Consider the following 56,078-nt stretch of genomic DNA (forward strand, 5'->3'; position numbering starts at 1 on the left):
CGGCGTATGCGGCCGGGAACCCGGTGCGCACGAACCAGGCGAAGATGTCACCGACACCGCTCTGACCGGCCTCATACCCCCACAGGCCCGGCAGGATCCCGCCGTCCACCACCCCGCACATGCCCGGCACCACACCGTGCTGGTCGGAACTCATCACATGACAGGTCGAGGTGCCCATGATGGCGACCATCTGACCCGGTTCCACCGCGACCGCCGCCGGGGCGGTGACATGCGCGTCGACGTTGCCGACACACACCGCGATCCCCTCCGGCAGCCCGGTCCAGGCCGCCGCCTCCGCCGTCAACCCACCCGCCGCATCGCCCAGCTGGCCGATCGGCTGCTCCAGCTTGTCCGTCACGAAGCCCGCGAACTCGGGGTTGAGGGCCTCCAGGTAGCCGCGGGAGGGATAACTCCCCTCCTGATACTGCCCCTTGTAGCCGGCGGTGCAGGCGTTGCGGACATACCTCCCGCACAACCGCCACACGATCCAGTCCGCCGCCTCCACCCACCGCTCCGTGCGCCGGTAGACCTCCGGATCCTCCTCCAGCACCTGCAGCGCCTTGGCGAACTCCCACTCCGAGGAGATCTTCCCGCCATACCGCTCCAGCCACGGCTCCTTGCGCTCGGCGGCCAGCGCGTTGATCCGGTCCGCCTGCCCCTGCGCGGCGTGATGGCGCCACAGCTTGACGTAGGCGTGCGGGCGGGCACCGTACTCCGGCAGCTCGCACAGCGGCGTGCCGTCCGCCAGCACCGGCAACACCGTGCACGCGGTGAAGTCCGTGCCGATGCCCACCACTTGCTCGGGACGGATCCCGGCGGCCGCCAGCGCCGCCGGCACCGCCTCGCGCAGCACGTCGATGTAGTCCGAGGGCACCTGCAGCGCCCAGTCCGGCGGCAGCCGCGTACCGTCCGGCAGCTCACGGTCCAGGACCGCGTGGCCGTACGCGTGCTCCGCCGTCCCCAACTCGGCGCCGTCACGGACCCGGACCACCACAGCGCGGCCGGACAGGGTACCGAAGTCCACACCCACCACACAGAGTTCTTCAGACACGGCGGGCCTACCTTTCTTGTTCGGTATGTCAGTCATGGTTCGGAATGTTGGACAGAAGATCGGGGGCCCGGCTGCGAAGCCGGGCCCCTGAGGGTCAGTTGACCCGTACGACCTGCCACAGTTCGTCATCGGCGCCGGTGTCGGTCGCCTGGACGATCAGGGCGCCGTTGGCCGTGGAGGCGGAGGCGACGTCCGCGACCAGGCCGCTGGCGGAGTTGACGAGCTTGAAGTAGCCGCTTCCCGCGTCGGTCAGCGTCCAGTTCTGGGAGTTCGCGCCGGAGGACGCGTTCTGGACGACGGCCGCGCCCGACGAGGTCGAGCCGTTGTTGTCGAGGAACAGACCGCTGTTGACGTTCTTCACGGTCCACGCCCCGCCGGCGGCGGACTGGAACGTCCACAGCTGGCAGTTGTTGGCGGTGTTCACCCACTGGCCGGCCTGCTTGCCCGTGGCGGTGGAGGCGCCGGGGATCTCGAAGAACTTGCCGCTGTTCTTGTTGACCAGCCGGTACTGGCCGGTGGACAGGGTGGGCAGGGCGGTCTGGGTGAGGTTCCAGCGCTGGCAGGCGCAGCCGGTGTCGGACCACTGCCCGGCGGCGGTGCCGACGGTGGTGGAGGCGCTGGGGATCTCCAGGTACTTGCCGCTGATCCGGTTGGTGGCGGTGAAGCCGCCCGCCGGGTTCGGGGCGATCGCCCACTCGTGGTCGAGGGTGCCGTTGTCGTCCCACTGCAGGACCTTGGCGCCGTTGGCGGTGGACTGGTTCTGCACGCCCAGGACCTTGCCGCTGGCCACGTTGAAGATCTTGAAGTAGCCGGACGTCTGCTGGACGAACTTCCACTTCTGGTCGCTCGCGTTGTCGGCGTTCTGCTGGGTGGCGTTGATGCCGTTGGTGGTGGAGCCGCCCGCGATGGCCAGCATGAGGTGGCTGTTGGCGTTGGACATCGTGTAGGTGGCGCCGTCGGAGATGCCGCCGCCCAGGTCGATCGTGCCGTAGGTGACGGGGTTGAGGCCGGTACTGGTCAGGTGGCCGCCGCTGAGGACCAGCAGGCTGTGGCCGTCGGAGAGCGGGACCATGCCACGGCTGTAGCCGCCGGGGACGGTGGAGGCGATGCGCGTCCACTGGCCGGAGGCGCCGTTCTGCGTGTTGAGGAACAGGTCGGTGGTGCTGTTGGCGCTGACGACGAGGGTGCCGTTGGCGCCGCCGGTCGGCAGCCAGGTGATGTACGGCGAGCTGGTGGGCACGGTGCCGTCGGTCGCCTTGAGGGCGATGCCGGTCGCCGAGCCGAAGGCCTCGGGGTCGGCGGAGATCTTGTAGTAGACGGCGAAGCCGCCCTCGGGGGCGCCCCAGAACTCGTACGTCATCACGTAGCTGCCGTTGGGCAGCTTCGCGACCGTCGGCATGCCCGGGCGGTCGCCGTAGGTCGAGGTGGCGACATCGTTCACCACGGAACCCCAGGTCAGGCCGTCCGTGCTGACCTGGTGCACGATCTTCTGGCCGTTGTTGGGGTCGCGCTGGTCGGAGTAGTACACGATCAGCTTGGAGCCGGACACCATCAGGAACGGCTCCCACACGGGCGTCTGGCCGTTGGTGGGGTCGGCCTTGCCGCCGGTGGCGATGGTGCTGACGTAGGACCAGCTCACCCCGTGGTCGGTGCTGGCGTACAGGTCCAGCTCGGTCGTGGACAGGTCGCTCGGGATGGAGTTGCCGGCGGCGAGGATCGTGCCGGCCGGGAAGTTGCCGACGGCGGTGGGGAGTTCGTACAGGAACGGCTGGTAGCGCATGCCGAAGCCGTTGTGCGTGTCGGTGATGCTGGAGATCTGGGTCCAGCTGTTGCCGTTGTCGGTGCTGCGGTAGACCGGGAAGACCGGGGTGCCCGAGCTGTACTGCTCGAAGGTGGCGAGCAGGGTGCCGTTGGAGGATCCGCTGTACTGCAGGCGCAGGCCGCGCGGGTAGAGCGAGCCGGGGGACGGGGTGCCCGACGCGGGGGTGTACATCGTCTGCGAGGCGCGCGAGATCGCGTGGGCCGGGCCGGCGGAGGGGATGAGGAGGGCGACGGCAGCTGCGAGCAGGGCCAGCAGCACGGTGATCGTCTGGGGTCTGCGGACGGCGGGTGCGGCGCGGTGTACGGCGCCTTCCCTGGTGGTGGACATGCGGCTCCCAAAGGGTGTCCGGGGAAGAGGGGTGGTGCCTGACCCGCCGCTCCCCGGGGAGGAAGAGCGGGGAGTCGGGAGCGGTGGGTGTCCGAGGGGGTGGGTCAGCCGGCGCGGCGCAGCCGGACGACGTTCCAGGAGACGGGCGAGAGGCTCACGGTGAGCCGTCCGTCGGTGACGGCGCCGGTCTCGGCGGTGTAGGGCCGGACCCGGTCGGGGTCGTCCTGGGTGTTGGTGGCGCGGATGTCGGGGTCGCTGAGCACGGAGTGCTCCACCGGCGTGTAGCCGGGGAACGCCCGCAGGTCGAGGGCGAGTTCGACGTTCTCGCCCTGGTGCCGGTTGACGGCGAAGACGGTGAGCTCGTCGGGGCCGTCCGCGCCCTCGATGTGGGTGGCCACGGCGTCCACGACCGGAACTCCGCCGAATCGTTTCGTCTCGTACAACGGCGCGACCGGCGCCACCCGCAGGACCGTACCGCGGGCGTGCCGGGCGGCCTGGGCGAAGGGGTGGAAGGTCGTCTGCCGCCAGCTCGGGCCGCCGGCCTCGCTGCGGATCGGGGCGATGACGTTGACGAGCTGGGCGAGGCAGGCGGCGGTGACACGGTCGCTGTGCCGCAGCAGGCTGATCAGCAGACCGCCGACCACGACGGCGTCGGCGACGTTGTACTCGTCCTCGATGACGCGCGGGGCGACGGCCCACTCGGTGGGCTTCTCCGCCGCCTCGAACCGGGAGTTGTACCAGACGTTCCACTCGTCGAAGGAGAGCTGGATCCGCTTCTTGCGGCGCAGCTTGGCCCGGACGTGGTCGGCGGTGGCTACCACCGACTCCACGAAGCCGTCCATGTCGACGGCGGAGGCGAGGAAGCTGCCGAGGTCGCCGTCGAGCTCCTCGTAGTAGGCGTGGCAGGAGATGTAGTCGACCTGGTCGTACGCCTCCTCCAGGACGGTCGCCTCCCAGGCGCCGAACGTCGGCATGGAGGAGCTGGAGCTGCCGCACGCCACCAGTTCGAGGTTCGGGTCGATCATGCGCATCGCGCGGCCGGTCTCGGCGGCGAGCCGGCCGTACTCGGCGGCGGTCTTGTGGCCGGTCTGCCAGGGGCCGTCCATCTCGTTGCCCAGGCACCACATGCGGATGCCGAACGGGTCCCGGGCGCCGTTCTTGACGCGCTGGTCGGACCAGGCGGTGCCGCCGGGGTGGTTGGCGTACTCCAGCAGGTCGAGGGCCTCCTGGACGCCCCGGGTGCCGAGGTTGAGCGCCATCATGGGCTCGACGCCGGCCTTGCGGGCCCAGGCGGCGAACTCGTGCAGTCCAAAGGCGTTGGTCTCGGTGCTGTGCCAGGCGAGGTCCAGGCGGGTGGGCCGGTCGGCGACCGGGCCGACGCCGTCCTCCCAGCGGAAGCCGGAGACGAAGTTGCCGCCGGGATAGCGCACGGTGGTCACGCCCAGCTCGCGCACCAGCTCCAGGACGTCACGGCGCAGACCGTCCTCGTCGGCCTCGGGGTGGCCGGGTTCGTAGATGCCGGTGTAGACGCAGCGGCCCATGTGCTCGACGAACGAGCCGAAGGTACGGGGGCTCACGTCGGCTACGCGGAAGGCGGGGTCGACGGTCAGGGAAGCGTGCAGCATGAAGGGCGCTCCGGGAGGTGCGGGGGAAGGAGGGGGGAACAGGCGGGCTCTTCAGCTCACTTGAGGCTTCCGACGGTCAAGCCGCCGCGCCAGTAGCGCTGGAGGAGGAGGAAGGCGACGATCAGCGGGAGGATCGCCACCAGGGAACCCGCGATGACGAGGGTGAACAGCGCGTTGGCGCCGGACTGGATCAGCGCTCCCTGGTACCAGGACTGCAGGCCGACGGTGAGCGGGAACAGCTTGTCGTTGTTGAGCATCACCAGCGGCAGGAAGAAGTTGTTCCAGGTGCCGACCATGGAGAACAGCAGCACCGTGACCAGGGCGGGCTTCAGGGTGGGCAGCGCCACGTTGAACAGCACCCGCAGCTCCCCCGCGCCGTCCACGCGGGCCGCCTCCAGCAGCTCGTCCGGCAGCGACTCCTGCACGTACACCCGCACCAGGTAGACGCCGAACGGGTTGAGCAGCGAGGGCAGGATGACCGCCCACATGGTGTTGGTCAGCGCCACCTTGCTCAGCAGCAGATAGGTGGGGATGGCCAGCGCGGTCGCGGGGACCATGATGGCGCCGAGCAGGCTGGAGAAGAGCAGGTTGCGGCCGGGGAAGCGGTACTTGGCGAAGGCGTACCCGGCGAAGGTGGCCACCGCCGTCGCGCCGACGCCGCTGACGCCCGCGTAGATCGCGGTGTTGCCCATCCAGCGCAGGTACTCGCCGTCGTTGTAGGTGAACAGCTGGCGGAGGTTGTCGAAGAACGAGGCCGGCGAGTGGAACCAGAGGGCGGCGGTGGAGAACAGCGCGTCGTTGTTCTTGGTGGCCGCGACGACCAGCCACCAGAACGGCAGCAGGAAGTACAGGATCATCGCCACCATCACCGCGTTGACGGTGACGCGTCCGCGGGCGGCGGAGGTACGGCGGGGCGCCCGGGCGGGGGCGGCGGGGGCGGGGGCTGCGGCGGTCGTCACTTCAGTCCGCTCCTTTTGCGCGTGGCGAACAGGAAGAGGTAGGAGCCGATGAAGACCACCGCTCCGAGCGAGAAGGAGATGGCGGCGGAGTAGTTGAACTCCGAGTACTGGAAGGCGAGGTTGTAGGCGTAGAGGTTCGGCGTGTAGTCCGGGCTGATCACCGAGGAGGCGGTCGGCTCCAGGACACGCGGTTCGGTGAAGAACTGCAGGGTGCCGATGATGGTGAACATCAGGGTGAGGACGATCGCCGAGGACACCATCGGGATCTTGATGCGCAGGGCCGTCTGGATCTGCCCGGCGCCGTCCAGCTTGGCGGCCTCGTAGACCTCGCGGGGCAGGCCCTGCAGCGCCGCGTACAGGACGATCATGTTGTAGCCGGTCCACTGCCAGGTCACGATGTTGCCGAGCGAGGTCAGCATCAGGCTGTGCCCCAGCAGGTCGACCTTGCCCATGCCGAGGGCGTGGCTCAGGGTGTTCACCGGGCCGAAGGTCGGGCTGTAGAGGAAGCCCCACATCAGCGCGCCGATCACGGCGGGCACGGCGTACGGCATGAACAGGGTCATGCGGAAGACCTTGGCGAGCCTGCTGGTGACCTCGTCGATGATCAGCGCACCGAGCAGCGCCAGCCCGAGCATGAGCGGGATCTGCACCAGGCCGAAGACCGCGACCCGGCGCACACCGGAGAGGAAGTGCGGGTCGGTGAAGGTCTGCTTGTAGTTGGCGAACCAGCTGAAGTGGTCACCGCCGACCAGGGTGGAGGTCCTCAGGCTCAGCCAGAAGGCGTACGCCAGCGGCGCCACCAGGAAGGCCAGGAAGAGCAGGGTGAACGGGGTGATCAGCAGCAGTCCCATGCCCCGGTGGCGGGAGCGGGCGGACCGCCCGGGGGAGCGCCGGCCGCTCCTGCCGCCGGCCGTCGGGGCACCAGCCACCGCGGCGGGGGCGGAACTTGCGGGCGCGAGTGCTGGTCCCTGCTGTCGGAGCAGGCTCATCACATCTCCTTGCGCGTCGTACGGGCCCCCTCCGACGGCGGACGGATGACGCGTGGGGCGTCGGCGGGGGCGGTGCGGACTCGAGAAACCGGGCCGGTTACTTGTTGACCTTGAATCCCTGCTTGGACGCGTAGGAGGTCACCTGGCTCTGGACGTCGTCGTTCACCGCGGACCAGTCGGTCTGGCCCTGGATCGCCTTGCCCACCTCGCTGGTGTCGGTGTTGTAGGCGAAGTCCTGGAACGGGCTCCAGTCGAAGGTGGAGATGCCGTTGGCGGCGGGCACGAACACCGAGTTGATCTGCTGGCCGCCGAAGAAGGCGTACTTCTTCTGCTTGAAGTAGGCGCCGTTGAGGATCGGGTTGGACAGCGGGAAGAGGTAGGCCTGGTCGATGCCGATCTTCCAGGCGGCCTCGGAGGTGCCGAAGAGTTCCCGGGCGACCTCGGTGGCCTCCTTGGGGTGCTTGGTCTGGGTGGTCACCGCGAAGCTCGAACCGCCCCAGTCGCCCTGGTCGCTGCCGCCCGCCGTCCACTGCGGCAGCGGGGCCACGCGCCACTTGCCGGCGGTCTTCTTGGCGACGCTGGAGAGGTAGCCCGGGCCCCAGCCGGCCGCGATGTAGGTGGCGTACTTGCCGGTGCTCAGGCCGTTGTAGAAGTCCGTGGTGGCGTACGAGGTGGTGTCGACCAGCTTGTTCTTGACCAGGTCGCCCCAGTAGTCGTACACCTTCTTCGCCCCGGCGTCGTTCAGGTTGACCCCGATGTCCGGCAGCTTGCTCGCCGAGTAGGTGTAGGGGCGGGAGCCGGCCTGCCACATCAGGCCCTGGCGCCAGCCGGCGGCGGTCTCGTCGCTGCCGAAGTCGGTCAGGTAGGCGTTCGGGTCGGCCTTGTGGAGCTTGACCGCCTCCTGCTTGAACTCCGCCCAGGTGGTCGGCACCTTCAGGTTGTACTTCTTGAAGAGGTCGGCCCGGTACATCATCGTCATCGGGCCGCCGTCGACCGGTATGGCATAGACGTGGTCGCCGTCGGAGGACTGGTTCCAGGCCCAGGACACGTAGTTGCCCTTGTCCGCGTTCGCACCGTACTTGCCCATGTCGAGCAGGCCCTTGGTGAGCTGGATGGTCGGCAGCTCCTGGAACTCCAGCATGACGACGTCCGGGGCGCCCTGGCCGGCCTTGAGCGCGGTCTTCAGCTTGGTGTACTCGTCCTGGCCGACGCCTGCCTGCACCCAGTCGACCTGGACGTCCTTGTGGGTCTTGTTGAACTGGTCGACGACCTGCTTGAAGTCCGGGTACCAGGCCCACACCTTGATGTGCACCGGGCCGCTGGACGAGGATCCCGAGTCGCTGCCGCCGCTGGAGCCGCAGGCCGCGAGGAGCACGGCGGCGAGGGCGGCGGAGGTCGTCGCGACGGCGGTCCGGCGCAGAGAACGGGGCAGTCTGGTGGACGACATGAGCATTCTCCTGGGTGAGGGTGCCGAGAGGGCAGGAAGAGGGAGGGGATCGGTGAGCGGTATGCGGCGGTACGGGCCGGAAAAGAGTACGCGGAATCCTCATCTCGAACGCCGTTCGAGATTTCGGCCAGAGAACTGGTGGCGGCTCCTACCGGTTGTCCGAGCGCGACAGGGTCGACAGGAGGCGGTTCCCGATCATCCCTTCGGGTGCCCCTGCTAGGCTCTGCAGCGCTGCAAAAGTGTTAACCGAAGGATTGCCACGCTGCAAGAGCTGGGGCGAAACTTTCCACAACGACCCCCATCCGGGATGAAGGTGACCTATGGCAAAAGGCGTCACACTCCGCGACGTCGCGGCGTTGGCCGGCGTCTCCAGTCGCACCGTGTCCAACGTGGTCAACGGCTACGCGCCGGTCGCCGAGAGCACCCGGGCGCGGGTGCAGCAGGCCGTGGACGAGCTCGGGTACCGGCCGAACGTGCTCGCCCGCAACCTCGCCTCCGGGCGCTCGGGGCAGCTCGCGGTGGTCGTGCCGTATCTGGACACCCCGTACTTCGCCGAGCTGTTGCAGGGCATCATCCGGGCGGCGCGGGTGCGCGGGTACAACGTCCTGATCGACCAGACCGACGGCGACGCCGAGCACGAGAAGCTGTTCCTCAGCCGCGGCTCGCAGCAGCTGCTCTTCGACGGCGTGATCTTCAGTCCGCTGGGCCTGGCCCAGACGGACCTGACCGAGCGTGACGCGAGCCTGCCGCTGGTGGTGCTCGGCGAGCGGGTCAGCGACGGCAGCTTCGACCACATCGGCATCGACGACGTCAGCGCCTCACGCGAGGCTACCGAGCATCTGCTCGACCTCGGGCGGCGGCGCGTCGCGGCGATCGGTGACCAGCCGTACCGCACGGGTGAGGCCGCGCAGCTGCGCACCCGCGGCTACCGGCTGGCCCATGAGCGGGCCGGTCTGCCCGTCCGGGAGGAGTACGTCATCTCCACCCCGCGCTTCAACCGCTCCGACGGCGCCACCGCCATGGCCCACCTGCTCGACCTCCAGGAACCCCCGGACGCGGTCTTCTGCTACAGCGACCTGGTCGCGCTCGGCGCCCTGCACACCCTGGCCGCCCGCGGACTGCGGGTCCCGGAGGACGTCGCCATCGTCGGTTACGACGACATAGAGGACGCCCGTTACTCGAACCCGCCGGTGACGACGGTCTCCCCGGACAAGCGGATGATCGCCGAGACGGCGGTGGAACGCCTGCTCAAACGCATCACCACCCCGACCCCGGTCCCCGGCATGGAGATCCGCGCCCCCCACCGCCTCATCCCCCGAGCAAGCACAATGGGCCCCACGCTTCCGGCCCCGGCCACGGGGGCCTGAGCGGGTCTGAGCGGGGTCTGAGCGACGGCTACCCCGGCCAGACGCCCGCGCCCGCGCTGTCCCCGACCCGCGCCGGGGACCGGTCCGACGCGGCGGATCGCGATGCGCACCGGGCCGGGCCCGGGATGGCCGCATCCCGACACGCCCCCGACCCGACAGCACCCTGGCGCCACGCCACACCGGAGCCCGGTCCGTCCGACACGGCGGATCGCGATGCGCGCCTGGCCCGGGAGCGCGACGGCCGCATCCCGACGCGCCCCCGCCCCGACACCACACCGGCGCCGCGCCGTTCGGCCGGATGAGGGTGATGCGCTCTACGCCCTCGGGTAGCGCGCCAGCCAGCCCGGGGAGGAGCCGGCCGGGCCGTGGAGGGCCGGGCCCTGGGTCATCTCCATGGCGAAGTCGTCGGCGAGTTCGAGGACGGTGGGGCGGCCCTCCAGTTCGGCCAGCCAGGCCGGGGGCAGCGCCGTCTCGCCGTGCAGGGCGCCCAGCAGACCGCCGGTGAGGGCGCCGGTCGGACCGGAGGGCCCGTCCTGGTTCACGGCGAGACACAGACCGTGCCGTACGTCCTCGCCGACCAGGGCGCAGTACACCGCGGCGGCCAGCACGCCCTCGGCGGAGCCGTCGCCGGCCAGTTCCTCCACGCGCAGCGGTGTCGGTATGCCCTGCCGTACCGCGCCCAGCGCGTGCTGCAGCGCGTCGGACACCGGCTGGTGCCCCGGCCGCGCGGCGAGCAGCGCGAGCGCCCGCTGCACCGCGCCGTCCAGGCTGTCGCCCCGGGCCAGCGCGTGCACGATCACGGCGTACGCTCCCGCCGACAGGTAGGCGGTGGGGTGGCCGTGAGTCTGCGCGGCGCACTCCACCGCGAGCTGGACGACCAGTTGCGGCTCCCAGCCGACCAGCAGCCCGAAGGGCGCGGACCGGGCGACCGCCTCGGGCCCGACCTCGGCCGGGTTCTTGGGCGCGTCCAGCGTCCCCATGGTGTCGTCGCCGAACCCGATCAGCAGCGAACGGGCCGGATCCCGGCGCGCGTACAGCCACTCCTCCCGCGCCAGCCAGCCGTCGTCCTTGCGCCGCTCGTCGGGCCCCCAGTCCCGCTGGGTGGCCGCCCACCGCAGATACGCCCGGTGCAGGTCGGTCGGCGGATGCCAGGCGCCGGTGTCACGGCGCACCTGGGCCCGTATCAGCCCGTCGACGGAGAACAGGGTGAGCTGGGTGAGGTGGGTGACGGCACCACGCCTGCCGTAGGCGAAAGCGAGGTCCACGAGCCCCTCGGCGCCGTAGGTCTCGCGGATCTGGTCGAGGTCAAGGGCGTCCACCGGCGCCCCGAGCGCGTCACCGACGGCCGCTCCGAGCAGGGTGCCGCGCACCCGGCTGCGGAAGTCCTGCTGCTCGACCCGGCCCCACACGGCCCCGGTAGTCACAGTCACCAAGACCTCCCCTGCGGCACCGCCCGACGCATGACAGTCCAGCACTGTAATCGAACGGGGACGGTGCGTTCAGGGGGCGTGTATGTATGGGAGGAGTGACGGAAGTGACCGTTCATGACCGGTTTCGACCGGATGTGCCGTCGTCGGCGAGCTGACCGAGCCGGACGAGGACGGCGGCTCGCTGCTCCCGTGCCCAGGGGCAGTCGGAGTTGAGTTCCAGGGCCCGGTCCAGAGCGGCGAGGGCCTCCGTGTGGCGGCCCAGGTTGCTCAGCGAGGCGCCGCGGCCGGCGTGGGCCGAGGCGTAGGTGCCGCGTCCGCCGCCTCGGTCAGCGCGTCCAGCAGCACCGGGGTGAGCACGCGGCCGGGTCCAGGACGAGTCGTACGTCCTCCTGGCTGCGGAAGCGGGCGCTGAGCCCGGCCCGCAACCGGTCGACGCCCTCGGCGAGTTGGGGGGGATCGAGGGCGCCGGCGAAGGCGCCGACCACGGGCACGGCCGTCGCGCCGATCAGCCCGGCCCGGGTCACCGCGAGGCTCCCCCGCCGATGGGCCGTCCCGGTCCGTGTCCGGCGCGGCGAGCACCGCCTCCGCCTCGTGCCGCCGCTCCCGATGGGCCGCGAGAAGCCGGTCGGGTTCCTTGAACCGGTGCCCCTGGGCGGCGAACTGACGGCTGATCACCTCCAGTGCCTCGGGCAGGTCGGCGGCGCTCTCGTCGACGTACGCGGTGAGCGCGCCCCGTTCACGGGCGATCTGCTCCAACTCCCGTATCAGGAAGGTCTTTCCGACGCCTGCGTTGCCGTGCGCATGGAAGCGGAAGCAATGCCGCTCGTCCTCCGGCGCCCAGGTCCAAGTCGCCCCGGAACGCGGCCCGTTCGGCCGCTCTGCCGACGAAACCGGCGCGTCTACGGCGGGCGATCAGCTCCTGCATCGACGGCCGCGACCCCCGTGCCCGCGCCACCGGTCCGTCCTCTCGTCCCAGAACCCCTCGCGTCGGCAACATTCTGGCCCACGGGGTGAGCACGGCTGATCCTCCCGGGCAAGATTGCTGTCATGTCCACCAACACACCCCCCACCACCCGAGCCCTCGACCTCACGGCCGGGCTGCTCACCGCCGGCGTGGCCCTCTACATCGCGCTCGTCGCCTTCGGGAACATCACCGACTTCGGGACGAACCAGGCGTTCGTGCAGCACGTCCTCGCCATGGACACCACGTTCAAGGACGACGACCTGATGTGGCGCGCGATCACCAACAAGGGCCTGCAGAACACCGCTTACGTCCTGATCATCGTCTGGGAGACCCTGGCCGCGCTCGTGCTCATCTACGCCACCTGGCTCTGGGCCCGGCGCGACCACGCCCGTGCCCGCGCCATGTCCGTCTACGGGCTGCTGATGCTGTTGCTGCTCTTCGGCGCCGGGTTCATCGCCATCGGCGGTGAGTGGTTCTCCATGTGGCAGTCGAAGACGTGGAACGGACTGGACGCCGCCCTGCGGGTGTTCGTGTTCGCCGGGATCTCGCTGCTCGTCGTGCTGTTCAGCGACCGCAGGCCGAGCGACACCACGTCCAGCGCCACCACGTCGAACGACATCACGTCCGGCGCCACCACGTCGAACGACATCGCGTCCGGCGCCACCAAGGCGAGCGACACCGGGCGGACCGACGCCACTACGTGACGACCGCTACGTGACGACCGCTACCTGACGACCGCGACCTTCGTGCCCGCGGTCCCGAAGGCCCACAGCGCCGCCCCGTCCGCCGTCCGCATCCGGACACCACCGGTACGGACGCCGGTCGCGGGCGGCGGCGAGGCGCCGTCGACCGCGTTGGAGAAGGCGATGTTGACGCCGGACTGGGCGGAGAAGTACACGATGTGCTCGATCTTCACGCCGTCGGATCCGGTGATCGGGCCCTCGGTGCGGGTGCCGACCGTGTAGGTGCCCACGGCCGGGCTCACCGTCCCCGGCCAGACGGCGAAGGTGCGGCGGGCCGCGTCGCTCGCGTCGACCAGCCAGACCGTCTTCTGCCCGAGCGAGTACACGATCCGGCGCCCGGTCCCGGAGCCGTCCGGCACCTTGGCCGGGGCCGCGGACTTCGTGGCCGAGGGGTGCGCGCCCGCCGAGGCCGACGCCTGCGGCCGGGAGGCGGCCACGTGCGGCTTCGGTCCCTTGTCGGCCTGCACGGCCAGGACGGCGACAGCGGCGATCGCTCCTACCGTCAGACCGGTCACCCAGACCTTGGGGGCTGGCACGGCACGCATCTCCTCGGTTACAGGACCCCTGGAACCCGTCGGAACAGGGGTCCGATCATCGTACTGTGACGCTCCCGGTCCTCAGTCCAGCACGGGCAGCAGCTCCGGAAGGTGCCCGTCCGAGACCGCCGCGGCCCGCTGCCGCTCCTCCGGCACCTCGCCGTAGAGCGTGGTCCGCGGCCTCGCCGGCCGTCCGGCGGCCTCGGCCACGGCGATCAGGTCCTTGACCGACTTGTACGAGCCGTACGACGACCCGGCCATCCGGGAGATCGTCTCCTCCATCAGCGTGCCGCCGAGGTCGTTGGCGCCCGAGCGGAGCATCTCCGCCGCGCCCTCCGTGCCCAGCTTGACCCAGCTGGTCTGGATGTTGGGGATGTGCGGGTGCAGCAGCAGACGGGCCATCGCCGTCACCGCGCGGTTGTCGCGGACGGTCGGTCCGGGGCGGGAGATCCCCGCCAGGTAGACGGGCGCGTTGGTGTGGATGAACGGCAGGGTCACGAACTCCGTGAAGCCGCCGGTCTGCTGCTGGATGCGGGCGAGGGTGCGCAGATGGCCGAGCCAGTGACGGGGCTGGTCGACATGGCCGTACATCATCGTGGACGAGGAGCGGATGCCGAGTTCGTGCGCGGTGGTGACGACCTCGATCCAGGTCGCGGTCGGCAGCTTGCCCTTGGTCAGGATCCAGCGGACCTCGTCGTCGAGGATCTCGGCGGCCGTCCCGGGGATGGTGTCGAGGCCGGCCTCCTTCGCCGCCGTCAGCCACTCCCGGATCGACAGGCCGGTGCGGGTGGCGCCGTTGACGACCTCCATCGGGGAGAAGGCGTGCACATGCATGCCGGGCACCCGCTCCTTGACCGCCTTCGCGATGTCGAAGTACGCCGTCCCCGGCAGGTCGGGGTGGATCCCGCCCTGCATGCACACCTCCACCGCGCCGACGTCCCAGGCCTGCTGGGCGCGGTCGGCGACCTGCTCCAGGGAGAGCGTGTAGGCGTCCGCGTCAGTCCGCCGCTGGGCGAAGGCGCAGAAGCGGCAGCCGGTGTAGCAGACGTTGGTGAAGTTGATGTTGCGGGTGACGATGTACGTCACGTCGTCGCCGACCGCCGCCCGGCGCACGTCGTCCGCGATCCGGGTCAGGGCGTCCAGCGCGGGCCCGTCCGCGTGCAGCAGCGCCAGCGCCTCGGCGTCGGTCAGGCGGGTCGGGTCGTCGGCCGCGGTCGCCAGGGCCGCCCGGACGTCGGTGTCGATGCGCTCGGGCGCCATGCCGGGCGCCGCGGCCTCGCGCAGCTCCGCCCAGTCGCCGTACACCTCGTCGAAGTCGTCCCGGCGGTCGGAGGTGCGGCCCTCGGTGTCGATGGCGGTGTGCAGGTCGGTGCGGCCGGAGGCGGTGAAGGCCTCCTCGGGTTCCTGCCAGGGGTGCCCCTCGACCACCGCGTCCGGGAGGGCCAGTCCGGTCTCCGGGTCCGCCAGCGCCCGTACGTGCGGGCGCAGCCGCGGGTCCAGCCAGGGTTCCCCGCGCTTGACGAACTCCGGGTAGACGCAGAGACGTTCCCGCAGCGCGAACCCGGCCGCCTTCGACCGTACGGCCAGCTCCTCGATCTGCGGCCAGGGGCGCTCGGGGTTGACGTGGTCGATGGTCAGCGGGGAGACCCCGCCCCAGTCGTCGATGCCCGCCCCGATGAGCCGCTCGTACTCGCCCTCGACCAGGTTGGGCGGGGCCTGCAGACAGGCGGCCGGGCCCATGATGTGCCGGGCGACGGCGATCGTCGCCACCAGCTCGTCCAGCTCCGCGTCCGGCATGCCGCGCATCGCGGTGTCCGGCTTGGCGCGGAAGTTCTGGATGATCAGTTCCTGGATGGAGTGGTAGGCGCGGGAGATCTTCCGCAGCGCGAACAGCGACTCGGCCCGCTCCTCGTAGGTCTCGCCGATGCCGATGAGGAGGCCGGAGGTGAAGGGCACGGAGGACCGCCCGGCGTCCTCCAGCACCCGCAGCCGTACGGCGGGTTCCTTGTCCGGGGAGCCGTGGTGCGGGCCGCCCGGCTCGGACCACAGACGGGTCGCGGTGGTCTCCAGCATCATGCCCATGGACGGCGCGACGGGCTTGAGCCGCTGGAAGTCGGTCCAGGACAGCACGCCGGGGTTGAGATGGGGCAGCAGCCCCGTCTCCTCCAGGATGCGGATGGATATGGCGCGGACGTACGCGATGGTGTCGTCGTACCCGTGCGCGTCCAGCCACTCCCGCGCCTCGGGCCACCGCTCCTCCGGCTTGTCCCCCAGCGTGATCAGGGCTTCCTTGCAGCCGAGGGCCGCGCCCTTGCGGGCGATGTCCAGGACCTCGTCCGGCGACATGAACATCCCGTGCCCGGCGCGGCGCAGCTTGCCGGGGACGGTGACGAAGGTGCAGTAGTGGCACTTGTCCCGGCACAGCCGGGTCAGGGGGATGAAGACGCTCTTGGAGTACGTGATGACGCCTGGCCGGCCGGCCGCCGCCAGGCCCGCGTCGCGCACCCGGGCGGCGGACGCGGCGAGGTCGGTGAGGGCCTCGCCGCGCGCCTGGAGCAGGACGGCGGCCTCGGTGACGTCGAGGGCGACGCCGTCCCGGGCGCGTTTGAGGGCGCGACGCATGGAGTTCTCGGTGGGGCCGGTTCCGGGGGTCGCGGAAGTCGTCATTCTTCGAGCATAAGGTCGGGCTGATCAGCGCCCGGAGGTCAGTCCAGGAAGGCGCCGCAGCCGTCCAGTGCGCGCAGCACCTCCGCCTCCCCCTCCGGCGGCAGCTGGACCACGACCTCCTCGATGCCGAGGTCGGCGTAGTGGGCGAGCTTGCCGGGGGTCGGGAAGACGGCGTACGGGACGACCTGGAGGGCGGCCGGGTCGCGCCCGGCGTCGGTCCAGGCGGCGCGCAGGACGGGCAGGGACTCGGTCAGCCCGCGACCGCCGATGGGCATCCAGCCGTCCGCGTACTCGGAGATGTGCGAGAACAGCTTGGGACCTGCCGCCCCGCCGATCAGCGTGCGCGGCCCGACCACCGGTCCGCGCGGCTTCTGCGCCGGCTTGGGGAAGGCGGAGGAGGCCCGTACGCTCCCGAACCGTCCCTCGTACGCCGTCGGTTCGTCCGTCCACAGCGCGCGCATCAGCGCCATCCGGTCCTTGACCAGCTCCCGCCGCGTCCGCCACTCCACACCGTGGTCGGCGGCCTCCTCGACGTTCCAGCCGAAGCCGAGGCCGAGGGTGAAACGGCCGCCGGAGAGGTGGTCGAGGGTGGCGATCTGCTTGGCGAGGTCGATCGGGTCGTGCTGGGCGACCAGCGTGATGCCGGTGCCGAGGCCGAGCCGTTCGGTCACCGCGGCGGCCTGACCCAGGGCGACGAAGGGGTCGAGGGTACGGCCGTACTCGGGCGGCAGCTCACCGCCCGCCGGGTACGGCGTCACCCGCTCGACCGGGATGTGGGTGTGCTCGGGCAGATAGAGGCCGGCGAAGCCCCGATCCTCCAGCTCACGGGCGAGCCGGGTCGGGGTGATGGTCTCGTCGGTGAGGAAGATCGTTACGGCGATACGCATGACCCATCTGTACCGGCCGGGGGTACGGATGTCCATACCGACCGGTCGGCACCTTGGTCACAGTGGCGGTGTGCCGACTGCCCTTCTCCGCGTACATGACATACCGTCGACCCCCGATTCCCTTCCCTTCCATAGCAGTTCACACCCGTACCGGAAGGTGGCCTCCATGTGTGAGGACGCGCACGGCATCGGACGACGGGCTCTGTTCGTGACGGGCGCGGCCGCCGCCCTTACGTTGGGAGGCGTGAGCTTCGCGGCGGCCGACGGCCAGGACCAGGAGACCAGGACGGTACGCGGCACCCTGCCCCCGGGTTCGCCGGACTTCGTCTACGTACCCGTCGAAGTCCCGTCCGGGGTAGGGGAGATCAGGGTCGCGTACACCTACGACAGACCGTCCGTCCCGGCGGGCACGCAGGGCAACGCCCTCGACATCGGCATCTTCGACGAGCACGGCACCGAGCTGGGCGGCCAGGGCTTCCGGGGCTGGTCGGGCGGGGCACGCTCGGAGTTCTTCCTCCGCGCGGACGACGCGACGCCGGGGTATGTGCCGGGCCCTGTCGGCGAGGGCACCTGGCACGTGGCGCTGGGCCCGTACACGGTGGCGCCGCAGGGCCTGTCGTACGAGCTGACGATCACGCTGACATACGGGGAGCCCGGGGAGACGCCCAGGCCGGTCTACCCGCCCTCGCGAGCGAAGGGCCGGGGCCGGGCCTGGTACCGCGGCGACTGCCACCTCCACTCCTGGTACTCGGACGGCCGCCGCACCCCGGCCGAGATCGCGGCGCTGGCCCGCGCGGCCGGCCTGGACTTCATCAACTCCTCGGACCACAACACCCACACCTCCCACCCTCACTGGGCCACGGAGGCGGGCGACGACCTACTGATCCTCCTCGGCGAGGAGGTCACGACCCGCAACGGCCACGTGGTGGCGCTGGGGACGGACCCGGGGACCTTCATCGACTGGCGCTACCGGGCCCGCGACAACTGCTTCGGCCGTTTCGCCCGCGAGATCCGCCGGGCCGGCGGCCTGGTGGTCCCGGCCCACCCGCACGCCACCTGCGTCGGCTGCGGCTGGAAGTTCGGGTTCGGCGAGGCGGACGCGGTGGAGGTGTGGAACGGCCCGTACACGCCGGACGACGAGGTGACGCTGGCCGAGTGGGACAACATGCTGGTCGCCTCCGTCCGGGAGGGCCGTGCCTGGATCCCGGCGATGGGCAACAGCGACGCCCACCGGGACCCGGACGCCGTGGGCCTGCCCCAGACGGTGGTCCTCGCCGACGCCCTCACCCGCGAGGCCATCCAGTCCGGCATCCGCGCGGGCCGCTCCTACGTCGCCGAGTCCGCGAAGGTCTCCCTGACCTTCACGGCCTCGGGCGCCCGGGGCGAACACGCGGGCATCGGCGAGCGGTTGGCGGTGGCCGCGGACACTCCGGTCACCGTCCGGGTGGAGGCGACGGGCGCTCCCCGCTGCACGATCCGCCTGGTCACGGACCAGGGCGTCCTGTACACGAGCGACCTCCTGCCGGTGTCGGGGTCGGGGGCGGCGGAGTGGCGCACGACACCGGCGTACGCGGCGTACGTCCGCGCGGAGGTACGGCACGAGACGGCGGCGGGGCCGGTACCGGGGGCGTTGGCGGCGTTCACGAACCCGATCTTTCTGGGGCGATAAGACCTGAAGGCCTAAATCGCCTCCCCTGCCACTCCACTAAACCCAACGAGGTCATTCCGTCAGTGCTGCCGTCAGAGGTGCAGACCAACGGTCGGGCTACGGCAGGAGTGTCAGCGCGGGGACGTGGGCGGGCTCTATGTAGGACGGCCCCGCGGCCTCGGACAGCTGGATGGGCAGAGGTTCACCCCCGCTGGTGTGCGGGCAGTCGCCCGAGGATTGCCAGGAACTTGGTCCATGTCCCAGCGTGTGGCGTGTCTGGTACCTCCCCCTCCCCGTCGGAGGCGACGCGCCAGCAGCCAGATTCCGGTCAGCCTGGTCACGGGCCGCTGCCTGTCTGGGAGCCGGGTTCGGCTGCGCCAGCGGTGAGCGGCTACTCCGCGCCGAGGATGCGCAGGCCGTGGTGGGCTCGGAAGTCCTCGTAGTCCTTGAGGTTGAGCGTGGCCAGCGGCAGGTCGTAGGTGAGGGCACAGGCCGCGATCCACATGTCGTTGATCGGGCGTGGGTGTCCGCGCTGGATGCCCGCGGCCGACAGGCGGCCCCAGGTCGCGGCGACGGCTTCATCGCCGGGCAGGACCGGGATGCCGGAGAGCCAGTCGGCGAGTTCCTGGCGGCTGCGGGCGCCCCAGTGGCGGATCTCGGTCCACTTGGTCAGTTCGCCGAAGGTCACGAAGGTGATCAGCGGCTTGCGGCCGATCAGCCTGGTGGCGAGCGGGCCGGCGAGCTTGCGCTTGTGGGACAGCGAGGCGACGTCGGTGTCGAGGATGACGGGTTGCACGGCGGCGGCTCAGGCGACGTCGCGGTGGCGCTCGGCGTACGTGAAGGCCAGGAACTCCTCCAGTTCCTCGTCCGACTCGAAGGTGTCGGCGGCGAGGTCGTCCAGGGACCGGATCGGCTGGGTGTTCTTCGCGGCCAGCAGCTCCTCGACCGAAACCCGGGGTCGAAGCGGTGGATAGCCGGAGTACTCCGCGCCGGGTGTGCTCATCGGGACCTCCACGGGACGGGCTGCGGCTAATGAGGCCAGCATACGGGGCTGACCCGCGCTGACACCGGGCTCCTGCTCACCACGCCCCCGCCCCGCACTCCGCCCACAGCAGCTTGCCGCCCTTCGAGGCGCCCAGTTCGCGGAGGACCGACGCGCCCCAGGCGTCCGCGCAGGCTCGGACCAGGGGGATGCCGCGGCCGTGTTCGGCGTTCGGTGGGGGTTCGGGGGTGGCCGCGTTCGTGAAGCCGGGCGGGACCCGTGGGTCCGTGTCCCATACGGCCACGCGGAGGCGGCCCGGTTCGGAGGACAGGAGGCGCAGGGCGTACGGGCCCTTGGTGTGGCAGTGCGAGTTGGTCAGCAGCTCCGCCGCCAGCAGTTCCGCGGTGGGGGTCAGCTCCGGCATCCCGTGAGCGGCGAGTACGAGTCTGAGGGTGCCCCGTGCGATACCCGGTGCGCGTGGATCACGCGGAAGGTGCAGGGTGTAGTTCCAGGACGGGGATACGGTGGCCATCGGAAGTCTCCGGTCACTGAGGGGAGTTGGACAGGTGCCTGGTGTCGATGCCGTGGCGTCCCACGGTGCGCTTCCAGACGGGGCGCCCGGAGAAGACGATAGGGGGAGCGCAAAGCTGCTTTGCGTGAGTTCGAAGAATCTGGGCGACTTCTCCCTCGTGTGGGTGACAAACTCGCGGTACGGCCGCTAGGAGGAGGTCCCATGGCGCCCAGACCCGCGCCGACGGCCCGACGCGTCCGGCTCGGCACGGAGCTGCGCAAACTCCGTGAGAGGGCCGGGCTGACCTCGACCGAGGCCGCACACCTGCTCGGCACGAGTTCGGGTCAACTCAGCAACGTCGAGTCGGCCCGCTTCGGCGTGAGTCCGGACCGTGTGCGGGCGATGGCCGGCGTCTACTCCTGCACGAACCAGCCCTACGTCGACGCCCTGGCCGACATGGCGGCCGAGAAGGCCCGCGGCCAATGGTGGGACGCGTACCGCGAGGTGCTGCCGTCAGGACTGCTCACCCTCGCCGAACTGGAGCACCACGCCAGCGCCGTCCGTACCGCGTTCACCGCGCACATCCCCGGCATGCTCCAGACCAGCGAGCACGCCCGGGAGATCTTCAGCCACGCGATCCCGGCCCCCACCCCGCCGGAGGTCGAGCACCGCGTCTCGCACCGGATCAAGCGCCAGGACTTCGTGTTCCGGGAGCGCCCCAATCCGTACAGCACGGTGATCCATGAGGCAGCCCTGCACATGCGGGTCGGCGGCCGGCGGGTGGCCCGTGAGCAGTTGCGCCACCTGCTCGACATGAGCGAACGCGACCACATCACCCTGCGGGTGCTTCCGTTCGACATCGGGGCGTTCCCCGGCTCGGGTCAGTCCATCAACTACCTGTGCGGTCCCGTACCGGCCCTGGACACTGTGCAGTTGGACCAGTTCCACGGTCCCGTACTCCTGGACGCCGAGGCCCATCTGGAGAAGTACCGGCGGCTTCTCGACGTCGTCGAAGCCATGTCCCTCAGCCCGGCGAAGTCCCGGGATCTGATCCTCGCCATCGTCCAGAACATGTGAAGGAGCCGGAATGCCCACGCACGCCTGGCGGAAGTCCTCCTACTGCCAAGAGGGAGAGGCCTGCGTCCACATATCCCGCACCCCCACCGCCATCCACCTCACCGACCGCCCCACCCCACCCCAAGCCGTCCTCACCGTCACCCCCGCGGCCTTCGCCGCCCTGGTCGACGCGTTGAAGGCCCGTACACCTCTCACGCCCGTCACCACACCCTGAGGTCCGCCGCCACCGCCGCGTGGTCCGAGGGCCAGACTCCGTCGACCGGGCCGTCGCCCGCTCGCCAGGCCCTTCGCACCGTGCCGAGGCCGGAGGCGTCCGTACCGATGTGGATGTAGTCGACGCGGGCGCCGGGGCCGTGGCTCGGGCCGTTGTAGGGGTTGGCGTGGTCCAGGGTGGCGGAGGGGGCGGACGGGTCGGCTTGGTCCCAGGCGTCGGAGAAGGTGTCCGCGCCGCGGAACAGGCGGATCTCGTCGGAGTCGGGGCCGGCGTTGAAGTCACCCGTGACGACGGGCGGGAAGTCGGTGCGGCCCCGGTGTGCCGCGACGAATCCGGCGAGGGCGGTGACCTGGCGGCAGCGGATCGCCGAGGCCGTGTGGTGGGAGGTCAAGTGGGCTGAGAAGAAGGGCACTTGGTGGCCCGGGGCGGCCACGCGCGCGTAGAGGGCGATGCGGCCGTCGTCGACGTCCTCGGGGGCGGGGAGGTGGAGCACGTCCCGCTCCACCAGCGGCCAGCGGCTGAGCACGGCGTTGCCGATCTCGACGCCCGTCCGGCCGATGCGCCGCTGCCAGCGGTCGGAGGCGGGCGAGGGGGCCCAGGTCCAGTGCATGTCGAGTTCGTCCGCGAGCCATCCCGCGAGGTTGTCGTCGCCCTCGGCCCACACCTCCTGCAGGCCCACGACGTCGGGCCGCAGGTCGTGCAGGACGGCGAGAACGGCCTTCTGCCGCTCGGCCCAGGGCCCGAAGCGCCACCACAGGTTCCAGGTCGCGATGCGCATGGGGCCACCGTCTCTCATCGTTCAGGCGTTCGCAGCTCCACCGGCTGTCCGATCCGGCGTGAGAGACATTGAAGAGCATCAGAACCACGACGAGACGGAGATCCACGAACATGACCCGTGACCACGAGAGCAGGTACCGGCTCGCCACCGCCTTCCAGCGCCGGCTCAACCCGATCATGCGCCGCCTGCCGCTCCAGACGGTGCTGGAGACGACCGGCCGCACCTCCGGACTCCCCCGCCGTACCCCGGTCGGCGGGCGGCGGGTCGGGGACTCGTTCTGGATGGTGTCGGAGTTCGGGGAGCGCGCTCAGTACATCCGCAACATCAAGGCCGACCCGAGGGTGCGGGTCCGCATCCGCGGCCGCTGGCACACCGGCACCGCCCACCTCCTCCCCGACGACGACCCCGTAGCCCGCCTGCGCGCCCTCCGCTCCCTGAACAGCGTGGCGGTACGGGCGATCGGGGCCGGGTTGTTGACTGTGCGGGTGGATCTGGACCGGGGATGACCGAATCGACCAGGAGGGCCACTACGTGAAACCCCACACGATCGACTGCACCTCCCCGTACGCGTGCAGGGCGTACGAGCCCACGTCGCGGCCGACCCCGCTCCGCTTGAAGCCGCCGAACGGGGCCTCCATGTTGCGGCCGACCGTGTTGACGCCCACGCCCCCCGCCCGCAGCCGCCGGGCCACCCGGAACGCCCTCGCCACGTCCCCCGACCAGACGTAGTCGATGAGCCCGTAGTCGCTGTCGTTGGCCAGGGCGACGCCCTCGTCCTCCTCGTCGAAGGGGATGACGACGACCACCGGGCCGAAGATCTCCTCGCGGGCCACCCGCATGTCGTTCGTGCAGTCGGCGAGGAGCGTCGGGGAGACGTGGAAACCCCGGTCGAGTGACGGGCGTTCGCCACCCGCGACCACCACCGCGCCCTCCTTGCGGCCCAGTTCGACGTACGACTCCACCCGGTCCCGGTGGGCCGCGGAGATCACCGGACCGACCACGGTGTCCGGCTCCCTCGGGTCACCCACCTTCAACCGGCCCGCGTACGCGGCCAGTTGGTCCACCAGGCGGTCGTACACCCCGCGCTGCGCCAGCACCCGCGTCGGTGCGGTGCAGATCTGGCCGCTGTAGAAGGAGAAGGTCGTGCCGATCCCGGCCACCGCCGAGGCGACGTCCGCGTCGTCGAAGACGACCGCCGCGCCCTTCCCGCCCAGCTCCATCAACTGCCGCTTCATCGACCGTCCGCACACCTCGCCGATGCGCTGCCCCACCGCCGTCGACCCGGTGAAGCTCACCATGTCGACGTCGGCCGACTCCACCGCCGCCTCGCCGACGGCCACCGACCGCCCGGACACGACGTTCACCACGCCCCGCGGCACGCCCGCCGCCTCCAGCGCCTCCGCCATCCGGTAGACCGACAGGGGGTCCTGCGGGGCGGGCTTCACCACCACCGTGTTGCCCATGGCCAGGGCGGGCGCGACCTTCCCGGCCGGGTTGGCCCACGGGTTGTTGTACGAGGTGATGCAGGTGACCACCCCCACCGGTTGCCGCACGGCGAGCGCACCGAACACCCCCGCGCGCCCCATCGGCCCGGCCTCGTTGATCTGCGGCGGGATCGCCCACTCGGCGGGCTCCACGCGCGCGTACCGCCGGAACCGGGCCACGCCCACCCCGACCTGCATCGCCCGCGCCGTCCCGGTGGTCGCCCCGGTCTCCGCCTGCGCCAGCTCGGCGTACGCCACGAAGCGGCTGCCGATGATGTCCGCGGCCCGGCCGAGGACCGCCGCCCGTTCCTCCGGCGGGGTCCTCGACCACGGCCCGAAGGCCTCGCGGGCCGCGGCGCAGGCCGCGTGCACCTGATCCCGCGAGGCCTCCGGAGCCCACCCGACGGTCTCCTCCGTCGCCGGGTCGACGACGGCGTAGTACCCGCCGTCCGGCTCGACCCAGCGCCCCCCGACGAACAGCCGCTGCCCGTCGGCCATGTCGCTCACCGGGTGCTCACCGTCCTGGTGTCCCGCCCGGATCGCAGCACCTTCCCCGGTACGGCGCCGCTCACCACGTCGTCCCGGATCGCCTCGACCCCGTTGACCCACACGGCCCGCACCCCGAGGGCCTTGGCGTCCAGCCGCGGACTGTCACCCGGCAGGTCGTGCACCAGGGTGGCCGAGGCCGCGCCGATCCGTTCCGGGTCGAAGAGCACGAGGTCCGCATGGAAGCCCTCCGCCACCCGGCCCCGCTCGCGCAGGCCGAAGAGCCGCGCCGGGTCGTCCGTCAGCATCTTCACCGCCTGCTCCAGCCCCACCAGCCTGCGTCCGCGCAGACAGTCGCCGAGGAAGCGGGTGGTGTACGGCGCCCCGCACATCCGGTCCAGGTGCGCCCCGGCGTCGGACCCGCCCAGCAGCACGTCCTCGTGCTGCCAGGTCTCGGCGCGCAGGGCCCAGGACGCCGGGTCGTTGTCGGTCGGCATGGGCCACAGGACCGTACGCAGCTCGTCGGCGGCGCAGATCTCCACCAGGCACTGGAACGGGTCCTGCCCCCGCTCCGCCGCGATGTCCCGCACCACCCGGCCGGTCAGCCCGCGGTTCGCCTCGCTGTAGGTGTCGCCGATGACGTACCGCCCGAAGTCCGCGAGCCGCCGGAAGACGCCCGCCTCCTTGGACCCGGCACGCCGCAGCATCTCGGCGCGCACGGCCGGGTCCCTCAGCCGCGCGATGCGCTCCGGCACCGGAAGCCCCAGGATCGGGCCCCATCCCGGGATCAGGTTCAGCGCGCAGAAGGTACCCAGGGACATGTTCATGGGCGTGAGGATCGGCATGGTCAGCGCGACGACCCGGCCGCCGGCCTTCCGCGCCTGCTCGCTCGCCTGCAGCTGCCGGGGCACGCGCTCGGGGACGGACGCGTCGATGGTCAGCACGTTCCAGTTCAGCGGCCGCCCGGCCGCCGCGCTCATCTCCGCGAACAGTTCGATCTCGGCGTCGCTGAACTGGTCCAGGCACCCGGCGACGATCGCCTCGATCTGCGTCCCCTCGTGCTCCCCCACGGCCCGCGACAGCGCCAGCAGCTCCGCCGGCTTCGCGTGCCGGGAGGCCACGGGCTGTCCGTCGCCGTCGGAGTGGGTCGAGGACTGCGTGGTGGAGAACCCCCAGGCCCCCGCGTCCATCGCCTCGTGCAACAGCCGTACGATCTCACCCAGTTGCTCCGCACTGGGCTGCCCCCCGACCGCGTCCGGCCCCATGACATGCCGCCGCAGCGCGCAATGCCCCACCATGAACCCGGCGTTGACGGCGATCCGCCCCTCAAGGGCGTCCAGGTACTCCCCGAAGGACCGCCAACTCCACGGCGCCCCCTCCTCCAACGCCACCAACGACATCCCCTCGACCTTGGACATCATCCGCCGCGTGTAGTCGGCGTCCTCGGGCCGATCGGGATTGAGCGGCGCCAGCGTGAACCCACAGTTCCCGGCGGCGACGGTGGTGACGCCGTGGTTGAGGGAGGGCGTCGCGTACGGATCCCAGAACAGCTGGGCGTCATAGTGGGTGTGCGGATCGACGAACCCGGGCGCGAGGACGAGCCCGGACGCGTCCTCAGTGGTCCGCGCCTCCTCGGTGACCTCACCGACGACAGCGATACGCCCGTCCCGTACACCGACGTCGGCCCTGAAACCGGGCGCACCCGTCCCGTCCACGACGGTCGCACCCTTGATGACGTGATCAAGCATGGGGGCTCCCTTTTCACTTGCGGGGACATGTCCGACCTGAAGGGGCGCGGGGCTGTGTCGATGTGCCGCTGTGTCGATGTGCGGCTCCGCCGCGCGGGCGCGACCAGCCCCCACACACCCGCACCCCGCGACGGCGATCAGCCGGCCGCCCGGAACCGCGACGTCCGATGGACAGGATCCGTGTCGATCTTCGGAATCACGTGCTCCCCGATCAACCGAATCGTCTGCAACGTCTCCTCCTTCGGCACCCCCACCGGCAACCCGAAGCTCAACTGGTCCGCCCCCGCCTGCTCCCACCGCTTGCACTGCGTGAGCACCTCGTCCGGGTCGCCGCAGATCAGCAGCTCCTCCTCGATCAGCAGCTCCACGAACTCCGGCGTGTACTCCGGCAGCGTCTCCGGCCACACCGGGAACCCCTCGGGACGAGGGAACGTGTCGTGGTACCGGAACACCAGTGAGGGCAGATAGTGCAGCCCCCCGTGCACCGCGATGTCGATCGCCTCCGCGTGGGTCGGCGCGCAGATCGCGGTCGTCGTCACCATCACGTTGTCGTTGACGAAGTCCCCGACCGGCTCCGCGTTCACGATCGCGGTCTTGTACTGCTCCAGCACCCATTCCATGTCGGACACCTTCTGGATGCTGAACCCCAGCACCCCGAGCCCCTTCTTCGCGGCCATCGCGTACGACGGAGGTGACCCGGCCGCGTACCACATCGCCGGGTGCGACTTGCCGTACGGCTTCGGCAGGACCTTGCGCGGCGGCAGCTGCCAGAACTTGCCCTGGAAGCCGACGTACTCGTCCTGGAGCCACATCTTGGGGAACTCGGCGATGGTCTCTTCCCAGATCTCCTTGGTGTAGTTCATGTCGGTCACCCCGGGGATGAACCCGAGGATCTCGTGCGAGCCGGCCCCGCGCCCGGACCCGAACTCGAAGCGGCCCTCGCTGAGGTGGTCCATCATGGCGACCTTCTCGGCCACCTTCACCGGGTGGTTGACCTGGGCGAGCGGGTTGAAGATGCCGGAGCCCAGGTGGATGCGTTCCGTCGCGTGCGCCAGGTAGCCCAGGAACACGTCGTTGGCGGAGAGGTGCGAGTACTCCTCCAGGAAGTGGTGCTCCGAGGCCCACGCGTACTTGAAGCCGGACTTGTCCGCCTGGATGACGTACTCGGTCTCCTCCATCAGCGCCTTGTGCTCGGCGAGCGGATCGGTCTCGGCGCGCTTACCCACGTATCCCTGTACAAAGAGGCCGAATTCCACGGCGGTTCACCGTCCCAAGTCAGGTGAGTCTGCTGATTCCGAGTGCTGAGTCCTATGACTTTCTGACGTACCGTCAGAAAGGTCAATAGTTGACGACCCGTCAGATGATGCTGACTCCCGCCAGCCAGCCGCCGTCGATGACGAAGGGCTGTCCCGTGATGTACGAGGAGTCGTCCGACGTCAGGAACAGGGCCAGCCGCGCCACCTCCTGCGGCTTCCCGATCCGCCCGAGGGGCACGAGCTTGCGGTACAGCTCGTCCAGGGCCCGGCTCGTCTCCTCCGCGTCTGCCTCCGGGTCCAGCTGGGCCGGGTTCGACATCGCGGTGTCGATCGCGCCGGGGCACATCGCGTTGACCCGGATGCGCCGGTCGGCGAGTTCCAGGGCGGCGACGCGGGTGAGGCCGAGGATGGCGTGCTTGGTGGCGGCGTACGTGCCGACGGCCGCCATGCCCGTCACGGCCGTGTAGGAGGCGGTGTTGACGATCGTGCCGCCGTCCTCCAAGACCGGCGCCATGGTCTTGACGCCGAGGAAGCAGCCCACCTGGTTGACCCGCACGACCTGCATGAACTCGTCGAGAGGCGTGTCGACGAGGGCGTTGAAGCGCAGGATGCCGGCGTTGTTGACCAGGCCGTCCACCCGGCCGTAGGTCTCCTTGGCGGTGCGGGCCGCCGCCTGCCAGTCCGCCTCCTCGCCGACGTCGAGGTGGACGTACCGGGCGCCGATCTCCCGCGCCAGCGCCTCGCCCTGCTCGTCGAGGACGTCGGCGACGACCACCTCCGCGCCCTCCGCCCGGAACAGCCGGGCCTCCTGCTCCCCCTGCCCGCGCGCCGCCCCGGTGACGACGACGACACGTCCGTCCAGCTTGCCCATGCGGTAACTCCCTAGAGGTGTGTGGCTACTTCGGCGCCGAAGGCCGCCATCTGGTCGGTGAGTTCGGTGCGGCTCCGGCAGCGGAACCGGACCTGGATCTGGTGCACGCCCATCGCGCGGTAGGCACGCAGGGACTCGGCGAGCGCGTCCGGGGGGCCGGTCAGGGTGCGGCGGCCGACCTCCCAGGCGGGCGTGCCGACGTAGAGCGGCTCGGTGATGGCTCCGATGGTCAACGGGCGCTCGACACCGGCTTCTTCGCGCAGCCGCCGCAGCCGGGCGATCTGCTCGGGGAGGCGGTCGCGGGGGTCGCCCTGCGGGAGCCAGCCGTCGCCCTTGAGCGCGGCCCTGCGGACGGCGGCGGGGGACGAACCGCCGACCCAGATCGGCACCTGCTCCTGCGCCGGTCTGGGCTGCTGCCCCAGTCCCTCGAAGTCGTGGAGCTTGCCGTGGTGTTCGGGGAACTCCTCGGGGCCGAGGGCCGCGCGCAGGGCGTCGATCGACTCGTCGAGCACGGCCCCGCGGTGCTCGAAGTCGACGCCCAGCGCCGCGAACTCCTCCGGGACGTGCCCGGCCCCGACCCCGAGGATCAGGCGCCCCCCGCCGAGGTGGTCGAGCGTGGCGTACTGCTTGGCCGTCAGCAGGGGGTGTCGGAGGCCCACGACGGCCACGTGGCTGAGCAGGCGGACGCGTTCCGTCACGCCCGCCAGGAAGGCGAGGGTGGCGACGGGGTCGTACCAGACCGTGCTCATCGCGGAGGCGAGACGCCGTGGGATGGCCACGTGGTCGCAGCTCGCTATGTAGTCGAAGCCGGCGCGGTCGGCCGCGCGGGCGACGGCGACCAGGTCGGCGGGGCCGGCCGTGGCCTCCCAGGGCTCGGCGTAGATCGTGCTCTGGGACTGGACGGGCAGCTGGATCCCGTACGCCAGGGCGCTCATGGCCGCCAGAGCCCTTCGGGGGTGAGCCCCAGCAGGTCGATGGCGTTGCCGCGGACGATCCGCTCCACCACGTCCGCGTCCAGGTGGCCCATCTGCGCCTCGCCGACCTCGCGGGACTTGGGCCAGGTGGAGTCGGAGTGCGGGTAGTCGGTCTCGTACAGGACGTTGCCGAGGCCGATCGAGTCGAGGTTCCTCAGGCCGAAGGCGTCGTCGAAGAAGCAGCCGTAGACATGCTCGGCGAACAGTTCGGACGGCGGCCGGTGCACCTTGTCGGCGACCCCGCCCCAGCCGCGGTTCTCCTCCCAGACGACGTCCGCGCGCTCCAGGATGTACGGGATCCAGCCGATCTGGCCCTCGGCGTACATGACCCTGAGGTTCGGAAAGCGCTCGAACTTGCCGCTCATCAGCCAGTCGACCATCGAGAAGCAGCAGTTGGCGAAGGTGATCGTCGAACCGACCGCCGGCGGGGCGTCCTTGGAGGTGGAGGGCATACGGCTGCTGGAGCCGATGTGCATGGCGACGACCGTGCCGGTCTCGTCGCAGGCGGCGAGGAAGGGGTCCCAGGCGTCGGAGTGGACGGAGGGCAGCCCGAGGTGCGGGGGTATCTCCGAGAAGGCGACCGCGCGGACCCCGCGGGCCGCGTTGCGGCGGACCTCGGCGGCCGCGAGCTCGGCGTCCCACAGGGGGATGAGGGTCAGCGGTATGAGGCGGCCATTGGCCTTCGGCCCGCACCACTCCTCCACCATCCAGTCGTTGTACGCCCGCACGCACAGCAGCCCCAGCTCGTGGTCCGCGGCCTCGGTGAAGGTCTGGCCGCAGAAGCGCGGGAAGGTCGGGAAGCAGACGGCGGACTGGACGTGGTTGACGTCCATGTCGGCCAGCCGCTGCGGGACGTCGTACGACCCCGGGCGCATCTGCTCGTACGTGATGACCTCGAGCTTGATCTCGTCCCTGCTGTAGCCGACGGCGGTGTCCAGGCGGGTCAGCGGGCGCTGGAGGTCCTCGTACAGCCACCAGTCGCCGATCGGGCCGTCGTCGCCGGGGGCGCCCATCACGGGCTTGAAGCGGCCGCCGAGGAAGCTGATCTCCTTCAGCGGGGCGCGCACGATGCGGGGGCCGACGTCCAGGTACTTCTTCGGGAGCCGGTCCTGCCAGACGCCCGGCGGTTCCACGGTGTGGTCGTCGACGGAGATGATCTGAGGGAGCGTCAGTTCGGAGTCCATGGCGCTCACGGTAGCGCCGATCTGACGACCCGTCAGCTCCCTGGGGTGGGGGTTGCCGAGTGGGGAGGAGAGGTGAGGGCTTGGTGAGATCCCGCGCGCCCGGCTGTGACGGAGCTCTCCACGGCTGCCGGATCCGCCGGGAACAAGGCAAACTGACGGAGTTGCTCACAGGGGTCTAGGGGGACGGCGATGGACGATGTACCGCGGGTGCCGGAGCAGAGGCGCCCCGGCTCGGCTGAGCCGACGGCACTGTGCTTCGGCGTGCTCGGCCCGGTGCGTGCCCGGCGCGGCGACGAGGCCCTGAACACCGGCTCACCGCAACAACGCGCCCTGCTGGCCGCCCTGCTGCTGCGCGAGGGCCGTACCGCCACCGCCGCCGAGCTGATCGACGCCCTGTGGGGCGAGGAGCCGCCCTCCCAGGCGCTGGCGGCGCTGCGCACGTACGCCTCCCGACTGCGCAAGGTGCTCGACCCGGGGGTCCTGGTCAGCGAGTCCGGCGGGTACGCGGTGCGCGGGCTCGGCGAGGGCGCGCTGGACCTCGCGGTCGCCCAGGAGCTGGCGGCCGAGGCGGAGAAGGCGCGGGCCGCCGGGGACCTGTGCCATGCGCGGGAGGTGCTGGGCCGGGCGCTCGCGCTGTGGGACGGGGAGACGCTGGCGGGGGTGCCGGGGCCGTACGCCGAGGCGCAGCGCGTGCGGCTGGAGGAGTGGCGGCTGCAACTGCTGGAATCCCGGCTGGACATGGACCTGGAGCAGGGCTGCCACGCGGAGGCCGTCTCCGAGCTGACGGCGCTGACGGCGGCGCATCCGCTGCGGGAACGGCCGCGGGAGCTGCTGATGCTCGCCCTGTACCGCAGCGGGCGGCAGGCGGAGGCGCTCGCCGTCTACGCCGACACCCGCCGGCTGCTCGCCGAGGAACTGGGCGTCGACCCCCGCCCGGGCCTCAGCGAACTCCAGCAGCGGATCCTGCGGGCGGACCCGGGTCTCGCGGAGCCCTCCGCCCCGCAGGCCGAGCCCGCCGCCGTCCCCGTACGCCCCGCGCAACTTCCCGCAACCGTCCCGGACTTCACCGGCCGCGCGGCCTTCGTGACGGAGCTGGGCGAGGTGCTGGCCTCGGCGGAGGGCCGGGTGATGGCGGTCTCGGCGCTGGCCGGCATCGGGGGCGTCGGCAAGACGACCCTCGCCGTGCACGTGGCCCACCAGGCGCGGACGGCCTTCCCGGACGGACAGCTGTACGTCGACCTGCAGGGCGCCGGCCCCCGGCCGGCCGAACCGGAGACGGTCCTCGGCTCCTTCCTGCGCGCCCTCGGCACGGTGGACTCCGCGATCCCGGACTCCCTGGACGAGCGCGCGGCGCTGTACCGGTCGGTGCTGGACGGGCGCCGGGTGCTGGTCCTGCTGGACAACGCCCGGGACGCGGCGCAGGTGCGGCCGCTGCTGCCGGGCACCGAGGGCTGCGCGGCGCTGGTGACCTCCCGGGTGCGGATGGTCGACCTGGCCGGCGCCCATCTCGTCGACCTGGACGTGATGTCCCCCGAGGAGGCGCTGGCCCTCTTCACGAAGATCGTCGGCGCGGAGCGGGTGGCCGCCGAGCGCGAGGCCGCGCTGGACGTGGTGGCCGCGTGCGGGTTCCTGCCGCTGGCGATCCGGATCGCGGCCTCGCGGCTGGCGGCCCGCCGCACCTGGACCGTCTCGGTACTGGCCGCCAAGCTGGGCGACGAACGCCGGCGCCTGGACGAGCTGCAGGCCGGCGACCTCGCGGTCAAGGCCACCTTCGAGCTGGGCTACGGCCAGCTGGAGCCGGCCCAGCAGCGGGCGTTCCGGCTGCTGGGCCTCGCGGACGGCCCGGACATCTCGCTCGCCGCGGCGGCGGCGGTGCTGGACCTGCCGGCCGAGGAGACCGAGGACCTGCTGGAGTCCCTTGTCGACACCTCGCTGCTGGAGTCGGCGGCGCCCGGCCGCTACCGGTACCACGATCTCGTACGGCTCTACGCGCGTGCGTGCGCCGAGCGGGACGAGTGGCCGCCCAGCGAGCGCACGGCGGCGCTGTCGCGGCTGCTGGACTTCTACCTGGCCACCGTCGGCGGGGTCTATCTGATCGAGCGGCCCGGGGACCGGCTGGTGGACCACCTGGCCGCACCGGAGTACCCGGGGCTGACCTTCTCCGACCGGCACGCGGCCCAGGACTGGCTGTACTCGGAGGCGGTCTCCCTGCTGGCCTGCGTACGGCAGTCCGCGCACCCGGGGATGATCGGGCACGCCGTCGACGTGCTGTGGGCGGCGGTCGACCTGGCCGAGTCGGGGACCAACTCCAAGGAGTACGAGGCGGTCGCCTCGGCGCTGCGCGAGGCGGCGCGGGAGGCCGGGGACCCGCGCGCGGAGGCCCGGGCGCTGATCTCGCTGGCGTACGCGCACAGCATCACCGGCCGGTTCGACCTGGCCGACGAGGAGGCCGGGCGGGCGAGGGAGCTGACCGGGGGCGGGGCCGGTGATCCGCTGGGCGGCTGCTGGTCGTACAACATCCTCGGCGCGATCGCGATGTACCAGAGCCGGCACGACGAGGCCGAGCGGTACTTCCGCCAGGCCATCGAGAACTTCCGTACCGTGGGCGACCGTTCGGGCGAGGCGAGCGCGCTGTGCAACCTGTCGCGGACCTATCTGGCGACCGGCCGCACGGACGAGGCCGTCGCGCTGGCCCGGCGGGGCACCGCGATGTACGACGACATGGGGCACGCGCTGAAGGGCGCCAACGGGCGGTACGCGCTGGGGCTCGCGCTCACCCGCAGCGGGAAGCTGGCGGAGGCCACCCGGTGCCTGCAGCTGGCACTCGAGGTGTTCCGGGAGAGCAGGCAGCGACTGTGGGAGGGGATGACCCTCTTCCGGCTCGCCGAGCTGGACCTCGCGGCCCGGCGGCCCGCGCAGGCGGCGGCGGACGCGGAGACCGCGCTGACGCTGCTGCGGGGCATCGGCGGCGAGTGGCGGCGGGGCAACGTCCTCACCGTGCTCGGACGTGCCCTCAACGGCATCGGCCAGCTGGACCGGGCGCAGGTGTGCTGGCGGGAGGCACTGGAGATCTTCGAGGCGCTGGGCGCCCCGGAGGCGGACGAGGTCCGGGCCCTGCTGACCCCGGCGTCGGTCGCCTGAACGGGCGTTCATCGTTCGTTTATCGCCCTGGTGCACTCTCACTTGTGCCGGGCCGTCGCGTCGGGGGGCAGACGGAACGGCACGGGGGCGGGCTCCAGGGCCTGTCCGGCAATTCCCGTCGTACGCCCGGGGGTCGGGCCGCGCGGCGCCATGGGGGTCCCTCGCGCGAGGTTGTCCGCGCGGGGGAGAGCGCGCGAGCGTGCCAGGCGTGGGGGCGGCGGACGGGAATTGTCGGACGGGCCCTAAGGTGAACCGGCCTCAGGATCCGTCCGGCGGTTCTCGGGGGAGCTGCCGGGCGGGTCTCGTCCATCCACCGCACGAGCCTTTCAGGGGAGCACCAGATGAGCGACGAGAACACCACCGACAACATCCACGTCACCGACGAGCCGGCCGGCGCCGAGGTGACCCCGGCCAACATCCACGTCACGGACGAGCCGCTCACGGCCACCGCGAAGGACTCGGGCAAGGTGACGACGGACAACATCCACGTCACCGACGAGAAGGCCTGACGACCACCACCCCGACGGGGAACGGCCGCGGCAGCCCGGAGGGGAGCTGCCGCGGCCGAGTCGTTCCCGTCGTCACACGGTCCACTCCTTGAGGACGGCCGCCACACTGCGCACCGTGCTCTCCGGCCGCTTGAGCTCCCGCGCCAGCGCGGAAACCCGCTGCTGATCGAGCTTGACCGGGACCCCGGCGGCGGTCAGATACGCATGAGCGACGGCAACGGCCACCCGCAGGTTCGAACGCTCCAGCCAGCGCATACGCCTCAGCGAATGCGCCAGGGCCGCCGCCTTCGCATGCACCCCCTGGTAGACCTCCTGCCCGACCAGCACCGCCCGATGACGCTCGACCGCGGCCACGGGAACGCCGTAGTCGTCGATGGCAGGGTCCTCCTGACCCGCCCGCTGCGCGACCTCCAGGATCCAGGCGAGGTCCACGTTGAGATTCACGGCCCGGTTTCCCCCTCGATCTCATCGATGAGATCGCCGTACTCATCGAGCACTTCCTGCGCGGCGGCCATGAACACGGCGCGCAGGTGCTCGTTGTCGTCCCTGATGAGCTGCTCGACATACTCGTTGACGGGTATCCGCCTCGTGGCTGCGGCCTGGCGGGCCATCTCCGCCGTCTCGTCGTCCATGCGGATGTTGATCTGCGTCTTGGCCATGCCGGGATGGTATCAGCAGATACCAACCCACGCTATCCGGTGATACCAGCCCTGCGCAACTTCCCCTTCACCACCTTCCCGCTCGCGTTCCGCGGCAGCTCGGCCACGAACTCCAACGACCGCGGGACCTTGTAGTTCGCCATCTCGCGCCTCGCCCAGGCGATCAAATCGTCGGCGGTGAGGACGGACCCCGGCCGCCGCACCACGTACGCCTTCCCGACCTCGCCCAGCCTCGGGTCCGGGACGCCGATGACGGCCACGTCAGCCACGTCGGGGTGCAGGCCCAGCAGTTGCTCTATCTCCGCCGGGTACGCGTTGAAGCCGCCGACGATGAACATGTCCTTGATGCGGTCGGTGATACGGAGGTTGCCGGCCGCGTCGAGCACGCCGACGTCGCCGGTGCGCAGCCAGCCGTCCTCCGTCAGGACCTCGGCGGTCGCGGCCTCGTCCTCGTAGTAGCCACGCATCACGTTGAAGCCCCGGACCAGGACCTCCCCGGGCTTCCCGACCGGCGCCTCGACCCGCACCTCCGTGCCGGGTATCGCCCGCCCCGACGTGGACGCGATCACCGTCGGTTCGTCGCCCCGGCGGCACATCGTGACGATGCCGCTCGCCTCGGACAGGCCGTAGGCGGTCAGGACCGTGCCGACGCCGAGTTCGCCGCGCAGCCGCTCCACCAGCCGCAGCGGCACGACCGCCGCGCCCGTCACCACCAGCCGCAGGGCGGACAGGTCGTGGGCGTCCCGGGCGGGGTGGTCCAGGAGCGACTGGTGCAGGGTCGGCGGGCCCGGCAGGACCGAGACGCGCTCCGCCGCGATGTTGGCGAGGGCCGTGTCCACGTTGAACACCGGCTGCGGGATCATCGTCGCGCCCCGCATCAGGCACGCGATCACCCCGGCCTTGTAGCCGAAGGTGTGGAAGAAGGGGTTCACGATGAGGTAGCGGTCGCCCCGCTCCAGGCCCGCGAGATCGCTCCAGATCTCGTAGCCCCGCAGGGTCTGCGCGTGCGTGATGACCGCGCCCTTGGGGCGGCCCGTCGTCCCGGACGTGAAGATGATGTCGGAGGGCATGGACGGGGACAGCAGCGCGGCGCGCGCCCGTACCTCCCACTCCCCCACGCCCTCCCCGCTCGCCAGGAAGTCCTTCCAGGTGCGGAAGTCGGCCGGGGCGTCCTCCGAGAGCACCACGACCTGTTCCAGGTCCGGGAGTCCGGGCAGCGGACCGGACCCCGGCCCCTCCCCCGCCGCCCGGCGCAGCGAGGCCACGTACGACGTGCCCAGGAACGTCCCGGTCACGAACAGCAGCCGCGCCCCGCTGCGCCGCAGCACGTCCGCCGCCTCGCCGCCCTTGAACCGGGTGTTCAGCGGCACCAGCACCGCGCCCGCCGACACCGCGCCCAGCGCGGCGACCATCCAGTCCAGGGAGTTGGGCGCCCAGATCCCCACCCGGTCGCCGACCGCGATCCCGTTCGCCACGCAGGCCGCGGCGGCCCGGTCGACGCGGGCGCCGAGTTCCGCGTACGACACCCGCACACGTCCTTCCACCACCGCCTCGACGTCCGCGTACCGCTCGGCGGCCGAGCGGACCAGGCCCGGGATGGTCCCCCACTCCACGTCACCGCGCACAACAGCCCCCTACCGCTAGCTGACTGACCGTCAGATTAGCGGTAACCTGACGGTCTGTCAGCTCAGGGGACAGCATGCGGAGGTGCACCGGCATGGGCGGAATCAAGGACGCCACCGCGATCGTCGGCATAGGACAGACACCGTTCGCCAAGCATCTGGAGGAGGACGAGAGAACCCTCGCCTGCCGTGCCGTCCTCGCCGCCCTCGACGACGCCGGGATCGCGCCCGGCGAGGTCGACGCGCTCGCCTCGTACACCATGGAGGAGACGGACGAGGTGGAGCTGGCGAAGGCCGTCGGCTTCGGGGACCTGACCTTCTTCAGCAAGGTGGGCTACGGGGGCGGCGGTTCGTGCGCCACCGTCGCGCATCTCGCCGCCGCCATCGCCTCCGGACAGGCGACCGTCGGGGTCGCCTGGCGCTCCCGCAAGCGCGGTTCGGGCCCCCGCCCCTGGACCAACACCACCGTCCAGCTCCCCACTCCGGCCCAGTGGACCCGCCCCTTCGGACTGCTCCGCCCCACCGACGAGATAGCCATGCTCACCCGCCGCTACATGCACGAGTACGGCGCCACCCGGGACCACCTGTTCAACGTCGCGCTCGCCTGCCGCAACCGGGCGAACCAGAACCCCGCCGCCGTGATGTACGAACGGCCCCTGACCCGCGAGATGTACATGACCGCCCGCTGGATCAGCGAGCCGCTGTGCCTCTTCGACAACTGCCTGGAGACGGACGGGGCGTTGGCCTGCGTCCTCGTCAGCGCCGAGCGCGCCCGCGACTGCCGGCAGACCCCCGTGTACGTGCACTCGGCAGCCCAGGGCCTGCCCGCCCAGCACCACGGCATGGTCAACTACTGGAACGACGACCCGCTCACCGGCCCCGCCTGGGCCGCCGCCCGACACCTGTGGAAGCACGCCGACTTCACCCCGCAGGACGTCGATGTCGCCCAGATCTACGACGCGTTCACCGCGCTCATCCCGCTCTCCCTGGAGGGCTACGGCTTCTGCGCGCGCGGCGAGGGCGGGGCGTTCACCGAGCAGGGCGCCCTGGAGATCGGCGGCCGGCTGCCGCTCAACACCGGTGGCGGCGGGCTCAGCGAGGCCTATGTCCACGGCTTCAACCTCGTCAACGAGGGCGTACGGCAGCTGCGCGGCACCAGCACCGCCCAGGTCCCGGACGCCGCCACCTGCCTGGTCACCGCCGGTGAGGGAGTCCCGACGTCCGCACTGCTGCTGAGGAGCTGACATGCTGAGCCCCGTCACCGACGCCGACGGCGCCCCCTTCTGGAGCTACGCCCGCCAGGGCGAACTGCGCGTCCAGGCCTGCTCCGACTGCGGCGAGCCGCGCTTCCCGCCCCGGCCCTGCTGCCCGCACTGCCAGTCCTTCGCCGCCGAGTGGCGCCGGATGGAGGGCCACGGCCGCATCTGGTCCTACGTCCTGCCGCATCCGCCGCTCCTTCCCGACTACGCCGAGCAGGCCCCGTACAACGTGGTCGTCGTCGAACTCGCCGACGCCCCGCGCATCCGGCTGGTCGGCAACGTCGTCGCCGAGGCCGGCGCCCGGCTGGACTCGGTGGCGCCGGAGCGGATCCGGATCGGGGCTCGGGTGCAGGTCGTCTTCACCGAGGACGGTCTGCCGCAGTGGGTCCTGGAGCGGCCGTGACGACGACCCGGGCCATCACCCTCTCCGTCGACAAGGACACCCGCGTCGCGACCGTCACCCTCGACCGGCCCGACCGGCTCAACGCCATCGACCTGACCATGCGGGACGAACTCCGGGAGACCTGGCGGGAGTTGCGGTTCGACGACGCCGTACGCGCGGTCGTCCTCACGGGCGCGGGCGAGCGGGCCTTCTGCACCGGCCTGGACCGCGACGCCGTCGTCCCGCAGCCCGGCTCGCCCTTCATGGCGGACGATCCGCTGCTGCGGGTCGGCCCCAAGTCGAACGACCTGTGGAAACCGGTCGTCGCCGCCGTGCGCGGCATGGCCTGCGGGGGCGCCTTCTACCTGCTCGGCGAGGCGGACTTCGTCGTCGCCGACCCCACGGCCGCCTTCTTCGACCCGCACACCACCTACGGCATGGTCAGCGCCTACGAGTCGGTGCTGCTGGCCCAGCGGATGCCGTACGGGGAGGTCGCGCGGATGATGCTGATGGGCACGGCGGAACGGATCTCCGCGAGACGCGCCCACGAGATCGGCCTGGTCTCCGAACTCACCGAGCCCGGCGGGGCGTTGGCGGCGGCCATGGAGTGCGCGACCGTGATCGCCGGGTATCCGCCGGAGGGCGTCCAGGGCACCGTGCGGGCGCTGTGGGCGGCCCGGGAGGGCGCCGTGGCCGCCGGGTTCGCGCAGGCCGCCCATCTGGTCGCGCTCGGGAATCTGCCGGGCGAACGGCAGGCGGAGCTGTTCGCGCGGCGCGGCAACGCATACCGGACCCGCTGAGCCGACCGGGTCACCGCATGGCGGTCATCGTCCGGCGGGCGTAGCGTCGGCACGGACGGCCGCCGTCCACACCCTTCCGTGCAGCTGGTACGACGGCCGTCCCCCGCTCAGCCGGTGCGTGCGGTACCGGTGCCCTTCTCCGCGTCCAGGGCGTACACGCAGCGGTCCTTGCTGCACGCGTACACGACCCCGTCCCTGACCACCGGCGACCCGGTGATCTCGCCGCCGGTCGCCAGCTTCCAGCGCAGCCGGCCGTCGTCGGCCTTCAGGGTGTACAGGAGGTGGTCGGTGGAGCCGAAGTGGATACGGCCCTCCGCCACGGCCGGCGCCCCCACGATGTCGCCGCCCGCCTGGAAGCGCCACTTGGGCGTGCCCGTGACCGCGTCCAGGGTGTAGAGGCCCTTGCCGCTGCCGACGTGGACGTGGCCCGCGGCCACCAGGACCGGGTCGACGGAGGCCCGGGACTCGGTGGCGATGCGCCAGCGGTCACGGCCGTCGGTGGCGTCGAGGGCGTAGACCGTGCCGAGGTAGTCGGCGAGGTAGATGCCGCCGCCGGTGACGGCGGGCCCCGGCGCGAAGGTGGGCGGGGAGAGGAACACGGCCGGTGCCTCGAAGTGCCACCTGACGTGGCCGCCGGCGACGTCGAGGGCCAGCACACGGGTGCCGGCGGACACGTAGACGCAGCCGTCCGGGGCGTGCGTCAGCCGGATCGGCACCCCGCCGCAGGAGGCGGCGTCGCCGATCGGGTAGGACCAGCGCTCGTCACCCGTACGGGCGTCCAGGGCGCGCAGCCGGGCGTCCTGCCAGACGTACACCGTGCCCTCGTGGACGGCGGGCCCGGCCTCCGGCGACTCGAAGTCGGTCTGGGCGCCGGTGAGCTCCCACAGCTTCTGCCCGTTGGCGGCCTCCCATGCCTGGACGCCGCCGCCGCGGGTGCCGGTGACGACCGTGCCCCGGTCGGCGTGCAGGGAGTACACCCAGGCGTCGGTGTTCAGCCGCCACAGGTCGGCGCCCTCACGGCAGTCCAGGGCGAACAGCGTGGGCCCGTCGGAGGCGTGGATACGGCCGTCGGCGACCGCCATCGACCAGGCCACGTCCCGGGTCTTGAAGCGCCGCCGCCCGGTGGCCACGTCCAGGGCGTGCACCTCGAAGGAGGTCACGTAGACGAGGTCGCCGAAGACGGAGGGGGTGCCCCACACGTCGTTGGACATGCGGAAGCGCCACGGGCGCCAGCCGGTGGCCTCCGGAGCGGGGGCGGGGGGCGCCGGCACGGCGGGGTCGGCGCCGTTGACGCCGGGGCGGGGCTTGGCCCAGGAGGCGGCCAGGGCGGCCTCCGGCGGGGGCGCCTTCACGGCGGCCGCGCGCACGTCGGCGACCCGGGGGCCGGGGCCGATGGGCACCTGGGCGCCGGCGAGGCGGACCGGGCCGGTGTCGGGGGCGCCGACCGGCACGGGGGGCGCGGTGGGGATCACCGGGTCGTGCGAGGGCGGGGGCGGCAGGGGCGGGCGGCCCCCTCCGCTGCGGGCGCCGCCCTGCTGGCCGGGCTTGGCCGCCGGGCGGCCGTTGCGCCGTGCCTCGATCAGGCTCACCGCCCGCTCGGGCAGCCAGGCCGAGGCCGTACCGCTGTCGTCGGAGCCGGAGCCGAAGAGGTGGGGGGCCAGGTTGGCCTGGAGGTCGGCCGGGTTGGGGCGGGCCGTGGCCTCCATCTGCATGCAGGACTCGATCAGCGGGCGCAGCTCGTCCGGCAGGCCCTCCAGGTCCGGGCCCTCCCGCAGCAGCATGAAGACCGTCTCGACCGGGTTGGCGCCGTGGAAGGGCGGGTGGCCGGTGGCGGCGAAGACCAGCATCGAGCCGAGCGAGAAGACGTCGCTCGCACCCGTGACCGACCGCGAGTCCTTGGCCTGCTCCGGGGACATGTAGGCGGGGGTGCCGACGGCCACGTTCGTCATGGTCAGACGGGTGTTCGAGACACCGGAGGCGATACCGAAGTCGATCACCCGGGGGCCGTCCTCGACCACGAGCACGTTCGAGGGCTTGAGGTCGCGGTGGACCAGCCCGGCGCCGTGGATCGACTGCAGCGCCTCCGCCACGCCCGCCGCGAGCCAGCGCACGGCCTGGGCCGGGAGCGGCCCGCACTCGTTCACTATCTCCTCGAGCGAGGGCGCGGGCACGTACGCGGTGGCCAGCCAGGGCACCGCCGCGCGCGGGTCGGCGTCGACGACGGCCGCCGTGTAGAAGCCGGAGACCGCCCGGGCCGCCTCCACCTCACGCGTGAAACGGACACGGAAGAGCTGGTCCTCGGCCAGCTCGGTCCGGACCGTCTTGATCGCCACGCGCCGGCCGGACGCCGAGCGCGCGAGATAGACCAGCCCCATGCCGCCGGCACCCAGCCGTCCCAGCACCTCGAACGGCCCGATCCGCCGCGGATCGTGCTGCGTCAGCTGATCCACCACTTGCCTGCCACCTCCCCGTACAAGCCGCGCCACCCACATATGTACGCGACCGAAGTGCAGCGTCTCACCACCGCACCGCCATGGCGGCACGCACCCCGATTCTTCCTGGCCGGGGCACCGGTTGCGAACCCGGGCCCGAATCGGGGTGTCTCCCGGCAAACCGGGGCGTTTCACCGCATGACTCAGCGCTCGGGCCGCTCCAGTACGGCGAACGACGCCCCTTGATTGTCGGTGACGACCGCCACCTTTCCGTACGACGTCTCGAATGGTGGTGCCTGAATACGGCCATCGAGCCGGCTCACCGTCCCGAGGACCGTCTCGCAGTCCTCGACGGCGAAGTGGACGACGAAATGGGGCGGCATCTCGGCCGGAAAGACCTCGGAGACCGGCGCGCGGCCGAAGTCGGGCCGGGCGTCCGGCCCGAACAGGGCGTCGTGGAAGAGCTCGCCGTAGAAGGTGTTGGCGGCCTCGGTGTCACGGGCGTACAGCTCGGCCCAGGCGAAGGTGCCCGGCTCGTGCCGCCTGCCGAAGCCGGGGTGGGAGCCGGGCTCCCAGAGGCCGAAAACAGCTCCCTCGGGGTCGGTGACCAGCGCGGTCGTCCCCAGGTCGCCGAGCGGGACGGGCGCGGTGACGACCTGTCCGCCGGCCGCCCAGACCCGGTCGGCGAGGGACTCCGCGTCCGGGGTGGCGAAGTAGACGGTCCACACGGTGGGCAGCCGCCCGTCCGTCTTGCGGGCGAGCGCGGCGACCGGCTCGCCGTCCTTGCGCGCCCAGACGGATCCGCCGTACGCGTCCTCGAAGTCCCACCCGAAGAGCTCACCGTAGAACCGCTTGCCCGCCTCGACGTCGGGAAGCTGCGCGTCCACCCAGCAGGGGACGCCCTCTCCGTACGCGGATGCCCTGTTTTCGGCCATACCGCCAACCTAACGGCGCCTCGCGCACCCCGCAGGACCAGGCACACCTGTCTCCCCACCCCCATGCACCCCATTTGCAGTCGGCCGAATCGCGCTCCGATCACCCCTCGGTAAGCTGACGACATGACAGGACAAGTGCGTACCGTCGACGGCCGTGTGGCGGGTCGGCGTGGGCAGGCGACCCGGCAGAAGCTGCTCGACTGCCTCAGCGAGATGCTCAGCTCCTCCCCGTACCGGGACGTCAAAGTCATCGATGTCGCCCGGAAGGCGGGCACTTCGCCCGCGACCTTCTACCAGTACTTCCCGGACGTCGAGGGCGCCGTCCTGGAGATCGCCGAGCAAATGGCCACCGAGGGCGGGCAGTTGACCGCGCTGCTCGAGGGCCGCTCGTGGGTCGGCAAGGCCGGCTGGCAGACCGCGCAGGAACTCGTGGACGGGTTCCTGGAGTTCTGGCGGAAGAACGACGCGATCCTGCGCGTGGTCGATCTCGGGGCCGCCGAGGGCGACAAACGCTTCTACAAGATCCGCATGAAGATCCTGAACTCGGTCAACAACTCCCTGGCGGACTCCGTCGCCGAGTTGCAGGCCAAGGGCAGGGTCGACAGGGACGTGAACCCGGCCGCGGTCGCCGGTTCGCTCGTCGCGATGCTCGCGGCGGTCGCCTCGCACCAGAAGGGCTTCCAGACCTGGGGCGTCAAACAGGCCGAACTCAAGCCGAACCTGGCCCTGTTGGTGCACCTGGGCGTCACGGGCAAGAAACCCACGAAGTAACCCGCCCCCCTTTCCAGGCCCCCCCAAGTCCTGTCTCGCAGGCGGTGGTTCACGGACGACTCCCGTGAGCCACCGCCTGCTCCGCTGTCCGGGCACCGCCCGGCCCCCGGCCCCGGTACCCGGTGAACATCGCCTCGCCGGATTGCGTACATAGGGGGAGGTACTCCACGAAAGGGGACGCGCTCATGATCCTGCTCAAGCGAGCGGCCGTCGCCGTGGCCTCGGTCGCCCTCGTCACCGGCGCCGCGGGGATCGCCGCCGGGCCCGCCTTCGCGACGGGCCAGCCCAACCAGTCCTGCCAGGCCGAGCCCGCGAGCCCCGGCCACGCGTCGAGCGCCCCCGGTTCCGCGTTCAACGAGGATCCGGGCGGTGTCGCCGGCGGCAAGTACGCCGGTTCCCAGCCCCAGAACTCCAAGAACCCGGCCTCGGTCTCCCAGTACGACGTGGCCTGCACACAGGTCTCGGCTCACTGATCGCCACGGGTGACCCGGTCACTGATCGCGACGCGTGATCCGATCACTGATCGCGACGGGTGATCCGGAAGACCCGGATCTCCCTGTCGACCCGTGCCTGATAGGTGGCGTACGGCGGCCAGAAGGCCAGCAGTCGCTTCCAGGCCGCCGTCCGCTCCTCGCCCTCCAGCAGGTGGGCCCGGACGGGGATGTCCGCGCCCTTCCAGCTGACCTCGGCGTCCGGATGGGCGAGCAGGTTGTGGGTCCAGGCCGGGTGGTCCGTACGGCCGAAGTTGGAGCCGATGAGCAGCCAGCTGCGGCCGCCCTCCTCCGGCATGCACGCGAGCGGCGTACGGCGCCGCTGCCCGCTCCTCGCCCCCGTGGACGTCAGGATCACCCCCGGCAGCATCTGCGCGCTCAGCAGCACCTTCCCCCGGGTCAGCCGGTGGACCGCACGGTCCAGCGCCGGGATCACGTGCGGGGCCACCTTCGCGAAACCCCGCGTCGACGACACCCGCTGCACGACACGTTCGCCGATCACACCGCCACCTCCCGGCCCTCGAAGAGCCGCGCCGTCTCCGCGGCACGCGCCCGCAACCGATGCACCGGCCCGAAGAGGAGTTCGTCGCCCGATGCGCGTTTGAAGTACAGATGCGCCTGGTGTTCCCAGGTGAAACCGATGCCCCCGTGCAGCTGGACGCCCTCGGCGGACGCCACCCGCAGGGCCTCCAGGGCCTGCGCGAGCGCCAGCCCGCCGGCCCGCTCCCCCTTGGCGGTCGCCCAGGCCGCGTAGTACGCCGCCGACCGCGCCGCCTGGACCTGCACGTACACGTCCGCCAGCCGGTGCTTGACCGCCTGGAAGGAGCCGATCGGCCGCCCGAACTGCTCACGCTGCCCCACGTACTCCACCGTCAGCTCCAGCGCCCGGTCCGCCGCCCCGACGGCCTCGCAGGCGAGCACGGCGGCGACGGTGTCCCCGAGCGCGGCGAGGGCGCCCAGGACGTCCGCGCCGTCCTCCCCCAGCAACTCCGCCTCCACGTCCCGGAGTTGGACGCGGGCCTGCGGCCGGGTGGCGTCCAGCGCGGTCTGCCGTACCCGCACCACCCCCTCCGCCTCACCCCGCACCAGGAAGAGCAGCGTCCGGGAGCGGGCGAACCCCCCGGTGTGCGCGGCGACGAGCAGCACCCCCGCGCTGTGCCCGTCGAGCACCTGCTCGGCCTGCCCGTACAGCCGCCACCCCTCACCCGCCCGTCTGGCCTGGACGCCCCCGGCCCGTCCGCCGCCGGCCCACTCCCCGCCGTTGTCGCCGGTCAGGGCGAGGGCGGTGGCGAGGGCGGTGCCGGGGACGGCGAGAGCGGCGGTGAGGGCGCCGGAGGCCAGGTGGGGCAGCAGCGCGGCGCGCTGGGCGTCCGAGCCCAGGGCGAGGATCAGCGGCGCGGCGAGGACGGCGGTGGCGAGCAGCGGCGAGGGGGCCAGCGCCCGTCCCGTCTCCTCGCAGGCCAGGGCCAGCTCGGTCGCCGAGCAGCCGACACCGCCGTACGCCTCGGGCAGGGCGAGCCCCGGCAGGCCGAGCTGGTCGGCGAGGGCGGTCCACAGGACGGGGTCGTGCCCGTCGGGGGTGTCGAGGGCGGCCCGCAGCTCCCGTGGGCCGCAGCGCTTGGTGAGCAGTTCGCGCAGGGTACGGCGGATCTCGTCCTGTTCGGCGGTGAAGCGGGCGTCCATGGCTCTTCCCTCCGGATCTGACGGGCCGTCATATTAGGAGTCCGGGAACGATATGCCCAGGGGAAGGTGGCCTCTCATGACGCGCGGGAGCCGGAAAGTGGCCGTGGTCGGGGTGTCCCTCTCCGACTGCGGCCGTGTCGACGACGCGACCCCGTACGCCCTGCACGCCCAGGCGGCCCGCCGCGCCCTCACGGACGCGGGCCTCGGCCGCGACGTGGTCGACGGATTCGCCTCGGCCGGCCTCGGCACGCTCGCCCCCGTCGAGGTCGCCGAGTACCTCGGCCTGCGCCCCACCTGGGTCGACTCCACCTCCGTCGGCGGCTCCACCTGGGAGGTCATGGCCGCCCACGCGGCGGACGCGATAGCGGCCGGCCACGCGAACGCCGTGCTCCTGGTCTACGGCTCCACCGCCCGCGCCGACATCAGGGCCGGCCGCCGCACCGGCGACCTCTCCTTCGGGGCGCGCGGCCCGCTGCAGTTCGAGGTCCCCTATGGCCACACCCTGATCGCCAAGTACGCGATGGCGGCCCGCCGTCACATGCTCGAACACGGCACGACCATCGAGCAGTTGGCGGAGGTGGCGGTGCAGGCCCGGGCGAACGCGGCCCTGAACCCGGACGCGATGTTCCGCGACCCGGTCACCGTGGACGACGTCCTGTCCGGCCCGATGATCTCCGACCCGTTCACCAAGCTGCACTGCTGCATCCGCTCCGACGGCGGCGCGGCGGTGCTGCTGGCCGCCGAGGAGTACGTACGGGACTGCCGTACCGCCCCCGTCTGGGTGCTCGGCACCGGGGAGCACGTCTCGCACGCGGCGATGTCCGAGTGGCCGGACTTCACGGTGTCCCCGGCGGCGGTGAGCGGGCGGCTGGCCTTCGGGCGGGCCGGGGTGCGGCCGGCGGAGATGGACTTCGCGCAGATCTACGACGCGTTCACGTACATGACGCTGGTGACCCTGGAGGACCTGGGCTTCTGCGGGAAGGGCGAGGGCGGGGCGTTCGTGGAGAAGGGGCGGCTGCGGGTCGAGGGCGGGGAGCTGCCGGTGAACACGGACGGCGGCGGACTGTCGGCCCAACACCCCGGGATGCGGGGCCTGTTCCTGCTGGTGGAGGCGGTACGGCAGCTGCGCGGGGAGGCGGGCGCCCGGCAAGTGCGCGCGAGCGACGGGGAGTTGCCGCGGCTGGGGGTGGCGTCGGGGACCGGCGGGTGGTTCTGCTCCTCCGGGACGGTGGTGCTCGGACGGGACTGAACCGGGGTCACTTCTCGACAGTGACCGCGGCCTCGTCGTTGGCCGGGTGGGGATCGTGGCGGACGAGACCGGACCGGGTGGCGTCCTCGGTGTCCCGGACGCTCACCCGTCCCGCGCCCGGCGCGCCGAGGCGCAGGGTGAACTCGAAGGTGCGGGACTTCCCGGGGGCGAGTTCCTCGACGGGGCAGGTGTAGGCGGCGAGGTTGGTCTCGCAGTAGGGCCCGTACTGACCGTCGTCGATCTCCGTCATGGGCTCCTTCAGGACCCCGCTGTCGAGGGGCTTCTCGAAGATCAGCTCCGCCGCGGCGCCCGGGTCGCCGGGGCCGTTGTTGCGGACGGTGACACGGAGCTCGCGGGTGTCGCCGGGGTCGCCGCGCAGGGTGGCGCCGGTGACCTCGTAGTCGGCGTGGGTGCGGAGGGAGACGGGGGTGGTGCCGCCGCCGGTCTCGAAGGTGCCCGGCGCCAAGTGGGCGGTTCCGGCGGTCACTTGGAGGGCGGGCCCGTCACCCTCGTCCCCGCGCCTGGTGTGGCCTCCGATGGGCGGCTCGGCGTCCAGCGGCCACACCTCGGTGCCGATGCCGTCGTACATCGTCGTGTCCGACGCGCGCAGCCGCAGTCCGGGGCGCAGGGCGACGGTCTCGCCGGGCGCGATCCGCACATCGGGAAGGCGGCAGATCGCGACGGCTCCGAAGTGGTCCTCCCGGTCGGGGTAGCGGCAGCCGGAGTGGCGTTCGGCGAACTCCCCTTGCCCCGCCTTGAGTTCGATGCCCAGCCCGCGCACCGGCACCGCGCCGGTGTTCCGGACGATCAGGGGCGCGGTGAGGCCGGCGCCGGGGCGGACGCCTTGGAACGGCTTCGGGACCAGCGCCTGGACGACGGGCTCGCCGACCACCACCTTGGTCCGCGCGGTGAGCTTCTTGCCGCCCTTCACGCCGAACGTGACCTTCACGAACGCCGAGTCCCCGGCCCGGGCGCCCTTGGCCGCCACCGGGAGGATCCGCCGCTGGCCGACCCCGTTGACCTGGGTGTCCACCACGTCGCAGCTGACGTGCGCCGGATCGGCGGCCCGGCAGTCCGGGCCGGACTCGCGCAGCCGGACGACGTCCTTCGCGCCCTGCTGCACCTCCACCGTGACGTGGTGCCTCTCGTCGCGCGGGTACGGCGCCCCGCCGTCGGCCTGGAGGGTGAACTCGGGCGGGTCGTGGAACACCGACTTCTCGCCGTACGGCGGCACGTAGAAGACCTTCGGCATGGTGAGGAAGGTCGGCTCCTCACTGACGCACGCGGTGAGGGCGCCGAGCAGGACGAGGGTGCCGGCGACGGCGACGGTCGTACGCTGCAACTGGAGCCCCCTTCCCGGCCCGCAGCGTACCGCCCGTCACCGGAGGAGACCCGTATGGCCCTGACCCGTGTAGAGCGCGCACAGTTCCTGGCCGAACCCCACATCGCCGCGCTGTCGGTGGACGCGGGTGAGGGACGCGCGCCGCTCACGCTGCCGATCTGGTACCAGTACGACGACGCCGACGGGACCGTGTGGATCCTGACCGGGCTCACCTCCCGCAAGTACGAGCTGATCCGGGCCGCGGGCCGCTTCTCCCTGATGGTCGACCGGCTGGAGCCCACCATCCGGTACGTGTCGGTGGAGGGCCCGGTGATCGAGACCGCGCCCGGCACCATCGAGCGGCTGCGGGAGATGAGCGCGCGGTACCTGCCGGCCGAGAAGGTGGACGCGTACGTCGACTTCGCCTGGAAGAACCACGGCGAGCAGGTGTTCCTGCGGATGCGGCCCGAACGGTGGCTGTCCTCGGACCTCGGTACCGTCTGAGGCATGGCAACGGATCTTCACGAGCTGCTGAGGTCGCTGCGGGTGTGGGACCCGGCGGTCACCGAACTGCGCCCCTTCGACCCGTCGGCCGCCCCCGCCGACCCCCTCGACCTGTTCACGGCGTGGTTCGCCGACGCGGTCGCGGCCGGGCAGCGCGAGCCGCACACCATGTCCCTCGCGACGGCCGACGCGGACGGGCGGCCGGACGTACGGATCGTGATGCTGCACGGCGCGGACGCCGACGGCTGGACCTTCGCGACCCATGCGAGCAGCCGCAAGGGCCGGCAGCTCGCGGAGCGCCCGCAGGCGGCCCTGTGCTTCTACTGGGCCGCCCTCGGCCGCCAGGTACGGCTGCGCGGCACCGTCACCGCCGCTCCCGCCGCCGCGTCCCAGGGCGATCTGCACGCCCGCTCCACCGGCGCCCTCGCCGCCGCGCTCACCGGCCGCCAGAGCGAGGTCCTGGGCTCGCTGGAGGAGCTGGCGCAGGTCTCACAGGCCGCCTGGGAGCGAGCCCAACGGGAGCCGGACGCCCCCGTACCGACCTGGACGCTGTACCGGCTGCGCCCGGAGGAGGCGGAGTTCTTCCAGGGCGACGAACAGCGCCGCCACGTACGGCTGAACTACCGGCGGGAGGGCGGGGGTTGGGAGCGCGAGCTGCTGTGGCCGTGAGACTGTTCATCCAGCGTCGACGACCTGACCCGCGTCACCCCTTGAAGTCGTACAGGTCGAAGTCGGCCACCGGGCGGTAACCGATGCGCTGGTAGAGGGCGTTGCTGGTCGGGTTGGACAGGTCGGTGAAGAGCAGGACCTCGTCGGCGCCCGACGCCCGCGCCGCCCGGCTGACCTCGGCGGTGACCGCGCCCGCGTACCCCCGGCCGCGCAGGTCCGCCGGGGTGTAGACGGGCGCCACGCGCACCTGCCCGGCGACCATCGGGGTGGCGCCGGCCATGGAGAGCGGGGTGCCGTCGGCGTCCTCCCAGAACGTGACGCCGCCGTAGGAGATGCGCGCGTCGGCCCAGCTCTCCGCGCGCTGCGAAGCACCCTCGCCGACGGCCGCGGTGAACTCGCGGTACCAGCACACCAGTTGCTCCCGGTCCGCCTCCCCCGCGACCCGCGCCCGGCCCTGCGGCACCGGGCCCGGTGCGGTCAGGGCGTCGAGCCGGTACAGCCGCTGGCGCTCGCGCACCGCCGCCCTCGCACCCGTGTGCCGCTCCCAGGCCCGCGCCAGCTCGGCGACGGAGGCCCGCTCACCGGAGACACCGGGCAGCGGGCGGCCGTCGGCGGCCAGGTGGGCGGCGAGGGCGTCGGCCTCCTCGGGGGTGAGGGAGGTGACGTTGAGGCGGTAAGGGGGCGTACGGAAATACACCGCCCGGACGGCCCCCTCCCGCTCCAGCACCCCGAAGTACGGCGCCTCGTCCCCGTAGGCACCCGGCCCCCGGGTCCGCACCTGCTCGGTCACGGTCAGCGCGAGGGTGTGCAGGGCGGGCCGGGAACGCAGGAAGTCCCCGGCCCGGGACAGGAAGACGCCCACGTCGTCTATGCGGTACCAGTCATCGGATCCCATGCCTCATGCTGCCGCGCACTCCCCCCGGGACGCCTCCGAATTACGGGGCACCGCTCAAACGCCGACGATCAGCCACGCTCGTGCTCCCCCCAGGTCGTCGTCCGCGCTGTCCTCGTCCCCGAAGAACTCGTCCACTTCCACGCGCATCTCCGCGTGGTCCACGCGCGGAAGCAACCGGTGCCGCGCCACCCGTTCCTCGGCGCTCAGCCTGCACCGGCGTGCCAGTGGGCGCAGTTCGGCGACTTCTCCACCGTTCCGCGTGATGCGAAAGGTCTCGCCGGCCTCCACCGCGGCCATGACAGCGGCGGCGTTGTTCCGGAGCTCGCGCTGCGTGATGGTCTTCATGACCTCCGATATGGCGCAGCGCGTCCCCCTCTGCTGCTCACATCCGAATGCTCACATTTCCAGCCACGGCTCCGGATCCGTGGCCAGGCGGGCGTGCAGGTGGGCGTCGCGGAAGGTGTCCTGGCGGTCCGCTTCGAACATCTGGCCACGCATGGTGCCCTCGTAGCGGAAGCCGCACCGTTCGGCGACCTTGCAGGAGATCTCGTGGCCGACGGCGTGGCCCAGTTCCAGGCGGTGCAGCCGGAGGTCGGTATGGGCCCAGTGCGCGGCGAGGGCGAGGGCGCGGGTGGCGACGCCCCGGCCGCGGGCCTCGGGGAGCACCCAGTAGCCGATGCGGGCGTGGCTGAGCAGGGTGTGGATGTCGCTGACGCCGATGTGGCCCAGCCTCGTACCGTCGCCCGCGTCCTCGACGCAGAACGCCACGCCCGTCCCCGTCCGCGCGCCCTCCGTCTTGGCGGCGATCGAGGCACGGGCCACGGAGAGGTCGGCGACCGGCATGAGCGGTGTGTTCCAGCGCAGGAACTCCGGGTCGGCGCAGCCCCGGAAGAAGGTCTCGACATCGGCGTCGGAGCGCGCGTCCCACGGGCGCAGGCGCAGTCCGTGTCCGAGCACTTCGGCGGATTCGAGGGCGAGGATGGGTTCGTGTATGCCGGTCATGCGCCCATTCAAACGCGCCCGCCTCAGCCACGCGGCCGGAATACCGGCACCCCCTCCCGGAACACGGCCTCCAACTCCATCCCGGCGTGCAGCCGTTCCGCCGCGCACTCCACGACCTCCGTCATCATCCGCGGCCCCTCCGCGAGGTCGACGACGGCGGCGACGTACGGGGTGCGCTCGCCGAAGGGCGGCAGGTCGTTGCGGTGGACGACGGACCAGGTGTAGAGCGCGGCCCGGCCGCTCGCCGGCTCCCAGCTCACGTCCTCGCTCCAGCAGTGCGGGCAGAACTCCCGCGGGTAGTGGTGCGCCCGCCCGCACGCCCCGCACCGCCTGACCAGCAGCCGCCCCTCGGCCGCCGCGTCCCAGTACGTCCGCGTGAAGGCGTCGGCCTCCGGGAGATCGTGACGGGTCATGCAGCTGACGGTACGTCAGGTACGCCGGTCCCGGAACCCGGGCGACTTCATCACCTGGATCGCCACGGTGACCGGGTACCGGGCCGGGAAGGAGCAGCGGGGGGTGCGGCCGATCGCCGTACGGCCACAACCAGGTGTCCTACGTCACTGGTCCCACCCACTCCTCCTACAGGCGTGATCAATCCGTAACCAATTCCGGTCTTGACCGAGACCCATCAACCTGGTTGGTGATTACGCTCGCGCTCATGGCCGACTCCACACCCTCCCCGAGCCCTTCGGACCGTCCCGTCTACGTCGTCGGCGGCGGACCCGCGGGGCTCTCCGTCGCGTACGCGCTGCGGGCCCGGGGGATCCGTGCGGTGGTCCTGGAGAAGTCGGACCACGTGGGCGCGTCCTGGCGCCGCCACTACGACCGGCTGCACCTGCACACCACCCGTCGGCTGTCCGCCCTTCCCGGACTGCCCATGCCGCGCCGTTTCGGCCGCTGGGTCGCCCGGGACGACGTCGTGCGCTACCTGGAGAAGTACGCCGAGGTGCACGAGCTGGAGATCGTCACCGGTGTGGAGGTGTCCCGGATCGAGCGCACCGGCGACGGCACGGGCTGGCTGCTGCACGCCACCGGCGGCCGTGAGCTGACCGGCGCCGCCGTGGTCGTGGCCACCGGGTACAACCACACGCCGTACGTGCCCGAGTGGCCCGGACTCGACCAGTACGCCGGCGACTTCGTGCACGCCGGCGAGTACCGCAACCCCGCGCCGTACGCCGGCCGGGACGTCCTGGTCGTGGGCGTCGGCAACACCGGCGCGGAGATCGCCGTCGACCTGGTCGAGGGCGGCGCCTCCCGGGTACGGCTGTCGGTGCGCACGACCCCGCACATCGTCCGCCGCTCCACGGCCGGCTGGGCCGCCCAGTACACGGGCGTCCTGGTACGGCGGCTGCCGGTCGGGCTCGTGGACCGGCTGGCCCGGCCGATGGCGAAGCTCAGCGTGCCGGACCTGTCCGCGCAGGGGCTGCCCCGCCCGGACACCGGTCTCTACAGCCGCGCCAAGGAGGGCGCCATCCCCGTGCAGGACGTCGGTCTGATCGACGCCGTGCGCAAGGGGAAGGTCGAGGTCGTGGCCGCCGTCGACGGCTTCGAGGACGGCAAGGCGGTCCTCGCCGACGGCACCCTCGTCTCCCCGGAGGCCGTGGTCGCCGCCACCGGGTACGTCCGCGCGCTGGAGGGCCTGGTCGGTCATCTCGGGGTGCTGGACGAGCGGGGCAGACCGGTGGCGCACGGCGCCCGGGCCCCGAAGCAGGCGCCCGGTCTGCACTTCACCGGGTTCACCACGCCGATCAGCGGCACCCTGCGCGAGGTCGCGACGGACGCCGAGAAGATCGCGAAGGCGATCGTGCGGACCGGCGGGAACTCGTTGTCCCGGCTGCCCGGCTGATCCCCTCCTGACCTGCACGACCCTCAACTTCCCTCACCCGTATACGCGTTACTCGTGTGTCAGATGTGGCGGAAGCGTTGAAGCGTGCCGTCTTCCGGGGCCAGAATGTGAACACTGCTCAGCTTTCCGGCTCCACAGTCTCTCCCCACTCTCTCCATACGGAGGATGCACGTGGCACGCGAAAGACAGCCCCACCCCCGCGCCCTGACCCGGCGCTCCCTGCTCGGCGGTGCCGCCGCGGCGGCGGGCGCCGTCACCCTCACCGGCACCGCCGCCACAACCGCGTCGGCGGCGACCGGCCGCGATGTCGACGTCGCGATCGTCGGCGGCGGTCTCGCCGGACTGACCGCGGCCCGTGACCTGGTGGCCGGGGGCAGGACGGTCGCCGTCCTGGAGGCCCGCGACCGCGTCGGCGGCCGGGTCGTCAACCTGCCACTCGCGAACGGCGGGTTCACCGAGGGCGGCGGCGAGTTCATCGGCCCCACCCAGAACCGCATCAAGGCCCTCGCCGACTCCCTGGGAGTCGCGACCTTCACGACCTACAACACCGGCAAGAACCTCCTCTACAAGGACGGCACCCGGACCCCGTACGACACGAGCGGCATCCTCGGCGCGGTCCCGCCGATCGACGCGGCCGGTCTCGCCAACGCGGCGATCGTGCAGGCCTCGCTGGACGACATGGCCAAGAAGGTCCCGGTGGACGCGCCCTGGACGGCCGCCAAGGCGGCCGAGTGGGACAAGCAGACCTTCGAGAGCTGGCTGAACGCCAACGCGGTCATCCCCTCGGCCAAGTTCCTGCTGGACGTGGCCTGTACGTCGATCTTCTCGGCGCAGCCCCGCGAACTCTCCCTGCTCTTCGTGCTGTTCTACATCGCAGCCGCCGGCGACGAGTCCAACGTCGGCACCCTGGAACGTCTCACCGACACCGCGAACGGCGCCCAGGAGTCCCGCTTCGTCGGCGGCTCCCAGCAGGTCCCGATCAAGCTGGCCGCCACCCTCGGCGACCGGGTGGTGCTGAGCGCGCCGGTGCGCTCGATCGCGCAGTCCGGCGCCAAGTACGTCGTCACGGCCGACGGCATCACGGTGACGGCGAAGAAGGTCGTCGTCGCCGTACCGCCCCCGCTGGCGGCCCGCATCACCTACGATCCCCTGCTCCCGGCCGCCCGGGACCAGCTCAGCCAGCGGCTGCCGATGGGCTCCATCGGCAAGGCGATCGCGGTCTACGACACCCCCTTCTGGCGCGCGGACGGCCTCAACGGCCAGGTCGTCAGCGACTCCGGCGTGGTCCGCTCGACCTTCGACAACTCCCCGCCGGACGCCTCCTACGGCGCGCTGATGGGCTTCATCGAGGCCGACGAGATGCGGGCGTACGACGCGGCGAGCGTCGACGAGGTCAAGGCGGCCGTCCTGAAGGACTACGCCACCTACTTCGGCGACAAGGCCAAGTCGCCGACCTCCTTCGTCCTGCAGCGCTGGAACAACGAGGGCTTCTCCCGCGGCGGCCCGGTCGCCTACGCCCCGCCCGGCGTCCTGACCGACTACGGCACCTCGCTGCGCAAGCCGGTCGGCGGCATCCACTGGGCGGGCACGGAGACCTCCACGTACTGGAACGGCTTCATGGACGGAGCCGTGCGGTCGGGCGAGCGGGTGGCCAAGGAGGTGCTCGCCGAGCTCTGATCCGGTTGCCGGTTCACCAACTTTGGGTGCACGCCCATTCCTGACACTGCGTCAGTTCGCTTAATCTGACAGTGCGTCAGTTATTGGCTGTCTCAGAGGAGCGGGCGGACCGATGCTTGGATCAACCCACGGCACCCTCACCACCGACTCCCGCCGGGCCCGGGTCATCGCCTGCGGCGAGCAACCCGGGCCCGCCGTCCACGGCAGGCCCGCCGAGGTCGACGAGCTGGACGTCGGCGGGCGACCGCTGTACGCCGACGTCCCCGACCTGGACCGGTTCTTCCGCCCCGAGTCCGTCGCCGTCATCGGCGCCTCGGACACCGAGGGGCGGCCCAACACCGGCATCACCCGGCAGCTGGTGGCCTGGGCCGAGCGCGTCGGCGCCCGGCTGCACCCCGTCCACCCGAACCGCGCGTCCGTCTTCGGCATCCCCTGCTCCCCGTCCGTGGCCGACCTGCCCGAACAGGTCGACCTGGCGGTGCTGCTGGTCGCCGACCCGCTGCCCGTGGTCGAGGAACTCGCCGAGGCCAAGGTGAAGTTCGCGGTGGTCTTCGCCTCCGGGTTCGCCGAGACCGGGGCCGAGGGCGCGGCCGCGCAGGAGCGGCTGGCGCTCGCCGTGCGGCGCTCGGGGCTGCGGCTGCTCGGGCCCAACACCAACCTCAACGCCTTCGAGCGGTTCCGCGACGACCTCGACGGACCGGCGATCGCCCTGATCACCCAGTCGGGACACCAGGGCCGCCCCGTCTTCTCCCTCCAGGAACTCGGCATCCGCCTCTCCCACTGGGCGCCCACCGGCAACGAGGCCGACCTGGAGACCGCCGACTTCCTCTCCTACTTCGCCGAGCGGCCCGAGGTCGGCGCCATCGCCTGCTACGTCGAGGGCCTCAAGGACGGCCGCTCCTTCCTGCTCGCCGCCGACCGCGCCGCCCGCCGCAAGGTGCCGGTCGTCGCCGTGAAGGTGGGCCGCACCGAGACCGGCGCCCGTACGGCCGCCTCGCACACCGGCAAGCTGACCGGCGCGGACACGGTGGTGGACGCGGCGATGCGGCAGTTCGGCGTGATCCGGGTGGACGGCCTCGACGAACTCCAGGACACCGCCGCCCTGCTGGCCCGCGCGAGGCCCCCGAAGGCGGACGGGGTCGTCGTCTACTCCATCTCGGGCGGCACCGGCGCGCACTTCGCCGACCTCGCGACGGAGGCCGGGCTGTCCCTTCCGGAACTGTCCGCGGCCAAACAGGCCGAGCTGCACCAGTGGATACCCGGGTACCTCAGCGTGGCCAACCCCGTCGACAACGGCGGGCACCCGGTCGGCGACGAACGCGGCCGGAAGATCATCGACGCGATCCTCGACGACCCGGCGGTCGGCGTGCTGATCTGTCCGATCACGGGCCCCTTCCCACCGCTCAGCGACAAGCTCGTCCAGGACCTGGTGGACGCGGCCGAGCGGACGGACAAGCTGGTCTGCGTGGTGTGGGGCTCCCCGGTGGGCACCGAGCCCGCCTACCGCGAGGTGCTGCTCGGCTCCTCCCGCGTGGCCACCTTCCGCACGGTCGCCAACTGCATCACTGCGGTGCGCGCCTATCTCGACCACCACCGCTTCGTCGCCCACTACCGCTCCCCCTTCGACGAGGCCCCGCGCACCACCTCGCCCTCCTTCCGCAAGGCGCAGGCGCTGATGCGCCCCGGCCAGCAGCTCAGCGAGCACGCGGCGAAGCAGCTGCTGCGGGCGTACGGCATCCGCGTACCGCGCGAGCAGCTGGTGACCAGCGCGGCGGCGGCCGTCCGCGCGGCCGGTCTGGTGGGCTACCCGGTGGTGATGAAGGCCTCCGGCGCGCAGATCGCCCACAAGACCGAGCTGGGCCTGGTGAAGGTCGGTCTGACCTCCGCGAGCCAGGTCCGCGACGCCTACCGCGAGCTGACGGACATCGCCCGCTACGAGGGCGTCTCCCTGGACGGTGTCCTGGTCTGCCAGATGGTCGAGCGGGGTGTGGAGATGGTCGTCGGCGTCACCCACGACGAGCTGTTCGGACCGACGGTCACCGTCGGGCTCGGCGGGGTGCTGGTGGAGGTGCTGCACGACGTCGCCGTACGCGTGCCGCCCTTCGGCGAGGACCAGGCGCACGCCATGCTGGCCGATCTGCGGGGGCGAGCGCTGCTGGAGGGGGTCCGGGGGCGGCCGCCGGCCGACGTGGACGCGCTCGTGG

51 protein-coding genes and 2 pseudogenes (1 of these 53 running past the window's edge) are annotated in these 56,078 nt (G+C 71.8%); 19 read left to right on the forward strand and 34 right to left on the reverse strand.

Going from position 1 to position 56,078, the window contains the following annotated elements:
• The 6 genes from MKW14_RS28840 to MKW14_RS28865 form a co-directional block, all read right to left on the reverse strand.
• Positions 1-1,051: ribulokinase (locus MKW14_RS28840; protein ID WP_308314643.1), on the reverse strand; the 1,051-nt coding region annotated here is incomplete at its 3' end.
• 94 nt (positions 1,052-1,145) lie between these two features.
• The gene (locus tag MKW14_RS28845; RefSeq protein ID WP_240867182.1) at positions 1,146-3,200 is read right to left on the reverse strand and encodes an RICIN domain-containing protein; all 2,055 of its coding nucleotides are present in this window, start codon (positions 3,198-3,200) and stop codon (positions 1,146-1,148) included.
• 104 nt (positions 3,201-3,304) lie between these two features.
• Positions 3,305-4,825, reverse strand: coding sequence for an arabinosylfuranosidase ArfA (gene arfA, locus MKW14_RS28850; protein WP_240867186.1), 1,521 nt, complete (start codon positions 4,823-4,825; stop codon positions 3,305-3,307).
• A gap of 56 nt (positions 4,826-4,881) precedes the next feature.
• Complete coding sequence (locus MKW14_RS28855) at positions 4,882-5,784, reverse strand: carbohydrate ABC transporter permease (protein WP_240867188.1); 903 nt, start codon at positions 5,782-5,784, stop codon at positions 4,882-4,884.
• Entirely contained in the window at positions 5,781-6,773 is a 993-nt protein-coding gene (locus tag MKW14_RS28860) for a carbohydrate ABC transporter permease (protein ID WP_240867190.1), read from the reverse strand. Before MKW14_RS28860 ends, MKW14_RS28855 begins: the two co-directional genes overlap by 4 nt.
• Positions 6,774-6,870: 97 nt before the next feature.
• Positions 6,871-8,220, reverse strand: a complete 1,350-nt coding sequence (locus MKW14_RS28865; RefSeq protein ID WP_240867192.1) for an ABC transporter substrate-binding protein — start codon at positions 8,218-8,220, stop codon at positions 6,871-6,873.
• Between the two features lie 320 nt (positions 8,221-8,540).
• Between MKW14_RS28865 and MKW14_RS28870 the strand changes: the two genes are divergently transcribed.
• On the forward strand, positions 8,541-9,587 hold the full coding sequence (locus tag MKW14_RS28870) for a LacI family DNA-binding transcriptional regulator (RefSeq protein ID WP_240867195.1): 1,047 nt from the start codon (positions 8,541-8,543) through the stop codon (positions 9,585-9,587).
• A 314-nt stretch (positions 9,588-9,901) separates the two neighbouring features.
• Here MKW14_RS28870 and MKW14_RS28875 read toward each other — a convergent pair whose 3' ends face one another.
• From MKW14_RS28875 to MKW14_RS41365, 3 genes and pseudogenes are all read right to left on the reverse strand, one after another.
• The gene (locus tag MKW14_RS28875; RefSeq protein ID WP_240867197.1) at positions 9,902-11,017 is read right to left on the reverse strand and encodes an ADP-ribosylglycohydrolase family protein; all 1,116 of its coding nucleotides are present in this window, start codon (positions 11,015-11,017) and stop codon (positions 9,902-9,904) included.
• A 112-nt stretch (positions 11,018-11,129) separates the two neighbouring features.
• Positions 11,130-11,306, reverse strand: a pseudogene (locus tag MKW14_RS41630) (tetratricopeptide repeat protein); the annotation flags it as partial.
• 37 nt (positions 11,307-11,343) lie between these two features.
• The gene (locus MKW14_RS41365; RefSeq protein ID WP_308314644.1) at positions 11,344-11,541 is read right to left on the reverse strand and encodes a hypothetical protein; all 198 of its coding nucleotides are present in this window, start codon (positions 11,539-11,541) and stop codon (positions 11,344-11,346) included.
• A 523-nt stretch (positions 11,542-12,064) separates the two neighbouring features.
• On the opposite strand from MKW14_RS41365, the pseudogene MKW14_RS28885 reads away from it, so the two are divergent.
• Positions 12,065-12,565 (forward strand): annotated as a pseudogene (locus MKW14_RS28885) (DUF2165 domain-containing protein); the annotation flags it as partial.
• A 140-nt stretch (positions 12,566-12,705) separates the two neighbouring features.
• On the opposite strand, the gene MKW14_RS28890 reads toward MKW14_RS28885, so the two are convergent.
• From MKW14_RS28890 to MKW14_RS28900, 3 genes are all read right to left on the reverse strand, one after another.
• Positions 12,706-13,269: a hypothetical protein gene (locus MKW14_RS28890; protein ID WP_240867200.1), complete on the reverse strand. Its 564-nt coding sequence runs from the start codon at positions 13,267-13,269 to the stop codon at positions 12,706-12,708.
• Between the two features lie 72 nt (positions 13,270-13,341).
• The gene (locus MKW14_RS28895; RefSeq protein WP_240867203.1) at positions 13,342-15,927 is read right to left on the reverse strand and encodes a bifunctional FO biosynthesis protein CofGH; all 2,586 of its coding nucleotides are present in this window, start codon (positions 15,925-15,927) and stop codon (positions 13,342-13,344) included.
• A 38-nt stretch (positions 15,928-15,965) separates the two neighbouring features.
• A complete protein-coding gene (locus tag MKW14_RS28900; protein WP_240867206.1) occupies positions 15,966-16,814 on the reverse strand; it encodes an LLM class F420-dependent oxidoreductase in 849 nt (282 codons plus the stop codon).
• Positions 16,815-16,980: 166 nt separating this feature from the next.
• Between MKW14_RS28900 and MKW14_RS28905 the strand changes: the two genes are divergently transcribed.
• A complete protein-coding gene (locus tag MKW14_RS28905) occupies positions 16,981-18,483 on the forward strand; it encodes a CehA/McbA family metallohydrolase (RefSeq protein ID WP_240867208.1) in 1,503 nt (500 codons plus the stop codon).
• A gap of 370 nt (positions 18,484-18,853) precedes the next feature.
• Here the strand turns inward: MKW14_RS28905 and MKW14_RS28910 are convergent, their stop codons facing one another.
• From MKW14_RS28910 to MKW14_RS28920, 3 genes are all read right to left on the reverse strand, one after another.
• Complete coding sequence (locus MKW14_RS28910) at positions 18,854-19,258, reverse strand: type II toxin-antitoxin system VapC family toxin (RefSeq protein WP_240867210.1); 405 nt, start codon at positions 19,256-19,258, stop codon at positions 18,854-18,856.
• Between the two features lie 9 nt (positions 19,259-19,267).
• Positions 19,268-19,465: a hypothetical protein gene (locus tag MKW14_RS28915; protein ID WP_240867212.1), complete on the reverse strand. Its 198-nt coding sequence runs from the start codon at positions 19,463-19,465 to the stop codon at positions 19,268-19,270.
• A 76-nt stretch (positions 19,466-19,541) separates the two neighbouring features.
• Positions 19,542-19,976, reverse strand: a complete 435-nt coding sequence (locus MKW14_RS28920; RefSeq protein WP_240867214.1) for an ATP-binding protein — start codon at positions 19,974-19,976, stop codon at positions 19,542-19,544.
• Between the two features lie 201 nt (positions 19,977-20,177).
• Between MKW14_RS28920 and MKW14_RS28925 the strand changes: the two genes are divergently transcribed.
• Both MKW14_RS28925 and MKW14_RS28930 read left to right on the forward strand, forming a co-directional pair.
• The gene (locus MKW14_RS28925; RefSeq protein ID WP_240867217.1) at positions 20,178-21,032 is read left to right on the forward strand and encodes a helix-turn-helix domain-containing protein; all 855 of its coding nucleotides are present in this window, start codon (positions 20,178-20,180) and stop codon (positions 21,030-21,032) included.
• Between the two features lie 10 nt (positions 21,033-21,042).
• Positions 21,043-21,246 carry a DUF397 domain-containing protein gene (locus MKW14_RS28930; protein ID WP_240867218.1) on the forward strand — a complete coding sequence of 68 codons (204 nt, stop codon included), beginning with the start codon at positions 21,043-21,045 and terminating at the stop codon, positions 21,244-21,246.
• Here the strand turns inward: MKW14_RS28930 and MKW14_RS28935 are convergent.
• Positions 21,233-22,024 carry an endonuclease/exonuclease/phosphatase family protein gene (locus MKW14_RS28935; protein WP_240867221.1) on the reverse strand — a complete coding sequence of 264 codons (792 nt, stop codon included), beginning with the start codon at positions 22,022-22,024 and terminating at the stop codon, positions 21,233-21,235. The genes MKW14_RS28930 and MKW14_RS28935 overlap by 14 nt on opposite strands.
• Before the next feature lie 110 nt (positions 22,025-22,134).
• On the opposite strand from MKW14_RS28935, the gene MKW14_RS28940 reads away from it, so the two are divergent.
• A complete protein-coding gene (locus MKW14_RS28940; RefSeq protein ID WP_240867223.1) occupies positions 22,135-22,530 on the forward strand; it encodes a nitroreductase/quinone reductase family protein in 396 nt (131 codons plus the stop codon).
• 21 nt (positions 22,531-22,551) lie between these two features.
• On the opposite strand, the gene MKW14_RS28945 is transcribed toward MKW14_RS28940, so the two are convergent.
• The 6 genes from MKW14_RS28945 to MKW14_RS28970 form a co-directional block, all read right to left on the reverse strand.
• Positions 22,552-24,006 (reverse strand): aldehyde dehydrogenase family protein, encoded by a 1,455-nt coding sequence (locus tag MKW14_RS28945; RefSeq protein WP_240867481.1) that lies wholly within the window; start codon positions 24,004-24,006, stop codon positions 22,552-22,554.
• A 5-nt stretch (positions 24,007-24,011) separates the two neighbouring features.
• On the reverse strand, positions 24,012-25,742 hold the full coding sequence (locus MKW14_RS28950) for an N-acyl-D-amino-acid deacylase family protein (protein ID WP_240867226.1): 1,731 nt from the start codon (positions 25,740-25,742) through the stop codon (positions 24,012-24,014).
• A 137-nt stretch (positions 25,743-25,879) separates the two neighbouring features.
• Positions 25,880-26,998 (reverse strand): LLM class flavin-dependent oxidoreductase, encoded by a 1,119-nt coding sequence (locus MKW14_RS28955; RefSeq protein WP_359015843.1) that lies wholly within the window; start codon positions 26,996-26,998, stop codon positions 25,880-25,882.
• A 100-nt stretch (positions 26,999-27,098) separates the two neighbouring features.
• Positions 27,099-27,869 carry an SDR family NAD(P)-dependent oxidoreductase gene (locus MKW14_RS28960; RefSeq protein ID WP_240867229.1) on the reverse strand — a complete coding sequence of 257 codons (771 nt, stop codon included), beginning with the start codon at positions 27,867-27,869 and terminating at the stop codon, positions 27,099-27,101.
• Positions 27,870-27,880: 11 nt separating this feature from the next.
• Entirely contained in the window at positions 27,881-28,804 is a 924-nt protein-coding gene (locus MKW14_RS28965; protein ID WP_240867232.1) for an LLM class F420-dependent oxidoreductase, read from the reverse strand.
• Positions 28,801-30,027 carry an amidohydrolase family protein gene (locus MKW14_RS28970; protein WP_240867235.1) on the reverse strand — a complete coding sequence of 409 codons (1,227 nt, stop codon included), beginning with the start codon at positions 30,025-30,027 and terminating at the stop codon, positions 28,801-28,803. Before MKW14_RS28970 ends, MKW14_RS28965 begins: the two co-directional genes overlap by 4 nt.
• A gap of 189 nt (positions 30,028-30,216) precedes the next feature.
• Here MKW14_RS28970 and afsR point away from each other — a divergent pair, with 189 nt between their 5' ends.
• On the forward strand, positions 30,217-33,168 hold the full coding sequence (gene afsR, locus MKW14_RS28975; protein WP_240867238.1) for an SARP-family global regulator AfsR: 2,952 nt from the start codon (positions 30,217-30,219) through the stop codon (positions 33,166-33,168).
• 341 nt (positions 33,169-33,509) lie between these two features.
• Positions 33,510-33,677, forward strand: coding sequence for a hypothetical protein (locus tag MKW14_RS28980; RefSeq protein WP_240867239.1), 168 nt, complete (start codon positions 33,510-33,512; stop codon positions 33,675-33,677).
• Positions 33,678-33,749: 72 nt separating this feature from the next.
• Here the strand turns inward: MKW14_RS28980 and MKW14_RS28985 are convergent, their stop codons facing one another.
• The 3 genes from MKW14_RS28985 to MKW14_RS28995 are packed head-to-tail and all read right to left on the reverse strand — an operon-like array spanning position 33,750 to position 35,961.
• A complete protein-coding gene (locus tag MKW14_RS28985; RefSeq protein WP_240867241.1) occupies positions 33,750-34,121 on the reverse strand; it encodes a fic family toxin-antitoxin system, toxin component in 372 nt (123 codons plus the stop codon).
• Positions 34,118-34,336 carry a hypothetical protein gene (locus MKW14_RS28990; protein ID WP_240867243.1) on the reverse strand — a complete coding sequence of 73 codons (219 nt, stop codon included), beginning with the start codon at positions 34,334-34,336 and terminating at the stop codon, positions 34,118-34,120. Before MKW14_RS28990 ends, MKW14_RS28985 begins: the two co-directional genes overlap by 4 nt.
• Before the next feature lie 32 nt (positions 34,337-34,368).
• The gene (locus tag MKW14_RS28995) at positions 34,369-35,961 is read right to left on the reverse strand and encodes a FadD3 family acyl-CoA ligase (RefSeq protein WP_240867245.1); all 1,593 of its coding nucleotides are present in this window, start codon (positions 35,959-35,961) and stop codon (positions 34,369-34,371) included.
• Between the two features lie 92 nt (positions 35,962-36,053).
• On the opposite strand from MKW14_RS28995, the gene MKW14_RS29000 reads away from it, so the two are divergent.
• From MKW14_RS29000 to MKW14_RS29010, 3 genes are read left to right on the forward strand one after another with little or no spacing between them, the layout of a single operon-like run.
• Positions 36,054-37,202 (forward strand): lipid-transfer protein, encoded by a 1,149-nt coding sequence (locus tag MKW14_RS29000; RefSeq protein WP_240867247.1) that lies wholly within the window; start codon positions 36,054-36,056, stop codon positions 37,200-37,202.
• A 1-nt stretch (position 37,203) separates the two neighbouring features.
• Positions 37,204-37,620: a Zn-ribbon domain-containing OB-fold protein gene (locus MKW14_RS29005; RefSeq protein WP_240867249.1), complete on the forward strand. Its 417-nt coding sequence runs from the start codon at positions 37,204-37,206 to the stop codon at positions 37,618-37,620.
• Entirely contained in the window at positions 37,617-38,399 is a 783-nt protein-coding gene (locus MKW14_RS29010; RefSeq protein ID WP_240867251.1) for an enoyl-CoA hydratase/isomerase family protein, read from the forward strand. The genes MKW14_RS29005 and MKW14_RS29010 overlap by 4 nt, the downstream gene beginning before the upstream one ends.
• A gap of 107 nt (positions 38,400-38,506) precedes the next feature.
• On the opposite strand, the gene afsK is transcribed toward MKW14_RS29010, so the two are convergent.
• Positions 38,507-40,852: a protein serine/threonine kinase AfsK gene (afsK, locus tag MKW14_RS29015; RefSeq protein WP_240867253.1), complete on the reverse strand. Its 2,346-nt coding sequence runs from the start codon at positions 40,850-40,852 to the stop codon at positions 38,507-38,509.
• Positions 40,853-41,034: 182 nt separating this feature from the next.
• On the reverse strand, positions 41,035-41,766 hold the full coding sequence (gene kbpA / locus MKW14_RS29020; RefSeq protein ID WP_240867255.1) for an AfsK-binding protein KbpA: 732 nt from the start codon (positions 41,764-41,766) through the stop codon (positions 41,035-41,037).
• A 123-nt stretch (positions 41,767-41,889) separates the two neighbouring features.
• Here kbpA and MKW14_RS29025 point away from each other — a divergent pair, with 123 nt between their 5' ends.
• Together MKW14_RS29025 and MKW14_RS29030 are read left to right on the forward strand one after the other, a co-directional pair.
• Entirely contained in the window at positions 41,890-42,537 is a 648-nt protein-coding gene (locus MKW14_RS29025; protein ID WP_240867257.1) for a TetR family transcriptional regulator, read from the forward strand.
• 185 nt (positions 42,538-42,722) lie between these two features.
• On the forward strand, positions 42,723-43,010 hold the full coding sequence (locus tag MKW14_RS29030; RefSeq protein ID WP_240867259.1) for a hypothetical protein: 288 nt from the start codon (positions 42,723-42,725) through the stop codon (positions 43,008-43,010).
• Positions 43,011-43,053: 43 nt separating this feature from the next.
• Here MKW14_RS29030 and MKW14_RS29035 read toward each other — a convergent pair whose 3' ends face one another.
• Positions 43,054-43,530, reverse strand: a complete 477-nt coding sequence (locus MKW14_RS29035) for a nitroreductase/quinone reductase family protein (RefSeq protein WP_240867262.1) — start codon at positions 43,528-43,530, stop codon at positions 43,054-43,056.
• Complete coding sequence (locus MKW14_RS29040) at positions 43,527-44,711, reverse strand: acyl-CoA dehydrogenase family protein (RefSeq protein ID WP_240867264.1); 1,185 nt, start codon at positions 44,709-44,711, stop codon at positions 43,527-43,529. The genes MKW14_RS29035 and MKW14_RS29040 overlap by 4 nt, the downstream gene beginning before the upstream one ends.
• 76 nt (positions 44,712-44,787) lie before the next feature.
• Between MKW14_RS29040 and MKW14_RS29045 the strand changes: the two genes are divergently transcribed.
• Positions 44,788-45,960, forward strand: coding sequence for a thiolase C-terminal domain-containing protein (locus tag MKW14_RS29045; protein ID WP_240867266.1), 1,173 nt, complete (start codon positions 44,788-44,790; stop codon positions 45,958-45,960).
• A gap of 7 nt (positions 45,961-45,967) precedes the next feature.
• Here the strand turns inward: MKW14_RS29045 and MKW14_RS29050 are convergent, their stop codons facing one another.
• The gene (locus tag MKW14_RS29050) at positions 45,968-47,302 is read right to left on the reverse strand and encodes a DUF11 domain-containing protein (protein ID WP_240867269.1); all 1,335 of its coding nucleotides are present in this window, start codon (positions 47,300-47,302) and stop codon (positions 45,968-45,970) included.
• Positions 47,303-47,356: 54 nt separating this feature from the next.
• Between MKW14_RS29050 and MKW14_RS29055 the strand changes: the two genes are divergently transcribed.
• Together MKW14_RS29055 and MKW14_RS29060 are read left to right on the forward strand one after the other, a co-directional pair.
• Positions 47,357-47,785, forward strand: a complete 429-nt coding sequence (locus MKW14_RS29055) for a pyridoxamine 5'-phosphate oxidase family protein (RefSeq protein ID WP_240867272.1) — start codon at positions 47,357-47,359, stop codon at positions 47,783-47,785.
• Positions 47,786-47,788: 3 nt separating this feature from the next.
• Positions 47,789-48,454, forward strand: a complete 666-nt coding sequence (locus MKW14_RS29060; protein WP_240867277.1) for a pyridoxine/pyridoxamine 5'-phosphate oxidase — start codon at positions 47,789-47,791, stop codon at positions 48,452-48,454.
• Between the two features lie 34 nt (positions 48,455-48,488).
• Here MKW14_RS29060 and MKW14_RS29065 read toward each other — a convergent pair whose 3' ends face one another.
• Genes MKW14_RS29065 through MKW14_RS29080 form a run of 4 tightly spaced genes read right to left on the reverse strand, consistent with a single transcriptional unit; the run spans position 48,489 to position 50,764 of the window.
• The gene (locus MKW14_RS29065) at positions 48,489-49,349 is read right to left on the reverse strand and encodes a GNAT family N-acetyltransferase (RefSeq protein ID WP_240867281.1); all 861 of its coding nucleotides are present in this window, start codon (positions 49,347-49,349) and stop codon (positions 48,489-48,491) included.
• Between the two features lie 54 nt (positions 49,350-49,403).
• On the reverse strand, positions 49,404-49,694 hold the full coding sequence (locus MKW14_RS29070; RefSeq protein ID WP_240867283.1) for a type II toxin-antitoxin system Phd/YefM family antitoxin: 291 nt from the start codon (positions 49,692-49,694) through the stop codon (positions 49,404-49,406).
• Positions 49,695-49,745: 51 nt separating this feature from the next.
• A complete protein-coding gene (locus MKW14_RS29075) occupies positions 49,746-50,351 on the reverse strand; it encodes a GNAT family N-acetyltransferase (RefSeq protein WP_240867285.1) in 606 nt (201 codons plus the stop codon).
• Between the two features lie 23 nt (positions 50,352-50,374).
• Positions 50,375-50,764 carry a Zn-ribbon domain-containing OB-fold protein gene (locus MKW14_RS29080; RefSeq protein ID WP_240867287.1) on the reverse strand — a complete coding sequence of 130 codons (390 nt, stop codon included), beginning with the start codon at positions 50,762-50,764 and terminating at the stop codon, positions 50,375-50,377.
• A gap of 245 nt (positions 50,765-51,009) precedes the next feature.
• Between MKW14_RS29080 and MKW14_RS29085 the strand changes: the two genes are divergently transcribed.
• From MKW14_RS29085 to MKW14_RS29095, 3 genes are all read left to right on the forward strand, one after another.
• Positions 51,010-52,197: a flavin-containing monooxygenase gene (locus MKW14_RS29085; RefSeq protein ID WP_240867289.1), complete on the forward strand. Its 1,188-nt coding sequence runs from the start codon at positions 51,010-51,012 to the stop codon at positions 52,195-52,197.
• Between the two features lie 165 nt (positions 52,198-52,362).
• On the forward strand, positions 52,363-53,874 hold the full coding sequence (locus MKW14_RS29090; RefSeq protein WP_240867291.1) for a flavin monoamine oxidase family protein: 1,512 nt from the start codon (positions 52,363-52,365) through the stop codon (positions 53,872-53,874).
• Between the two features lie 112 nt (positions 53,875-53,986).
• Positions 53,987-56,078, forward strand: the 5' portion of a protein-coding gene (locus tag MKW14_RS29095; RefSeq protein WP_240867294.1) for an acetate--CoA ligase family protein. The gene runs 134 nt beyond the window's last position; 2,092 of the gene's 2,226 nt are visible here — the first part of the coding sequence; it begins with the start codon at positions 53,987-53,989; its stop codon lies beyond the right edge, outside the window.

This window comes from Streptomyces gilvus (assembly GCF_022513565.1).
GTDB classification, from domain to species: Bacteria; Actinomycetota; Actinomycetes; order Streptomycetales; family Streptomycetaceae; genus Streptomyces; species Streptomyces gilvus.

Excerpts from the sequence above, each read along its gene's own strand:
- MKW14_RS28860 (WP_240867190.1), bottom strand. The coding sequence starts at position 6,773 with ATGAGCCTGCTCCGACAGCAGGGACCAGCACTCGCGCCCGCAAGTTCC.
- MKW14_RS28950 (WP_240867226.1), bottom strand. The coding sequence starts at position 25,742 with ATGCTTGATCACGTCATCAAGGGTGCGACCGTCGTGGACGGGACGGGT.
- MKW14_RS28890 (WP_240867200.1), bottom strand. The coding sequence starts at position 13,269 with ATGCGTGCCGTGCCAGCCCCCAAGGTCTGGGTGACCGGTCTGACGGTA.
- MKW14_RS29080 (WP_240867287.1), bottom strand. The coding sequence starts at position 50,764 with ATGACCCGTCACGATCTCCCGGAGGCCGACGCCTTCACGCGGACGTAC.
- MKW14_RS28945 (WP_240867481.1), bottom strand. The coding sequence starts at position 24,006 with ATGGCCGACGGGCAGCGGCTGTTCGTCGGGGGGCGCTGGGTCGAGCCG.
- kbpA (WP_240867255.1), bottom strand. The coding sequence starts at position 41,766 with ATGGCCGAAAACAGGGCATCCGCGTACGGAGAGGGCGTCCCCTGCTGG.
- MKW14_RS29085 (WP_240867289.1), top strand. The coding sequence starts at position 51,010 with ATGGCCGACTCCACACCCTCCCCGAGCCCTTCGGACCGTCCCGTCTAC.
- MKW14_RS28935 (WP_240867221.1), bottom strand. The coding sequence starts at position 22,024 with ATGCGCATCGCGACCTGGAACCTGTGGTGGCGCTTCGGGCCCTGGGCC.
- MKW14_RS28960 (WP_240867229.1), bottom strand. The coding sequence starts at position 27,869 with ATGGGCAAGCTGGACGGACGTGTCGTCGTCGTCACCGGGGCGGCGCGC.
- MKW14_RS29025 (WP_240867257.1), top strand. The coding sequence starts at position 41,890 with ATGACAGGACAAGTGCGTACCGTCGACGGCCGTGTGGCGGGTCGGCGT.
- MKW14_RS28900 (WP_240867206.1), bottom strand. The coding sequence starts at position 16,814 with ATGCGTATCGCCGTAACGATCTTCCTCACCGACGAGACCATCACCCCG.
- MKW14_RS28990 (WP_240867243.1), bottom strand. The coding sequence starts at position 34,336 with ATGGCCAAGACGCAGATCAACATCCGCATGGACGACGAGACGGCGGAG.
- MKW14_RS29040 (WP_240867264.1), bottom strand. The coding sequence starts at position 44,711 with ATGGACGCCCGCTTCACCGCCGAACAGGACGAGATCCGCCGTACCCTG.
- MKW14_RS28895 (WP_240867203.1), bottom strand. The coding sequence starts at position 15,927 with ATGACGACTTCCGCGACCCCCGGAACCGGCCCCACCGAGAACTCCATG.
- MKW14_RS28925 (WP_240867217.1), top strand. The coding sequence starts at position 20,178 with ATGGCGCCCAGACCCGCGCCGACGGCCCGACGCGTCCGGCTCGGCACG.
- arfA (WP_240867186.1), bottom strand. The coding sequence starts at position 4,825 with ATGCTGCACGCTTCCCTGACCGTCGACCCCGCCTTCCGCGTAGCCGAC.
- MKW14_RS28905 (WP_240867208.1), top strand. The coding sequence starts at position 16,981 with ATGTGTGAGGACGCGCACGGCATCGGACGACGGGCTCTGTTCGTGACG.
- MKW14_RS29030 (WP_240867259.1), top strand. The coding sequence starts at position 42,723 with ATGATCCTGCTCAAGCGAGCGGCCGTCGCCGTGGCCTCGGTCGCCCTC.
- MKW14_RS28845 (WP_240867182.1), bottom strand. The coding sequence starts at position 3,200 with ATGTCCACCACCAGGGAAGGCGCCGTACACCGCGCCGCACCCGCCGTC.
- afsR (WP_240867238.1), top strand. The coding sequence starts at position 30,217 with ATGGACGATGTACCGCGGGTGCCGGAGCAGAGGCGCCCCGGCTCGGCT.
- MKW14_RS29075 (WP_240867285.1), bottom strand. The coding sequence starts at position 50,351 with ATGACCGGCATACACGAACCCATCCTCGCCCTCGAATCCGCCGAAGTG.
- MKW14_RS28870 (WP_240867195.1), top strand. The coding sequence starts at position 8,541 with ATGGCAAAAGGCGTCACACTCCGCGACGTCGCGGCGTTGGCCGGCGTC.
- MKW14_RS28930 (WP_240867218.1), top strand. The coding sequence starts at position 21,043 with ATGCCCACGCACGCCTGGCGGAAGTCCTCCTACTGCCAAGAGGGAGAG.
- MKW14_RS29070 (WP_240867283.1), bottom strand. The coding sequence starts at position 49,694 with ATGAAGACCATCACGCAGCGCGAGCTCCGGAACAACGCCGCCGCTGTC.
- MKW14_RS29005 (WP_240867249.1), top strand. The coding sequence starts at position 37,204 with ATGCTGAGCCCCGTCACCGACGCCGACGGCGCCCCCTTCTGGAGCTAC.
- MKW14_RS28920 (WP_240867214.1), bottom strand. The coding sequence starts at position 19,976 with ATGGCCACCGTATCCCCGTCCTGGAACTACACCCTGCACCTTCCGCGT.
- MKW14_RS29055 (WP_240867272.1), top strand. The coding sequence starts at position 47,357 with ATGGCCCTGACCCGTGTAGAGCGCGCACAGTTCCTGGCCGAACCCCAC.
- MKW14_RS29045 (WP_240867266.1), top strand. The coding sequence starts at position 44,788 with ATGACGCGCGGGAGCCGGAAAGTGGCCGTGGTCGGGGTGTCCCTCTCC.
- MKW14_RS28940 (WP_240867223.1), top strand. The coding sequence starts at position 22,135 with ATGACCCGTGACCACGAGAGCAGGTACCGGCTCGCCACCGCCTTCCAG.
- MKW14_RS28970 (WP_240867235.1), bottom strand. The coding sequence starts at position 30,027 with ATGGACTCCGAACTGACGCTCCCTCAGATCATCTCCGTCGACGACCAC.
- MKW14_RS28965 (WP_240867232.1), bottom strand. The coding sequence starts at position 28,804 with ATGAGCGCCCTGGCGTACGGGATCCAGCTGCCCGTCCAGTCCCAGAGC.
- MKW14_RS29060 (WP_240867277.1), top strand. The coding sequence starts at position 47,789 with ATGGCAACGGATCTTCACGAGCTGCTGAGGTCGCTGCGGGTGTGGGAC.
- MKW14_RS28915 (WP_240867212.1), bottom strand. The coding sequence starts at position 19,465 with ATGAGCACACCCGGCGCGGAGTACTCCGGCTATCCACCGCTTCGACCC.
- MKW14_RS28865 (WP_240867192.1), bottom strand. The coding sequence starts at position 8,220 with ATGTCGTCCACCAGACTGCCCCGTTCTCTGCGCCGGACCGCCGTCGCG.
- MKW14_RS29065 (WP_240867281.1), bottom strand. The coding sequence starts at position 49,349 with ATGGGATCCGATGACTGGTACCGCATAGACGACGTGGGCGTCTTCCTG.
- MKW14_RS29090 (WP_240867291.1), top strand. The coding sequence starts at position 52,363 with ATGCACGTGGCACGCGAAAGACAGCCCCACCCCCGCGCCCTGACCCGG.
- MKW14_RS28980 (WP_240867239.1), top strand. The coding sequence starts at position 33,510 with ATGAGCGACGAGAACACCACCGACAACATCCACGTCACCGACGAGCCG.
- MKW14_RS29000 (WP_240867247.1), top strand. The coding sequence starts at position 36,054 with ATGGGCGGAATCAAGGACGCCACCGCGATCGTCGGCATAGGACAGACA.